We start from the raw sequence: 57,671 nt of genomic DNA, 5'->3' as shown, positions 1-57,671 counted from the left end.
GCAATTGCGCCAGCATTTTCGACAATATCGAGTTCCATTTCACGTCCCGGCATGTGGCGAGCCTTTCCGCCCATCTTACCGGTTGCGAGAGATTTTTGAATACCTCCCAGGTTGACTGCTACAGTCCTCTTTGTGTCTCCGATGATACGCTGAATTGCTGCGTTCCTTGTAGGAGCGAGCTCTTCAATTGCAACGCCGCTTTCTAAGAGTTTTCCTCTGTCGTCGTAGATGTCTATTTTGTCAGACACGTATTTTCCTCCTTTAAGTTTTTTAATGGAAAGAAAATCCCCATTTGGAAAGCAACCACGCTTGAGCGAGGATATGCTCTAAGCACTTTCGGGTTGAGAATGCCTTCCAGTCGGTTTTCTTCAATTTATTCATGTCAGCAATGGAGTTTTTGCCTTTAAAACTTTTGCATTCGTTTTTTGGCTAGACAGAATACACAATAATTATTCATGATATATATTCAATTGGGTTTGAGTATTTACTTAATTAACCACAAAGATTTAGTAATATCTTTTTCTACCACTTGGTCACATGGAGATAGTTGCTGATATCGGAGGCAGTCCGGGAACTGATTGCCGCGGGTTTTGCTCATATTGTTACTTTAAGAAGGTACAGGAAGTACCACCTTTTGGTTGCAAGCACTGTTTTCCTTTTGCAAAGGGATGTGATTACTGTACACGTAGTATAAGGGAATCCTATCCCGGCTTTAAACCTCTGCAGATTGTAATGAGGGATGTATCCCAGAATTTACGTTTTTCATCTTCTGAACCGGATAAATTTACCATCAGTGGGGGTGGGGATATCAGCTGCTACCCCGCGCTCAAGGAACTTGTCAGTTCACTTTCTCGTTTTGGAAAGCCCATTCATCTGGGATACACAAGCGGAAAAGGCTTTGATGATCCCGATGACGCTTCCTTTTACATTGAAAACAGTGTCAGTGAGGTTTCTTTTACGGTTTTTGCCACCGACCCTCAACTCAGGGCCAAGTACATGAATGACCCTGAGCCAGAAGTTTCAATTGAAATTCTTCGCCGCTTCTGTGGAGAATGTGATGTATATGCCGCTATCGTCCTGATTCCCGGTGTAAATGATGGTAATATCCTGGAAGAAACCCTTTCAGATCTTCAGGAAATGGGTGCAAGGGGAGCAATACTGATGCGTTTTGCCAACAGTTGTGAAGAAGGTTTGATTCTGCGCAATTCCCCTGTCCTGGAGGGCATCACTACACATTCAATAGAGGAATTTGAGACGATAGTAAGAAATGCGGCAGACAAATTTGATCTGCGTATCACCGGTACACCTCTTGAAGATCCTCTTATTGGCTGTCCTTTTGCTATAAGAATGGACAAAGCAGCACTGTCCAAACTCCCGGAAGTTACAAAGACCGCGACTATTGTTACCAGTAAAGCTGCCCAGCCGAGATTACAGGAAGTTTTCGAGGCTCTGAATGCACCTGTCAATGTTGTGGCAACAGGCAAAGATATTGGATGCCTTATCACAATTGAGGATTTCCAGGCACTTGACCTGTCGCAGATAAAAGAAACTGTAATGATTCCAGGGCGCACGCTTGCTCATGATCCTGAGATAAAATCGATCCTTTCAAATGACGGTGTGGAGAGATTTATCAGACGAGGTCCGGACCAGCTCACCTATGACGGCGAAATGTCCATTGGTCTGGATAGGGAAGAAGTTCTTTCTTTTGAAATCGAGAATCTCACCGAGCTTATCCAGCACATAAACGTAGTTGGACTTCCTGTGCAATAATTACATATAATCAGCAAGTCCCATCTGTTTTGATTTATCGTTCTTAAACAAAGATTCGATATCGTATCCGATAAGTTCGATGCGCTGCTGAGTATAACTTGAAACATTATACTTTTTTGCAACCTTCAGTGACACTTCAAGATATTTCTTGACCGCTCCTTCATGAACAGTCAGTATGACTCTCCCGCCACAATGCGGGCATGTACCAGTAAGCGGTGCCCTTCGGAATTTTCCGCCACATTTGACACACCGCATCCCCTGCCTGGAAAATGCCCTGAGGTTGCCAAAAAGATCGGGGAGGAAGTGCGATACAAGAACCCTTTCAGCCACATCTGCCACATCAACTGCACGTATTTTTTCTGCCAGGGATAGTTGGGCATCCATTTTTTCCACCATCGAACCCAGCGTCTTGTATGCACTTTTGACCGGCCCTGCGGCAATATCCGAAGTATCGTGTGTAAACATGAATCCGTCAAACTGTGCCGGGGTTCCTAACCTGCTGCTGACCAGGTCCATGGTTTCTTCCAGTTCCTTGGGATTTGTATAATTCAAGGTAGTCTCATAAAATTCCAGGGGATAAGAGGAACAAACATCAATATTGTGTGCTTCCTTATCGACTTCACTGGGATCTATCCTGGTTGTAAGCACAAGGGGGGCATCCATCTTTCCTCCTCTTTTATCAGGCAGGTATTCATGTGAAAAGTTAATCAGGCCGTCCATAAGCAACATCACACAATCCTCATCACCATCGCAATTACGCCGTTTTGCTGCATGGAAGAAAGGATGTGCATATCCTACAGATGATTTTGTGAATCCTACCAATCTGCCCAGGACTCCAGCGGATGTGTGTGGAGCCAAACCGATTAGCATCACCCCTATAATGTCCTCTATAGTTTCTGCTTTGTAATAGGGTTCAAGTCCGTAATACTTCACCAGCAGGTCATCAATGTATTTTGTAGTTTGAAGTATGTACTCTGCCGCACCCCGGGACACTACCAAATCCTGTACTTTAAGGGTTACAACCTGGTCGTCTCTTTCCAGTTTATTGCCGTGAATATCTGTTTCATATCCCATTTCAAGAAGTTTTTCAGCTGTGGTTCCCAGTTCATCGGCCCGGATATGTGTCAGGGGAAGGTCGGACATGTCGTATCTGACAGTTCCGTCCTTGAATGTGAAAAGGTCATGTTTTGCCCGAAGGATTCCTTTTTCAAGAGGCTCAGGGGTCATGTGCTTTGACATCATCCTTTTTACCCCTTTGAAGGATTCCAGTTTATTTCGTTCTCCTAGCCTCTCAAATGCCCTATCGTATACCGTTTTGAAATTTATGTTGTGTGCGGTTACACAGGATGTGGCGGCCTTACATTTTGGACAGATGTCCTTATTGACAGCCCTGCCACAACGGGGGCAGAAAAGTTTTGGGATTGTATGGGTGCCACACTCACATCTGAATTCATGGGTTTCCATTCCACAGGATGGACAAATACGGTTTCCTATCTCTATTTTTATTTCGCCCACTTTGCTGTTGTTGTTGGCTTTATAGGATGCGGCACTTGAGAGCATGCGGGTGTTTCCACCGCTTTCCCCTATCGGAAACAATACATGCGGGGCAGGGGACATCTTACGCCGATTAGCTTTTTCGGGTCTTCCCATCCTTGCCCCAATGCGCATTGGTGCTTTCTCTCTGACAGTCCACCCTGAGAGTCTAATAACACATCCAAGGATATCTTCACAAGGCAATTCTTCCCACTGTTTTTTCAGATCCTCTCCAAGTCCGAGACAATTTATAAAAGGCAAAGGATTGTCGATTGCAATTTTGCTATCATAAATCCGGTGTAATACGAGAAGTTTTTCCAGGATCGTTTTTATTCCCTGCTCCTTTGCTTTTCCTTCAGGTAGTAACAGTCGATTTCCCTGGTCTTCTTTTATGCCATTTTTAGCAATGAAGTCCGCAAGTTTTACAAATTCCTCTCTTTCAATGTCATGCCAGGTATAGGTATAATCCGGATGTAGGGGAAGATTGTAATTATTGCAAATATCCATTACTTCATGCTGGTTTGGATTTTCAGGAGCAATCCGGCCAGTTTTTTTTAAGTATTCCTGTGCCCACCATTCCACACAGTAAGATGCAGGTATTAGTGGATGATTATTTTCCAGGAAATCCCCGTAATTGATAAGTATTTCACCAATGTCTATGATGGTTTCCACCTGTGAATGTAACTCGATTGCAGTTTTTTCATCATCTATCCGAAGCACATCTCCGTTGTAGAGACGCACGGTCGGCCCTTCGATGGAATCCACAGGTGCCATTCCGGCAGCTTTTCCGGGTCTTTCTATTTTCAGCTGGGTACCGGCAACAATGAAATTATCCATTATGACCATGCCTGCGGGATTTATGCCGGATGCCGCAAATGATGTGTTGCGTGACCTGCCATAGCGCAACCTGAATCCACCAGGCCTGGATGGGTGGGAAAATACAGGTCTGCCTGCAATGAGGTCCCGCATATATTTATCCTTGGGCTTGACCTTGGTTTTCTCATCTTTATCTTCCTCATCTGAACTCCCTCCGGAAATGAACGTATCCAGCCATTCCCATCCGTCTATTTTGAGTTTGTTCACATGTTTTTGTACTTTTGGAGCTTTTAGGGCCAACCCCTCGGCAAGTACGAGTGCCATCCCACCGCGAACCCTGTTCGTTTCGATCCTGTCAAGGTTTCTGTAACCTTCAACTTCTTCCTGTTCAGTGGGCTCTCCATCTATGCAAATCGGACAATTATCAACGATAAGACGTATCTCATCTTCCGAGGGCATGTACTGGAGGGTGGCAATTTGTCTGTATAGCAATATTTCTTCGACATATCTCTCCACTTCCTCCTTGCGTGGCTTGTACCTGTCAACACCGATTCCTCTTCTTACATAATCTCCCACAAGTACAGAAAGGGCCTGTGCCGTACCACCGGCACTGCGTATAGGTCCTGCGTAGTATATCTTGATGTATTCTGTACCATCATCATTTTTGCCCAGGTCGACCCTGTCGATCCCCTCAATTGGTGCGGCAACTACGCCTTCGGTAAGCATTGCAATCGCCACTCGGATGGCGCTCTCTATTGCCTCACGTTTTGTATCAAAATTTCCCACATTGCCGGCAGCGATATCTTTTCCAAGTGCCAGGGCTGCTTCTTCCCGTGAAAGATCGGTTTCCAGTTCCCGGATACGCCCGGCTACACCTTCAACCCCTATGAGATTTTCTACCCGGTCTGCAAGATCTTTTGCCAGGGGGATTTCTGTTTCGGGTTTTGGATCCTTTCCCTGTGAACGTGCCCTGTTTGCTATTTCAATTTCATTGTGCAGCACTCCTTCCATCAGGTCGAAGTATTTCTGCATGGTTTCGCTTACTACAATGTCTCCCATTATGATCTGCCTTTCACAATCAATATGTGGTATAGTAAAAAAAGTCTGCCATAGGAAAATTCAGGCATACATACCTGCCGCCTCAGGGGACATGACAAGTGTATTGATCTCTTTTTTGTATTTTTCAATGCTTTTGAGGACATCATCGGTGGTCAGGGTTTCGGTTTCTATATTTATTAAGTCCGAGCGGGTTATGACATCAGGCATCTGTTTGCGCAATTTGACGATTTTGTTAAACACGCAGGCATTTACTATCCCTTTAACGTCAGCACCGGTTAGTCCTTTGCTGGCCTTTGCCAGCTTCTCATAATCCATTCCTTCCTCCAGGTTGCGTCCACTTAGGTGTATATGATAGATATCCTGTAGGGCCTTTTCATCAGGGAGGGGCACCTCCATTTTCAAATCAAATCTTCCTGGGCGCAGGAATGCCGGATCGATATGGTTGGGACGGTTTGTAGCACCCATTATGATCACTCCCTTTGTACTTTCGATCCCATCCATTTCCTGCAAAAGAAGGGATACTATCCTTACTGTAACCTCATGTGAAGTGTCTCTCTGGGGCATTAATGCATCAATTTCATCAATAAAAATTACCGAAGGGCTGCTAGATTTTGCTTTTTCGAAAAGGGTATTCAAGTTTTTCTCTGATTCTCCGTACCATTTGGAAAGTATGTCTGAACCATTTATGGAATAGAAGTTTGCATCGAGTTCTTTTGCAGCAGCCTTTGAGAGCATGGTCTTCCCGGTGCCAGGCGGGCCATATAACAGAATCCCACGAGGTAGTTCTGCCCTGTAAACCTCATATATTTTAGGAAAACGTATTCCCAGGTCGATTAGCATTAGTTGCTCTTTTGCTTCCTTGCATCCCCCTACATCTTCAAAATCTATATCCAAAAATTCGCGAGGTATGACTTCGAATTTCCCTTCTTCTCCTGTTTTTTCTCCTTCCTTTTCTTCAAACGAATGGGGTTTATATTCAGGTTCTCTTTGAGGCATTGGCACAAGGGATAGATCACTTTCTCCCTCGCCGGCTTCATATCCACAGTTTACAAGTGTCTCGAGTATTTTCAGGAATACGGGAATGTTTTCTTTTAATTCGGCAGGGTCAAGAATTGAGGTTGAGGATATTTTGAATGTCTTTTTGGTATAACTGAGTATGTAGAGATTTTTGTTTTCCTTGCTGAATATGCGTAAACTTTTTTTTGTGCCTTCGATTGAGTATTTAGCTACTGGAAGTTCTCTTTTTAATAATTCGATGGTTTTTTCAGCACTTGCTTGCTCCCCGAGCACAACTCTTCCGTATATATCATAAAGTTCATCGTTGAAAGAATTTGGAGACACAAGGACAGCTGAAATTTCATAAATCTCATCCCTTGTATGCAGGGGAGAAAGTAATGAAACAACACTTTCTTCGTTGATTGAGAAAAATAGGTTATTATAATCCTTCATGTTCAGGACATCACTGTTTATCTTAAAAGGCATATTTCAAAGTTTGATTTCCGTATTTTAAAAAGGTTGCGCCATTTAGATGGTGGTTTTTCTGATGGTGTTTTATGAATTGAGAGGCCTTTTCCTCATTTAGCAGTAAATATAACTAATATTAAACTCAAATTTATATTGATGTTTATTGAGAGGTGACTACTATGAAGAAATTTATAACTATTCTAATGGCCCTATTTATCTTTTCCATGTCTGCAGGTGCCACGATTGTTGATGACATGAAAAGTGAGGTGGATGAATACAATGCCAATTCGGATAACGTCCCCTCTTCCCTGAAAGACATGCTGGGGAATGAGCGTATTCATGTCATAGTAGATATGAACAATGGTTCCATCCTGAATCTCAAAGTAGTAACAAGCGATGCCAGTATAGTTGAGTTTGGGGAACTGGAAGATGGTGAAGAATTTGGACCGACTCTTATTGTTAACACTAATGAAAACACTGCAAGGTCTATAATGGATTCTCCTTCCCCTGCACAGTTTTTTCTGGATGCTTATGACAGAGGGGATATTGAGATAACTTCTCCAAGCTTTACAAAAAATGTATCTCTTTCAGTGGGCAAATTTGTGTTGAAGGTGTCCCAGTGGCTGGGATTCTACTGATATAATTCCCTGTCTATATTTCTTTTTTATTTTTACTGTCTGGCTTTTCCACCAGAAACTACATAAAAGTTCATGCATAATTAGTTACAATTCTACTTATTGCATGTATGCTATTACTGGCATATTTTTGACCCGTATGGCCAATCAGACTTATCAATAAGAGGACATGAAGAGGTATTCTATGAAAGTTAAAATAACGGAAACAATTCTGAGGGATGCGCACCAGTCGCTTCTTGCGACAAGGATGCGCACGAGGAGTATGTTGCCTATTATTGAAGAACTGGATGAAATTGGATATTATTCTCTCGAGATGTGGGGAGGAGCAACTTTTGATTCCTGCATCAGGTACCTCAATGAAGACCCCTGGGAAAGGCTGCGTGAACTTAAAAACCATATGAATAACACATATGCCCAGATGCTTCTGAGAGGACAGAATCTTGTCGGATACAGGCATTATTCCGATGATGTGGTTGAAAAGTTCGTGACCAAGGCCTATGAAAACGGAATTGATATCTTCCGTATATTCGATGCTGTTAATGATATACGTAACATGGAAAAGTCAATTACCGTTGCAAAAGGACTGGGAGCCCACGTACAGGGTACTATCAGTTACACCACAAGCCCGGTTCACACCGTTGAAAAGTATGTGGATTTTGCTAATGAGCTGGCTGCTATGGATTGTGATTCGATTTGTATCAAAGATATGGCAGGCCTTTTGACACCGCATGAAGCCAAAGAACTGGTTAGTTCTCTAAAAAAGGAAGTTGGACTGCCTGTAGATCTGCACTGCCACTGTACATCAGGCATGGCTCCTATGACTTACATGGCGGCATGTGATGCAGGTGTAGATATACTGGATACTGCCCTGTCTCCCTTTGCCTGGGGTACTTCCCAGCCTCCCACAGAATCCGTGGTGGCTGCACTGCAAGGAACACCTTATGATACAGGTCTGGATCTTGGACAACTTGCCGGAGTAAGCCGTTATTTCAAGGATATCAAGTCCAAATACAGCGGGGAAATCAATCCAATATCCGAGCAGATTGATACCAATGTACTATTGTATCAGATTCCGGGAGGTATGCTTTCCAACCTTGTATCCCAGTTGAAGGAGCAGAACGCTCTTGACAGGTATGATGATGTACTGGAAGAGATGCCCAAAGTCAGGGCTGAACTTGGATATCCACCTCTTGTAACACCTACAAGTCAGATCGTGGGATCACAGGCTGTCCTTAACGTTCTCATGGGGGAGCGGTACAAAGTTATTCCCAAGGAAGTCAAGGATTACGTGCGAGGTCTCTATGGCCGTTCACCATCACCTATCAGTGATGATATCATTGCAATGATAATTGGTGAAGAAGATCCAATCGATGTAAGGCCGGCCGACCTGCTTGAACCTGAATACGATAAAAGGAAAAAAGAAGCCGAAGAAATGGGTCTTGTCAAAAAGGAAGAAGACATATTGACATATATCCTGTATCCTTCCATCGCTCCGAAATTCCTGCGTGGTGAGTCCAGAGAAGAAAAACTTGCACCTGCCAAACAAACTGCATCACCACCCCTGTCTCAGGTTTCCATACCTACCAGATTCAAGGTGGAAGTGGATAATGAAGTATTTGAGGTACAGGTAGAACCAATAGATGGTAGTGTTGTTGCAGTCGAGGAAAGCAGCCCAAAGACTCCTTCTGCTTCAGCATCTTCTGCTGGTGCTGTAACCTGTCATATGCAGGGTATGGTACTCTCAGTTGACGTCAACGTTGGAGATAATGTTGAAGAGGGAGAGAAAATTGGTGTCATTGAAGCAATGAAAATGGAAAATGCCATCAATTCACCGCATGGTGGTGTGGTGAAGGAAATCCTTGTTGCTGAAGGTGATTCCGTGGCAACAGATGATGTGATTATGATCATTGAGTGATTTAGCCGGAGGTATTCGATGTTTAAGAAAATACTGATTGCAAACCGAGGTGAGATCGCGATCAGGGTAATGAGGGCCTGCAAGGAACTTGATGTGTCCACGGTTGCGGTGTATTCCGAAGCCGATAGCAATGCCCTTTTTACCAAATATGCGGACGAGGCGTACTGCATAGGTCCACCCCCTTCTTCCAGGAGTTATCTGAATATAGATGCAATTATCGATGTGGCCAAAAAAGCAGGGGCAGAAGCAATTCATCCGGGGTATGGTTTCCTTTCGGAGAATTCGAAATTTGCCAGTGCCTGTGAAGAAGCAGGCATCAGGTTTATCGGTCCATCGAGTGAAGTTATAGAAAAGATGGGTAGTAAGATCACTGCCCGTTCGGCAATGATCGAGGCCGGTGTACCGGTGGTTCCCGGTGATGGAAGAGCTGTTGAGGATGATGCCACGGCAATTGAAATAGGTGAATCCATCGGATACCCTTTGATGGTGAAAGCTTCGGCCGGTGGTGGTGGTATAGGCATGAAAGTTGTTTATACTCCAGAAGAGCTGACCCGGGCACTTTCATCCATACGTAATGTTGCAGCTTCTACATTTGGTGATTCAACCGTCTTCATTGAAAAATATCTTGAAGAACCACGCCACATAGAGATACAAATATTGGCTGATTCTCATGGCAATTGTCTATATCTCGGTGACCGTGAATGTTCCATTCAGAGGAGACACCAGAAACTGATTGAAGAGGCTCCTTCTCCTATAATGACGCCTGAACTTCGCAAGGATATGGGTGAGGCTGCTGTAAAAGCTGCCAAAACAATAGGATATGTAAATGCCGGTACTGTTGAATTCCTGTATTCTAAGGGTGATTATTATTTCCTTGAAGTAAACACAAGGTTGCAGGTAGAACATGGAGTTACGGAGCTTGTTACAGGCATCGATATAGTAAAGCAGCAGTTGCGTGTTGCCTGTGATGAAAAATTACCCTTTACCCAGGATGATATTGAGATCCGGGGTTCGGCTATTGAATGTCGTATCAATGCCGAAGATCCGTTGAATGATTTCGCCCCTTCACCCGGTAAAATACGCAGGTATCGTTCGGCAGGTGGCCCGGGAGTTAGGGTGGACAGTGGTGTCCATATGGGTTATGTTATTCCTCCCTTTTATGATTCAATGATCTCCAAACTCTGTGTATGGGGAACTGATCGTGAGGAAGCCATTGCACGTATGAAAAGAGCCCTCTATGAATATGTGGTTGTAGGTGTCCAAACCAACATTCCTTTCCACAGAACGGTTTTGTCCATTGATGCATTCGTAGAAGGGGATCTAACAACACACTTTATTGATGACCACAATGTGCTTTCAGCTTTAGAGAAGATTGCAGTATCTGATAATCAAAGATGTGCAACCCTTTCTTCTGCTCTTGAGGATCGCAACAAGAAGATTGCTGCGATCAGCACTGCAGTTGGTTCGTACATTAATGCTGCAAAAAGGCATGATATGAAAGGCTCAGATGAGTGATGACAGATAACTTTTTTTATCTGTCATTCTTTCTTTATTACGGGGAGTTTTGTGGAGAATAAAAAGATTGAATTGATACGTCTTCTTTCTCAGACCGAGAGCAAGCCTATTTCCGGGGAACAGATTGGCAGAAAACTGGAAATTTCCAGGACAATGGTCTGGAAATACATTCAGTCGCTTCAAAGCCAGGGGTATTCAATCATCTCATCGCCTGGTAAAGGCTATATTTTAAACTCGGTTCCTGATTCTCTTTTGCCAGAACTTGTGCAAGCAGGTCTTGAAACAGATATTTTAGGTAAGGACATCCAGCATTTTATGGAACTTGAGTCCACCAACGATTATGCAAAGACAATTGCAGGAGATGCAAAAGAAGGTACCGTTGTAGTTGCAGAAGTCCAGAAAAAAGGACGTGGGAGAAGAGGGTTTGATTGGGTATCTCCTCAAGGGGGGATATGGATGTCTATAGTTCTTAAGCCATCGATAGCTCCTGCGGATGCTTCAAGATTGACTCTTGTGGGTGGGCTTGCTGTGATTGATTCCCTGAAAGCAATCGGTCTTAACCCGTCTCTGAAATGGCCAAACGATGTGCTTGTCAACGGCAAAAAGATTTGTGGAATACTTACAGAAATGGAAGCTGAAATAGATCGGGTTGAATATATTGTCCTGGGTCTGGGAATTAATTTAAACTTTAATACCGATATGTTGCCGAAGGAAATCCGGGATGGTTCCACAACCATAAGTGATGAGCTTGGTACCTATGTGGGTAGGCTTGAATTTGTCCACTCTTTACTTTATAATCTGGAACAGTATTATATCCATTTCAAGACACAACCCTTTGAGGAATTAATGGAAAGATGGATAGATTCTTCGGATACTATTGGTAGAAACGTACGTATTGTCACTCCTTCTAAAATGATGAAGGGCAGAGCAATTGGGATAACCCCCTCCGGAGGTTTGCTTTTGCAGAAAAATGATGGTTCAACCGAAGAAATTATGTCTGGCCGCTGCATCTACATCTGACGGGGATTGTGATGAAGGACATTCCGTATTTTAAAATTTTTTATTTTTTTATACTATGTAGTATTCTTTTATGTGGTGTGGTAACTGCCGGGGATTCGGAAGTAATTCTCAATGGGACTTCCGTGTATGTCAAAGCTGGAGAGAGTTTCGATTTTGAGCAGGATTATTCTCTGCATGTCAAGTATGTCAATCCCGAAAGTGAAAGGGTATGGGTGTCCCTTTCATTGAATGATGAAAGTGTAGCGGATTCCATTCTGGGTAGGGATGAGGTATTTATCTACTCCAGTAATTCATCAACGGTATTCAATATTACAATGGATAGGATATATTATGGTTCCAGTGGTGAGCTGGTAACTTTTGAACCGGTTTATCAATATGTAGATCACAGATATCCTTATAATCCGGATGATGAAAAGATGCAGAATAAGGTGCCAAATACATCTGAAAATGAATCTAAAAAGCAGGGAGTGCCTTTTTTAAACCCGACACTCCTGATTCTGTTTGCACTTCTGTTACCCTATGTTTATGAACACAGGTAATTTTAGAGTTTGATATCTCCTTTATCCATAAGGACTCTCAGTTCTTCAAGACTGAGTTTGCCGGTCTTTTCAAACTTTTCTTTTGCGGCAACGTGCTGATCACTCTTTTTTTGTTCGTCCTTATGAGTCTGTATATCGTTCAATTTATCAAGATAGATGCTCAGTTCATCCCTCAAATTAGATATTTTTGTTTTGAGAGGATCTATCTTTTCACGGGTAGGAGCAATTACCTGGTAGGTTTCTTTAATCTGTGAATGGAATTTATCCGCTTCTTTTCGAATTTCATCGACCTGGTTATATAGCTCTATCATATTCAAATGATGTTGCTGGGATTTTTCTGCAAGTTGCTTTATTTCCTTTGAAACATTTCTTTCCTCGTCACCAATGTCTCTGGTATTTTCATAAATATTGATGACCTGCCTGTGGAAATGATTGGCAGCTTTTGCTGCTTCAAGACGCTTTTCCAGTTCGTTGAGTTTTTCAAAAAGATTTTGCTCGTGCTTCAGGGGGATGTCAGCGTTGAGAAATTTATCAAGGTCTTCTGCATAGGCTTTAGAAAGGGTTTCCAAACTCCCTTTTGATTGTTCATTATATTGATCACGCTTTTTCTTGAGACTATTTATGTCTTTTACGACCTTGTTTCTTTCACCAGCAACTTCATTCCTTCTGGATTTCAAATCAGCTATCTTCTTGTTGATATCATCACGTTGCGTTTTTTCTTCCCGTGCCTCTTTTGCAAGTTCCCTGACCTTTGCATTGAGCTCATTCCTTTTCTCTTTGAGTTCATCAATATTAGTTTTATGAAGTTTGAGCTCTTCGAAAACCCCTTTTAAGCTCTTTTCATGCTGGGATATCTCTTTCCTGTAATTATTTACAGTATCTTTAAGTTCGCGTTCTGTCATTGAAGATACATCTTTCATGCAACATTCCCCGCAATCACTTCTTTTTGGTTTTTCCAGTACTCAAGTGCTTCTTTATGGCTTTTGATCCTTCTTTCCAGCCAGTTATACCTGGGTTTTTTTTCACCAAGTTCTTTATGAATCTGATCCAGGTTTTCTTCTTTTTCCATAGATTTTATCAGGGATGATATTTCGGAGGAAGCTTTTGAAGCTTCTTGTATGCGGGCTCTTATCTGGCTGGTGTATTCGCGTGTATTCTCGTTTTCAAGTTCAGCTATTTTTCCCAGAACATCCTGAATCGTTTTTTCTTCATTTTCCAGCTGCCTTGTCCTTTTCAACTCCTCTATATCGTCATTTGTGGAGTGCATAATTCGATTATCAAGTTCTTCGGGATAGGCTGTGAACATTTCTCCCAGCAGATTATTCGCCTGGTGATACAATTGCTGCTTTTTTTCCTTGAGTACTTCTAAGCGGTTTTTCTCTTCTTCTCTTTTCTTTTTAGAGTTGCTTATTGTATCCTCGAGTTTTTTAACTTCATACTCAAGTTTACTGTATTCCGCATTGTACTCATTCAGAAACTTCTGGTGTTTTTCAATCACACCTTTCACCAATCCTTCTTTGCCGGGGAAGGGTGAATTTTCTTCAACTGCACTCTCATTCATCTTAAAAACCTTTCGTAGTCTTATATCCTGTATAGTTGCGCATGTGGCACGCCATTAATAGTAATTATTGATTCGGGATTGATCATCCCGCATTCCAGGGCACATTCAATTGTTTTCTTGCCAAACAGATTCGCACTGGTTGCCCTTCCAAGAGCAGATTGCACCTGTTTTTCAGATACTATGTCCCCTTTATAGAAACTTTCCGTTATTTCGACAACAACATTCCCATGTTCCAATTTCTGCCCTATTAACTCCTGGTCACAAGCAGCAACAATCAGTCTGTCTCCGGCTCGGTGTTCTTTGAGGTACATATATTTCCTCATACCAGTCTTATATGTTTTTTATCAGGTGCCAGCAAATCACCCGTTCGTTTCATTTTCTGAATAAACTCCTCTGCGTGTTCTCTATCTATATTTTCAGCTGAGGCTTCTTCATAGACTTCATCTAATGGTGCTTTACCGCCGGCATGTTTCTGACTTACATGCTTTATAATGTCCTGAAGTATGTGTATCTTGTCACGCTGACTTTTACTCGTACCTGATGCTATGACATCCACATCAAGAGCTCCGGTGTCAGGATCAACACCAACTTGTTTCATACATGCGAGGGAAATTTTAGTGGTACGTTTTGCATCCTCAAGGGTAACAGTGTTGCTAAGCCTTATTCGGGCGCTGGATTCAGCAAGCCTGACCAGTGCTTCCAGCTGTCTTGCAGTGACAGGTACCGGAGAATCCTTATTTTCTCCCATCTTACGTAGATCTAGATAGAAATCGACCAGATGTTGCCTGGCTTCTTCTTCCATAATGGGATAGACCATCCGGCGTGCATAGGCGACGTATTTGCGTAATAATTCCGTCTCGATTTCCGGTAGGATTACTTTTTGTTGAGAGGCAACTTTTTCCTGTGTTATTGTGGAGGTGGGTAATTTGTCCCATTGTTCATAGAGTTCACCGGCATAATGGGATTTTAGAATATGGTTTGCGATATCAGCATCCATTTTTGAATCCGGTACATCAAGAAGGATGAAAATCAGGTCAAACCTGGATATGAGGGCAGGAGGCATATTGATCTGTTCTGCAAGTCCTTCGTATCTGTCAAACCTTCCGTATTTAGGGTTTGCCGCTCCCAGCAGGGCACAACGGGATTTCAGTGTTGCCAGGATTCCAGCTTTTGCCACAGAGATTGTCTGTTGTTCCATTGCTTCATGGAGTGCACTTTTGTCTTCTCTGCTCATCTTATCCATTTCGTCCACTGCCGCAATTCCCATATCTGCCATAACCAGGGCACCGGCTTCCAGTGTCCAGCGACCGTCTCCCAAATCATCCTTTACCGCTGCTGCGGTCAGCCCACTTGATGAGGCACTTTTGCCTGAAGCAAACACGCCTCGTGGGGATAATTTCACCATGTATCTGAGTAACTGACTTTTCGCAATACCGGGGTCTCCTACAAGCAACAGGTGGATGTCTCCTCTAATACGTCCTCCGTCAGGAAGGGATTTTGGGACTCCTGAGAATAACTGTAAAGTTAGTGCTTCTTTGATATTCTCATAACCATAAATTGAAGGCGCTATGGATTTTATAATTTTATTATATATCTGTGGGTCATTGCTAAGTTCTATTATTTCGTCTTCTTCTTCCGGAGATATATCCAGCTCATCAAATTCCTGATCCAGGTATTCTATGGAATTGCAGTGTAAGACAAGATCGTAAAATGTGGATTTCCCTTCGCGTGTGGTTCGCTGGTGGGACCTGAGGATGCCGTTTACTACTACACGGTCACCTGGTTTCACAATGCCGGCCAGTTCATCTTCGGCATCGACATCAATACTCTGGGGCTGACTTCCTCCCTTGAGACTTTCGGGGGATTCCTGTACCTGAAGCTTCTGGGCATCGATGAAATTGGATTTATCAATGAGAAGTTTGAATGGCCCTCTTTTGCCGCAACTCTCTTCTTCACATTCGCCGGGTTCCACGAATTTTGGTCCGCTCTGGGGTATATAATTTACTGTTTCACACCTCATACAGTAAAATGCCGCATTGGTAATCTTTGGACGTACTTCGGTTGCCTTGCGGACCATTCCTTCAACTGCAATGAACTTGAGAAGATGATTGCTCCTGAGGTCACGTATCGTGACCTTGTTTGGAATGCTGGTAAACTGGATGTGTGCATCATCCAGTTGTTTCTCAACAGGGAGCTCAATTTGTTTAAGAGCTTCTTCAGCCGAGGGGATAACCTCATCCGGCGTTTGTAATAATTCTTCGGAAAGTTCCCTGTCGAATTGTTCCAGATCTGTAAAATTTACTTCTATACTTCGTAATTCCGGGTATTCGTTGGCAAGTTTAAGTATATCATGCCAGCAATATCGTTTAAGAAAATCCCGGAATTTATTTTCCCATTTTTCTTCCGTCATTAATATCAGTGCATACCAGATTTGACTTCGGATTATAAAAACTTACAAGCTTTATCTATCTTTCGTGTGTATCATTTCTTTTGTCGTTGTATATCCCTGAGTACACCTCTTAATGTCTGTACTTCCCGTGGTGTCAGTTCTGCACGTCCGAATATTCTTTTTAGCATAATTGAAGTTTTTTCCATCTTATGTTCGGGGTGTTTTATATCTGCAAGCACCTGTCCAAAATGGTCATATAACAATTGAAGATCAAAACCATTAGCAATCGGTCTCTCTCCGATTTCCAGATTGCTCATTTCATACATTGCAACTGTTGCTGCATGGGAGATGTTCATGATGGGGTATTTTTCTGATGTCGGAATCGTCATGATCATATCGCATCTTTTGAGTTCTTCCCGGGTAAATCCATTATCCTCTCTTCCGAAAAGGAAGGCAATCTTTCCATTAGTTTCCCTGAATTTATCCCGTATCTCGGATGGAGTGTATGCAGGCATACGTATGTGCTGGTCGGTTTTTATACCTGCAATCCCCGATGTACCAATTACTATATCTGTATCTTCAATAGCCTCTTCCAATGTGTCTACTTTTGGAGCACTTTCCAGTAAATCACTTGCATGGCATGACATTGCTCTTGCCTGTCCTTCCAGTTTACAGGGATTTACAAGAACCAGGTCATCAAATCCGAAATTTTCCATTGAGCGTGTGACCGAACCTACATTTCCCTGGTATAGAGGTTCTACAAGTACGATTCTAATTTGCGGTGACATGTCTTGCTTTTTGAATACGCTCTTTGCTATAATATCTTGCGAATGGTTGTCTGTTTGTAGTTGGGTTGATGCAATATTTCATGCCAAAAAATGTTATATAATATACGAACAATCTACTTTCTACTGCTCTAACAGCATTATTGTGGAGTGATTTTATGAGTATTGAGAAAATATTGAAAGATACTTTCAAAGGGGAAACGACAGAAGTTGGATGGTACTTTGCCATGTCAAAACTGGCAGAGAGGGAAGGCTACCCTGAAGTCGCAGTTTATTTACGCCAGATTGCAATGGATGAAGCCTGGCATGCCGCAGAGACTGCAGAAATTCTTGGTCTGATCAAAGATACCACAATTGAGAACATCAAGATGATGCTTGAAGGTGAAACCATGGCAGAAGGCGAAAAAGGTGATGCTGCTAAAATTGCCAGGGATGAAGGTAATGCACAGGCAGCTCTTTTCTTCGAGAAAGCTTCCTTTGATGAGGCAAGGCATAAAGAAGGCCTTAAAGGTCTGCTGAAAAGATTGGAAAAAGAGTGCTAATGAGGGATTATTAATGTCAAAAGATATTCTTGAAAAGGGTGCCATTCTCCAGAGGGACCGTGAAACATTCGCGATTGCCCCCCAAACACCTGGAGGCATTGTATCAGCTGATGTGTTGCGTAAGATTGCTGACACTGCGGACAAATATGAGGCAGCTGCCATTAAACTGACATCTGCTCAACGTGTCTGTATTGTAGGTCTCAAGGAGGACGATATAGACAATGTCTGGGATGACCTGGATATGAAACCAGCTGCTGCAATCGGTCCATGTGTGAGAAGTATCAAAATTTGTCCGGGTACTACTTTCTGTAAACGAGGTCAGCAGGATGCTGTAACTCTCGGTCTTGAACTGGATGAGAAATACCATGGAATGCAACTCCCTTCCAAATTCAAAATAGCGGTTTCAGGCTGCATGAACTCATGTTCCGAACCTGCTGTCAGGGATATAGGTATCATGGGTACTCCAAAAGGTTATACCGTGATGGTCGGGGGTAATGCAGGTATTCGTCCAAGACTTGGTGATGTGATAGCTGATGAACAGAATGATGATGAGGTTAAAGAACTGGTTGATAAGATTGTCAGCTTTTACAAGACCCACGCAAAAAAGCACAGGATCGGACGCATGATCGATGATATGGGTCTTGAAAATTTCAAAAGGGAAATAGGCCTGTAATTAAGGGATTCTATTCTTTCCTTTCCTCTCTTTTTTTCTAATTCTCCTCTCCTGTTTTGTTTTTGCATAATGAAAATCTTTAAATACAATTGTTACCACCAATACTCCATCTTATATTACTACTGCTAATAATTTTTGTAAAATGTCTTTTAAAATGGTATCAGGAGATAGAATTTATGGCTATGGAATATTATGCTGGCATATCCGATGCTATGAGGATCACATTCGTGCAGGTCATGATACTGGCCATTATAGCGATTGTGATATTCCTCTATGGAATGTATATAAATCTGAAAAAATGGGGATTAGGTGCTGAAGGTTACGGACAAAAACCTTCCAAAGGCAGCATCTTTACTCTCCCTAAAACACTGGCCTATCAGATGAGTGAGGATGGGCATGGTCATAAACAGAATATCATTGTGACTCTTGTGCTTGATATTCTATTGCAGCGTCGTATAATGCGCCGCAGTCCCCTTCGATGGTTTATGCATATTACCATTTTTGTAGGCTGGATGACTCTGTTCCTATTGTCCCTTCTTATGTTCCTTGTGGAATTACTACACATGGCACACCTGGGAATCGGCCCCGATCCTGCAGTCTTCAGGGAATTCCTCGGTCCAATTAATGACCTGTTCAGCTACATTCTGCTTACAGGTATAATAATTGCAATCGCAAGAAGACTCTTTATTCCAAGAATGCGTGAAGCTACCATTGCATATGACTCCATACTACTTGGTGGACTGACCCTCATTACTGTTACAGGATTTATTGCTGATGGTATCAGGAACGGCACTTTCTGGGGCTTTGGTATCGAGTATCCCTATGCTCCACCAGCTGCACTGTTCCACGTGATAATTTCCCTGCTCTTCTGTATTGCTTACATTCCGTACAGCAAATACATCCACATGATTGCAACACCTCTTACTATTTTGGCCAACAAGGGAGGCGAATAAAATGGTACGTGATAATCCGTCTATTACAACGGAAAACCTTACAGCTGTCCAGCTTATGGAAATCGATTCCTGTACACGTTGTGGTGAATGTGTACAGTGGTGCCCTACCTATGACGCATCAGGCAAAAAACCCGGGCTTGCACCCAGGGACAAGATTCTGCGCTGGCAGGAATATATGAAGAAATCCTATGGTCTGCGTGCCCGGCTCTTTGGGCCCAAACAGATTCCAGAGGAAGAAATTGAGCAATTCAAGGAAGATGTTTACGGATGTACCACCTGTGCAATGTGTGCTACAGTTTGTGAATCCGGCATCAATACCGTTGAACTTTGGGAAGCAATGCGTGCCAATCTCGTAAAACGTGGCAATGGTCCTGTTGGTAAACAGTCCATGTTTGTCAAGCTCATAGGAGAATATGGTAATCCCTATATGTCAGATCCCAAGGAACGTCTCAGCTGGGTCCCCGATGATGTTAAAATAGAAGATAAAGCAGATATTCTCTATTTCGGTGGCTGTACCGCTGAACTGAGGCAGAAAAAACTTGCTTTTGCAACTGCACGTGTACTGAACCGTCTGGATATTCCATTCACCATGCTCGGTGAGGATGAACAATGCTGTAATTCGGCTCTTGTAAGAACCGGCCAGTACGAAATCGAAGACATTGCCAGAAAGTCTGCACGTAAAAATGTAGACGGTATCAAGGCAAAGGGTGCTACCAAGGTACTCTTCGCTTGTGCAGGTTGCTACAGGACCGCACTTGTGGATTGGCCAAGGTTGCTTGGTGAAGAACTTCCATTCGAGGTTATCCACATAACTGAGTACCTTGACAAATTAATCGATGAAGGCAAGATCGACTGGAAACAGCCCTTTGATAACAAAACTGTTACTTACCACGACCCATGTCACCTGGGACGTCACGTAGGAGTCTTCGAGCCACCGCGTAAGGTATTGCGCAGTATCCCCGGTCTGAACTTTGTTGAAATGGACCGTATAAAGGATAATCAACGCTGCTGTGGAGCAGGCGGTGGTGTCAAAGCAGGTATTCCTGATCTTGCACTTGGTGTTGCCGAGACAAGGGTTGAAGATGCTCTTGCCAAGAATCCGGATATTCTTTCCAGTGCCTGTCCATTCTGTAAGAGAAATCTTTGTGATGGTAGGGATTCTGTCAAGGCAGACAATCTGGAAGTTGAAGATATTATAGTGCTAACTGCTGAGGCTCTTGGTATCGATCTTTCTGATTGTGAAGATCAGGCAAGATAATCAACTCAAGGGGTTATACCCCTTTTATTTTCTTTTTTTAGAAACCTACATAAATTATCAGTTACCTCTTGTTGCTGCTATGCAAATTCCCTATGAGTTTTTAGGCAGGATATTCATATACCTGATAATTCTGGCTTTGGCAGGGATATTGTTGGCACTTATAGTAGGTGCTTACAGTTTCAGGAAAAGGCACATAATTTTTCCAAATTTTGTCCTTTTCATTCTCTATATGTTCTATTCTCCGGCCAAATGGATATGCAGAGTGTTCCACATCAGGGATACTCTGGTTGATGAGATTCTGATCGAAGTGCGCAATGCTGTAATGCTGGATGACTTTAGGAACAGTTCCGGCTTACGTGTTGTATTTCTGCCGCAATGTCTCAGACATGCCCGATGTCCTGCACGTTGTGACCCGGTCCATGGTTATGAATGTCGGCGATGTGGTCTCTGCTCCATTGGTTATATCAGTGCAGAAGCTGAAAAACGTGGCTTCCGCGTTTTTGTAATTCCCGGAGGAAGTTTCATTAAGAAAATCATAAAAAACTATAATCCGACTTCATGCATCGGAGTGGCCTGTTATAATGAACTTGCAGAAGCTATGGAAGAAGTTTCATTTATGCCTGTACAGGGAATCTGCCTCTTAAAAGATGGTTGTTTTGAAACAGAAGTGGATGTAGAGGCTGTAATTGAGAAAATGGAGGCATGTAATGTACGATCTGATAGGTAAAGTACTGATAGGAGTCGTGGCAATATCTGTCTTATTGAGTAGCCTTGCTCTTTTTGTCAGCCGCATCAGCCTTAATCGGCATGTACGTCTTGCAGGTATTTTTGCATGGATACTTGATTTCTTCTACCTGCCTATCAAATATTTCTTTTGCAAGTTGTCCGATTCCCGTATTCTGGATAGCTGGATGGTTTCCCTGAAAAACATTGCTCATTATCATGCTTTCGGAAGGACTCGTAACAGAATAATGCTCCTGCCCCACTGTATGCGCCATCTTGATTGCCCTGCCCATGCTTCAAGATATGGTATACAATGCAAGGAATGTGGTAGGTGTGTAGTTGGGCAGCTAAAAAGGGATGCACAAAGGTATGGTTATCGTTTCTACGTTATAACCGGCTCCTCATTTGTGAAGTATATATTGAAAGAAAAGCCTGCGGATGGAATTCTGGTTGTTGGTTGTAATTATGAGATTAACAAGGGTATGCGTTTTCTACGAGGTAAAGGTGTTATTGCTTATGGTCTCCCTCTTGAAAATGATGGTTGTTATAATACCTCTATAAGTTACGAAAAAATTGCAGGTATTCTTGAAGAATTCGGCCAGGTTGATGATAGGTTGTGAGTGAGGGGAGTAAGCTCCCTTCTGTTGATGCAAAGATGCATTGGCAGTATTCGGCTAAGCGTCACACCAAAACCGGGGTTGTCCGAACAACAACTTTGATCCCTTTTTGACTTGCACCCGCGAGGATTCGCCGTTCCATCCGTACCCTGCGCGACCTCAATTTTCATATCATTGCTTTAACGCAGGCCGGTATCGTTTCTGTGCCATCATGCGGTTAAACCGCAAGAGCCGGTATCCCGGCTGCCCGAGCTCTCGCCCGATACCCTTTACAGGTATTCGCGTGTCCGGAAGGTGGGGAGACTTTCCTCAGACCAGAAGGCCCGGAAACTGCCCTCCCTCTCTCACAAAGCCCCTAATTCATCGGATATATAGAAATACTTATCGCAATGGCTTTTTTATTTTCTTATTCAGGGTTAATATTCAGGGAAATCGAGTCTATGCAAAAATGCTCTCCGGTAGGGGCCGGTCCATCATCAAAAACATGGCCCAAGTGCCCTCCACAACGGCTGCATATCACTTCGATGCGTTTCATTCCCAGGGAATAGTCAGGTATTCTTTCAATGTTGTCTTCTGATATTGCTTCCCAGAAGCTTGGCCAGCCGGTGCCTGCATCGTACTTTGTGGAGGAAGAGAATAGATCCTGACCACATCCGGCACAGGAGTAGATACCTTTTTCGTAAAAATCATTGTATTTACCACTAAAAGGTGCTTCTGTTCCTTTTTTTCTGAGGACACGAAACTGTTCTGTAGATAAACGGCTTCTCCATTCCTCTTCTGAAATTTGGATCAAGTTTTCGGACATATTAACCCCTCATAAAAATATTGCAAACGGCTGGATGGAGAATGTTTGGTAGGATTGAATCAACCGTTCGCAATCATACTAACATTGTGTTTGGGCTATATAATCGTTTGCCTGATGCCTTAGGGTACGACCAATACCTGTGTTTTGGAATGTCTTACCACATTTTCTGCCACACTGCCAAGCAAAAGATGACTGATACCTGTCCTACCAAGTGTTCCCATTACTATGAGGTCTATCCCGTTTTCCGTGGCAAATTTGACGATGCTATCTGCAGGATTGCCCTCTATTATTATGGGTTCTACATCGACATCTGCCTTCTTCCCGGTATCAACAACGTATTCAGTTGCACTTTTTCCTTCATCCTTAAGATGATTGCGCAATGAATCGGCCCACCTTTCTCCGCGGGTTGTGATGGATACACTTACAGGTGGCAAAACATAGACTGCCTTGACCTTTGCACCGGTTGCTTTTGCAAGTTCAATACCCCAGTTAACTGCATTCTTTACATTCTCAGACCCGTCGGTGGCGATCATTATCTTTTCAATTTTCGTACTCATCAATATACCCCCATAATATCTTCTGATTATTATGCTATATTCCTTTTGGTTGTATTTGCCAATATATCACAATCTTAATTTATGGCTACTATCATTTAATCCATGATGGGCGAAACGATTCTTGTTGCAGAGGGTATTTTCCGGGATTACGGTTGCCTACATGCTCTAAATGGAATTAACCTGCGTGTGGAAGAAGGTGAGTTTATTGCAATTATCGGCCCCAATGGGGCAGGTAAATCTAGCCTTTTGAAAATTTTTGCCTCTCTGCTCTCTCCTACCAAAGGTACATTGCAAATCTTTGGAACAAAAGGTAATGACAGGGAGGATGTACAGGATAGAATAGGAATGCTTTCCCATGATACTTTCCTGTATGACAACCTGAAAGCTCGTGAAAACCTTTTGTTTTTTGGGAAACTGTATGGTATGGAACATGCTGCTCTTGCTGAGAGGTGTGATTATCTTATCAGGAAAGTCGGTCTGTGGAAAAGGGCCGAAGACCCTGTTAAAAATTTCTCAAGAGGAATGAAACAACGTTTGTCCTTTGCAAGGGCCATTATCCATGACCCTTCCTTGCTATTACTTGATGAACCTTATACTGGCCTTGATATGAATGCATCTTCACTTATGGAAAACCTCCTTATGGAAAACCCGGCTGTGACTAAGATAATGGTAACTCATGATCTGGATAAGGCATTTCGTCTGTGCAGTCGCCTGTTAATTATGGAGGCCGGGAATATTGTTCATGATGTGGCGGCTAACGACCCAAATGCCCGTAATTTTGCCGAAGCCATCTGTTCTTCTTCTGGAGGGCAATTTAAATGCTAAAGGGCCTGAATATAGCCTTTAAGGATCTGAAAATTGAAAGCAGGGCCAGAGAAATATTTATTTCGATGGTTGTTTTTTCTTTATTGGTCCTTATTATCTTTAGTATTGCTTTTTCTGATCTGTTGTCTTCTGCCAGCAAAACTGCAACGGTGGCTTCGGGTGTGCTCTGGATATGTTTCATATTTGCAGGGACGCTGGGTCTAAACCGTACCTTTGCTACAGAGGTCCAGAACGGTTGTATGGATGCCCTGAAAATGTGTCCCATACCCCGCAATTCAATTTACCTCTCCAAGGTCATCTTTGTATTCTTGCTGATGCTACTGGTAGAAATAATTACTATCCCAATGTTTTCTGTCCTCTTTAATTACCAGTTTACTGCAATTATCTGGGTTGGTATTGTCATATTACTGGGATCCTTTGGCTTTGTTGTGGTGGGATGCCTGATATCGGCTCTTGTCATACGTGCCCGTGCCGGGGAAATGCTGCTTCCTGTCCTGCTTTTACCTCTGTCCCTGCCGGTTATCATCCCGGCGGTGTCTGCCACTTCGGGTCTTTTGAGGGGTGAGGATATATTTTCTTTAATGTCATATATCCGACTGCTGGTAGTCTATGACTTTGTCTTCTTTGCAGTTTCAATGCTGGTTTTTGAGTATGTCGTAGAGGATTAATATACAGTGAGTTCCATAGTCATGCAGACATCTGAAATAACCCTTACAAACCGGTGATGCTAGTTGCAGTGGGAAAAATATTCCAAACCATTTTACCTGTTCACAGCCCTGATGCTTGTTGTAGCATTTGAGGCCATTTTTTTCTATCTGCCGGTCATGAAAGATTCGGTGGGTAATGTACTGGATTCCAGCTTTAATATATTCTATTTCCACATGCCGATTGCAATTGTTGCCTATCTGGCCTTTTTTGTTGTCTTTGTTTCGAGTATCCTTCATCTGCGTGAGAATGATTCGAAATGGGATATTGTATCTCTTTCTGCTGCAGAAGTAGGTGTCATATTTGCATTCCTTGTGCTTGCAACCGGCTCCATCTGGGCAAAAGCTATATGGGGCTGGTACTGGGTGTGGGAGCCCCGGTTAACGACCTCTCTTGTGCTTTTTCTTGTGTATGTAGGCTATCTCATGCTCAGGACAGCCCTGGATGACCCTCTTAAAAGGGCCCGGTTATCTGCGGTTTTCGGGATTGTGGCCTTTGTATCGGTGCCTTTGAGTTTTCTTTCCATTCGCATCTGGAGAAGTGCCCATCCCCTGATGTTTGGAGGCTCTCTTTATGGTCAGGAGGGAGGCGGGCTTGAAGGCTCTTCCTTACTCCTTGTGCTCCTTCTCAACATGCTGGCATTTGTGATGTCATTCATAAGCCTTACTTCTTTTAAGTTTCAAAATGAAAAGCTTGGAAGAGAACTGGAAATGGCTAAAGGTCGTTGAGTAAAGCATATATGCATCTGCGGGCATGAATATTGAATATGCTATTCGATCCGATCAATATTGAAGGTTTATCCATCCCGAACAGATTTGTACGCTCAGCAACCCATGAATGGCTGGCAGAGGAAGACGGCACACCCACAGCAGCTATAGGGGATATCTATGAAGAGCTGGCCAAAAATGAGGTTGGGCTTATTGTAACGGGATATTCTTACGTAAATCCTGCTGGTAAAAGCGATGGTTTGCAGCAGGGTATCTATGATGACCGTTTTATAGGCCCTTACAGGAAGATTGTTGAAAGAGTTCATTCCTATGAGAGTAAAATCGTTCTCCAGATTGTACATGGGGGACGACAATCAATGACACAGCACGGTTATCCTCTGCTTGCTCCTTCAGCGGTTGAAGACAGTTCCACAGGTAAACTTCCAAGGGCAATGACAGAAGAAGAGATCCTGGAAACCATTGATGATTTTGTTAATGCTAGCCGCAGGGCAATGGAGGCAGGTTTTGACGGGGTACAACTGCACTGTGCCCATGGCTTTTTGCTGAGTAGTTTTATCTCGCCCTATACCAACAGGCGTGAAGATAAATGGGGTGGTTCTGTGGAAAACCGTACACGTATAATCACCGAGATAGTGCGCCGTATCCGGGAGGATGTCTCTCCTGATTTTCCTGTAATGGTCAAACTGAATGCAACTGATGGTTTCGATATATATTCTGGTCATATTAGCCTGGATGCACCTGAATGCGTGGAAATTGCTACCCTTCTTGAAAAAGCGGGAGTATGTGCCATAGAGGTAAGTGGTGGAATTGTCGAGGCTGGTTCTGTGATGTCCCAGCCCGGGGTTGATTCAGAGGAAAAGGAAGCCTACTTCAGACGTTATGCCAAGATGATAAAAGATACTGTAAGTATACCCGTAATACTGGTGGGCGGTATCCGTACAAGAGCCGTTATGGATGAAGTCCTCAGGGTTTATGCGGATATGGTCTCCATGAGTCGTCCGTTCATCAGTGAACCAGACCTTGTGAAAAAACTGGAGAACGGAACAGAAGGAGCACGGTGTGTTTCATGCAACCGCTGTTTTGATAAAAGTGGCATTAGGTGCAATTATGATTTTGGCCTCTAAGGTCAGGACCATTCTTTTAAAGCAAAAGAAATATTTCCGGGCATAAACATGCTTAGTTCCCGTGCAGGTCAACTTACCCTATATATAGGGCGTTGTACATCTTGTATCTCATGCGACTTGATGTATATCTTATAGAAACCGGCTTTTTCAGTTCCCGGGGAAGGGCCAAGAAGGCAATTAGTGAAGGGCATGTGAAAGTTGATGGCAACGTCACAACGAAATCTTCCCGTGAAGTGTCCGAGTTCAATGAAATAGAAGTCAATGAAGGGCTGGATAAACCCCGGGGATATTTTAAACTTCGTAACATACAGGAAAAATTCGATTTAATCAAAGAAGGCGACAGCGTACTGGACCTGGGTTCCAGTGCGGGAGGTTTCCTGATGTTTGCTTGTGAACGCGGTGCGAACGTAGTAGGAATTGAATACAGCCGCCATTTTCGCTCAGAACTTGGGAGACTGGCCTATGAAAACCCAAATATTACCATAATCTTTGATGATGTATTTACGATGCCGACATCTAAAATACCTGGAAGTCCCTTTGACGTATTGCTTACTGATATGACTCTTGAGCCCGAGGCTTCGATAGAGGCCCTCGGCAAGGTACTCCCCCTTCTCAAGAAAGGTGGAATGATTTTTCAGGTAATTAAACTGGGCAGGGGAAGAAATAAAAAACACCTGGTTGAAAATATTAAATCGCTGGGAATCGAAGTCCTGGAAGTCCTGGATTCTGCCCAGAGGGAATTTTACGTAGTGGCAAAAAAGACATGAGGAACTTATGTTGCTCAAGGTTTATGGTAAAGGCAGGCCTTACAGGTTTTTTGCTGCAGGGATGCATGGTGGTGAGTGGAAAGACACTTCCAACCTTCTGCTGGAGTTGAACCCTCCATTGTCGGGTTCTCTTTTTCTGTTGCCCCTTGTTGACCGGGGTCGCTATCTCTCTACTCTTCAGGATGGCTACTACAAAGGTCCCGGTTCTAATATTCCTGTTTTTGTGAACAATTATGCGCCTGAGATATATATTGAGATTCATTCCTATTCAAAGCAGAATTTTCATAAACTTGCCGGAGGGGATCGTATTTCCAGAATAGGTGTCCCTCCTTACAGTGTGCTGGAAGAAGGCCTGCTGCTTGGTTCGGTGTCTCCTCACATCAGGCTACATTTCCCCAAAGAGGCCCTCTGCTTATCTCTGGAGGTACAAAGGGAAAATCCTGCATCATATGAACTTGCACTGCATATGCTTGATAGGATGAAAGAGTGTAGGGGTCGGGATGATTTTATAGCCTTTTTGAATAAAGAATATCCATCTGCGGTTCTTAAGGCAATTGAAAATTACAAAAAGTTTTATGGCCTGTGAATATATCACAGGCCAGACGGCCATTTAGAAAGGCCTGTTGTAGTTATGGACATTATGTTCGGGTTTGACATCCATCATATCTTTTTTCTGTGCCCTCATCATGTCGTCGATCCTCAGGATCATGGTTGCAACTTCTGAAGCAGACCTTATAGTTTGGGTTTTTACACGAAGGGGATCCACTATTCCTTTTTCAACCATGTCAAGATAATCGCCGCTGTAGATGTCCAATCCGATATTGGGATTTTTGACATGTGCATTACGCAGTTTCAGGATTACGGATGTCGCGTCCATTCCACCGTTTTCAGCAATAGCCATGGGTATGGATTCTACAGCATCGGCAAATGCAGTGATTGCAAGTTGTTCCCTGCCACCTATGGATGAAGCATAATTGCGCAGTCTCTGGGCAATTTCCACTTCTGCTGCACCGCCACCTGCCACAATCTTGCCATCCTCAAAGACTGAGTTGATAACATGGAGTGCGTCATCAAAGGCTCTTTCCAGATTGTCCGTGACATGCTCGGTACTTCCACGAAGCAGAATGGTAATTACCTTTGTATTTTCACATTTCTTTATGAATATCTTGGCAACGGTGGACTCTCCTTCTTCTCCGACTTCGCCTGCATGTCCCAGGTCCTCTTCACTGAGATCAAAGACCTTTTTCACGATTTTTGCACCTGTTGCATAGGACAGGTTCCTGATATCATCATCACTGACTCTGCGGATACCCATAACACCGCTCTTTTGCAAGTAATGTGCTACCTTGTCGCCGATATTCTTGGAGCATATTACGACGTTTGCCCCGGTTTTGATGACATGGTCAGCCATCTGTTTGAAATCATCCTCTTCACGGGCAAGGAATTGTTGCATTTCATCAGCATTGCTAATTTGTAATTTGGATGTGTTTGATGTTTTCTGGGTTTCAAGAGGTGTGTCTATAATAGCGATCTTTGCATCCTTTACAGTTTTTGGCATACCAGGGTGTACCCTGTACTTGTTGAGCATTATGCCATCGAGGATCTCTGTTTCACTGACACTTTTTCCGGGTTCCTGTCTGAGGATTATGTCGTTGTCTACATTGACACTTCCCTTTTTGCTAATCTGCAGGATTGCATCCACACAAAGTGCTGCAAGTATCTCCTTGTTTGTTTCGGAAGCTTTTCCTGACATAGAAGTGCTGGCGATTTTTTCAAGAGCTTCCCTGTTTCCTTCGGATACATCTATGGCAAATTCATTGAGAATTTCCAGAGCTTTTTCAGATGCATTTTCGAATCCTCTTACAAGAACACGTGCGTGTACACCTTCTTCTATAAGATCGGATGCTTTGTCAAGTAATGTACCTGCAGTCACAACTGCACTGGTTGTACCGTCACCTGCAATCTCTTCCTGGGTACGGGCAACCTCTACGATCATTTTGGCAGTTGGATGCTCGATATCCATTCCCTTGAGGATCATGGCCCCGTCGTTGGTGAGGACTATGTCTCCAATGGAGTTTACCATCATTTTGTCCATGCCCTTGGGTCCAAGGGTAGTCTTAACAATGTTTGCTACTGCCTTTGCCGCGGCGATGTTTACGGATAAAGCATCCTTTCCCTGCTTGTGTTCGGTGCGGGGATTCACGATGTAGGCGGGTTGTCCGCCGTAATGTCCTGGCATTGATGTTGAACCTCCTGATGAATAATCTGTATATAAAGAAATCTAACTGTCTATGGTTCTATAAATACGTTTCGCAGTAACTCTCTGGTATTGCTAGCCTTTTCAAAACCTTTAATATATAGAGCGGGGTCTTATAAAGCCTATGCTTTATTTTGTCGGACTTGGGTTATTTGATGAAAAGGATGTTTCTGTAAAGGGGCTTGAAGTTATAAAAAATGCCGGTAAGGTGTATGTGGAATTTTATACTTCCCGATTGATGGGTGCGGATAAAGAAAAGATGGAAAACCTGTATGGCAGGGAAATACACGTTCTTGACAGGCAGGAAGTAGAGCAAGATCCCTGGTGGCTTGAAGAAGCAAAAGAGATCAATATAGCTTTTCTGACAGGCGGGGACACGATGGTATCCACTACTCATGTAGATATCCGGCTCAGAGCAATGGAGATGGGCATTGAAACCTGTTTGATCCACGGCGCTTCCATAGTCTCTGCTATCTGTGGTCTGACTGGCCTCCAGAATTACAGGTTTGGCAAAGCAGCAACCATTCCTTATCCATACACGAGCACCCGGGGAAATACAATTATTTCTGAAACTCCCTATGATACTATTCTACACAACAGGCAGATGGGTCTGCATACGGCTGTATTTCTTGATATTGATATGGATAAGGGTTATATGACGGTTAATCAGGGAATTGAGCTCTTGCTTCAGGTAGATGAAAAAAGAGGTGAAAATCTCATAAAAGGTTCAATAGCTGTAGGTATTGCAAATGCAGGTTCTGAGAAACCTATTGTAAGGGCAGATTTTGCTGAAAATCTCGAAAGTTGTGATTTTGGTTCTCCCCTGCATATTGTAGTTATTCCGGCAGATCTGCATTTTGTCGAGGCAGAATCCCTTATTAAACTAGCGGATGCACCTGAATCTATCCTTGAAGAAGGAGACATAAATTAATTTGAAGTATTTTGAGTGAAAATTGTTTATTGGTGAGAGTATAATATGGTACGTGGTTCAGTAGGAGTCATATTTGGTGAAACAGGAACTCTTAATTTCAAGTTCCTGATATCGGACAGTACGGCAGTTCTGAGAGGGCATTATGTCAAAATATGGCATGAGACCGATGGCTGGATACTTGCACAGGTAATGTCAATTGTGCGCTCCAGTGAAAAATATTCTCTGGAAGAAGCCAAAAAAGGGCAGAGGAAAGATCGAAATGATGACCGTATAGTGGCCTCTGCCACAATAATAGGAAGCAGGGATGATCGTGGTCTTTTAAGGGCACCTATGAGTCCTTTCAGTCCCGGGGATCAGGTCTATCTGGCAGATGATACACTTATTAGAGATACACTGGGTCTTGTGGGAGATGACATGTATATCGGATTGCTTGAAGGTACCGGTATTCCTGTACATCTTAATGTGAACAGTCTTGTACAGAAACATTGTAGCATCCTTGCAAAAACCGGTAGTGGTAAGTCTTACACTGCCGGAGTAATTCTTGAAGAATTACTTGATCATAATGTGCCCATGTTGATAATTGATCCTCATAGTGAGTATTCTTCCCTTAAAGAATCAGCCAGTGGAAATGAAGGTGACCTAAAAAAATACGGTATAAAATCCAAAGGATACGGCTCCAGGATACAGGTTTATACTCCTGCCGATAAATCAATTAATCCAAATGCTGATCATCTTTTCAGGTTAAACGGGGTTAATCTTACTCCCAGTGAACTGATGACTTTATTTCCTGATAATTTTAACAGTACCCATTCCGGTATTCTCTATGAAGCTGTACACAGGTTACGTGCTGATGTGGAAACCTATTTCCTTGATGATATAATCAGGGAGGTCAGTAATAATGAAAGCAAGGCCCGCTGGAATGTAATTAATTTACTTGAAGACATTAACCAGCTGGATATACTTTCCCCTCAACCTACTCCGGTTGAAGAATTAATGCAGGATGGAAAGGCTTCGATCATTGACCTGAAAGGGGTCCCTCCTCATATACAGACAATGATTGTGGCCCAGCTCTGTGATACTCTTTTTGAAGCTCGCAAACTTGGCACGATTCCTCCGGGAATGCTGGTTGTGGAAGAAGCCCATAATTTTGCTCCTGAAAGAGGGTATAGCAAGAGTTCCAGTTCCGAAATTCTCCGCACAATAGCCTCAGAAGGGCGAAAGTTTGGTTTGGGGATGCTGGTTATCTCCCAGAGGCCTGCAAGGGTTGATAAAAATGTACTTTCACAGTGTGGAAGCCAGATTATATTGAAAATTACCAATCCAAATGACCTTAAATCCATCAGTAAAGGTCTGGAGGGTGTGAATTCCTATGTAGAAGAAGAATTGTTACGCCTGCCACCCGGGATTGCGATGCTGGTGAGCAATGATATTGAACGCCCGATTCTTGTGGATATACGTGCCAGGAAATCCAGGCATGGTGGGGAATCTGTGAAAATTCTCAATAAATCCTCCCGTAAAATATCTCCCGGTACCAAAAAAGAGTCCAAAACAGAACCTGTAAACGAAAAGAAATCCCAATCCCCGCCACCTAAAAGGAAACCAAGCCGCAATCCCAAGAAAGATAGCGGAGGTCTTTTCAATAAGCTGTTTGGCTCTGAAAGTAAATAAGGTGTTATAAATGGCAGCGGATTTGAATGAGAAAGTTGGACGATATGAAAAATTGCTTAAAAAATCTCTGGAACTTGCACAACCTGCTCCCAGGGCCAATTCCCATTTGATGAAAGTAGCAGATGATTACGTGGATATGGCTCAATCCTATTATAATGACGGTCTTCATTTTATTAAGATTGGGGATCCGGTAAATGCCCTTGTATGTTTCAGTTATGGACATGCCTGGCTGGATGCCGGTGCAAAGCTCGGGATTTTTGATGTGGATGATGATGTGTTATTTACAATATGATCTGCCATACCTTATTCAAATTCGGTTTAAGCAGAGAATTAATATAAGTGAAACGAATATGACTGAGTTTATTGCTTAATATACTATTTGTGCTTATTAGTTTTGATGGCGATGTTTTAATTTGAGAGAATGTAGAAGTTTTAAACCTGGAGACGAAAAGTATGCCGAGTTATCATGTAACCCTTGAAGCCGCCTGGTTGGTAAGGGATGTGAAAAGCGCAGATGATGCCATTGGTGTAGCAATTGCTGAAGCCGGAAAGAGGCTCAATCCCAAACTTGATTTTGTTGAAGTTGATGTGGGTTCTACTTTCTGTCCTGCCTGTAATGAACCTTTTAGTAGTGTTTTCATAGCAGCAAATACCGGTATAGTCGGCCTTATCCTGGAAATGAAAGTTTTTGATGCTGAAAGTGACGAACATGCTTCCCGTATTGCCAAATCGGTCATCGGAAGGACCTTGAGGGATGTACCTCTTACTGTAATAGATGTCGAAGAATTTGTCAGATGAAGTGGGAGGTCTAATGTCGGGACCCATGGATGTTGTAGGACATGCGGCATTGGATTATCTATTTGAAGTAGAACATATCGCTTCACCCAATGAATCCTATCCGATAACAAGCTACGAAGTGCTTTTCGGAGGGGGTGGTTCCAATATTGCCGCAGCAATGGCGCAGTTGGGCGGTAATTCCCGTCTGGTTGCTGCTGTAGGGGATGATTTTTCCACAAGCGGCTATGAGCAACATCTGGATAATCTGGGTGTTGATCTTTCTCTCCTTTATCATATAGAAGGTGAGGAAAGTACCAAAGCTTTTGTCTATACTGACCCAAATCATAACCAATCATCCTACTTTTACTGGGGTTCATCTTCAAAGTTGTCGGATATGGAAACTCCAGCGCTGGATTTTGTCCATCTGGCACCTTCTGAGGCAAGTTTCAGTGCCCGGGTGGCCCAGAAATCAGAGTTTGTTTCATTTGATCCTGGCCAGGATCTGGTTACTTACTCAAAAGAGCATCTGATTACGATACTGGATAATACGGATATTCTCTTTGCCAATATCCATGAGCTCAAGCGTGTAAAAGAGATGACGGGAAGGTCTTTTGATGATCTGAAGCAATCCATTTCAACTATTGTAGTTACCTGTGATTCCAGTGGAAGTAAAATTTATCATAAAAATAAAAAGATCGATATTCCTGTCGTGGCCGTAAAAGCTGTGGATCCCACCGGGGCGGGAGATGGTTACAGAGCGGGATTCCTTTTGGCTTTCAGGAAAGGCCTACCCTTTGAGGTATGTGGCAAAATAGGTTCAACAGTTGCTTCATTTGAAGTGGAATGTGTTGGATGCCAGACCAATCTGCCAACATGGGGTGCTATGAAAAAAAGATATGAAGAGAACTTTGGAGCATTGCCCCTCTGATCTCTTCTTTTTTGTTTTACTTATTTTTGTTTTCGATCACGGCCTGGGCTGCTGCCAGTCTTGCAATGGGAACGCGGAATGGTGAGCAACTTACATAATTGAGTCCTACGTTATGGCCATATTTTACAGAAGCCGGTTCTCCGCCGTGTTCCCCACAAATACCTATTTTGAGTTTACTATTTGTGTTTCTTCCTTTCTCAATACCGATCTTGACAAGCTCTCCGACCCCTTCCTGATCAAGTACTGCGAATGGGTCCTGCTCCAGTATATTGTTCTCTATATAGGATGGGAGGAACTTACCTGCATCATCTCTGCTGAAACCGAAGGTTGTCTGGGTAAGATCATTAGTACCAAAGGAGAAGAATTCGGCCTCTTCAGCGATACGGTCTGCAGTAAGGGCTGCTCTTGGTAATTCTATCATGGTTCCAACCAGATAATCAATGGTTGAACCGTTACAATCCATTACTTCCTGTGCAGCCGATTTCACTGTTTCCTTGATTACCTTGAGTTCATTGACATGGCTGACCAGTGGGATCATTATTTCAGGTACAATTTCAAGTCCTTCCTTTTTCAGGTCACATGCTGCTTCAATAATAGCTTTGACCTGCATCTCGTACACTTCCGGATAAGTAATGCCAAGACGGCATCCACGGTGGCCAAGCATCGGATTGACTTCTTTGAGTGATTCTACTCCACCTATCAGTCTGTTTACTTCAGCTATCTCTGATTGTTTGGCGCCTTTATTTTTCAGTTCGCGTAGTTTTTCCGTGAGTTCCTCATGGTTGGGCAGAAACTCGTGAAGTGGAGGGTCAAGCAATCTGATTGTAACAGGATAGCCTTCCATTGCACGGAATATGCCGGTAAAGTCTTCCTTTTGCATGGGAAGCAATTTTTCAAGTGCCTTTTTCCTTTCCTGACTGCTTTCTGCCATTATCATTTCACGAACAACAGGGATTCTTTCCTCGCCAAAAAACATATGCTCTGTACGGCAAAGGCCAATCCCTTCAGCTCCGAATTCCCTTGCGACTGTTGCATCATGAGGAGTATCGGCATTGGATCTGATATTTATGGATCTGATCTTGTCAGCCCATCTCAGAATGGTATCAAGTTCACCACTCAGTTCAGGGGAAATGAGTTTGACTTCTCCCAGTATGACTTCTCCTGTACTGCCGTCGATGGTTACATAGTCTCCTTTTTTTACAGTAACCTTCCCGTTGGTGAATTCTTTTTTGTCCATATCGATTGTAATTTCGCCACAACCAGCAACACATGGTTTACCCATTCCTCTGGCAACAACTGCTGCGTGGGATGTCATTCCTCCACGAACAGTAAGTACACCTTCAGAAGCTGCCATTCCTCCGATATCCTCCGGTGAGGTTTCGGTACGTACAAGAATAGTCTGTTTTCCTTCCTTGGATTTTTCTTCGGCTTCCTCTGCTGTGAATACAACCTTTCCGACTGCTGCACCTGGGGATGCCGGTAATCCTGTAGCAATTACATCGAGGTTTGCATCAGGATCTATCATTGGATGGAGGACTTTATCAATCTGTGAAGCTTCTATACGTGATACTGCGATTTCTTTATCAATGAGGCCTTCTTTTTCCATATCCACGGCTATTTTGATAGCTGCTTTTGCAGTCCGTTTACCGGTTCTTGTCTGGAGCATGTAAAGGTTACCTTCCTGGATGGTAAACTCAATGTCCTGCATGTCCCGGAAATGATTCTCCAGTTTCCTGTAGATCTCCACCAGTTTATCATAGACCTCAGGCATGCTGTCCTGGAGTGCTTCGATGGGTTGTGGGGTGCGTATTCCTGCAACTACGTCTTCTCCCTGGGCATTTGTGAGGAATTCGCCAAAGAAGCATTTTTCACCGGTAGCAGGGTCACGTGTGAATGCCACACCTGTTCCGGATTTTTCACCCATGTTTCCATAAACCATGCTCTGTACGTTTACAGCAGTACCCCAATTGTCAGGTATATTATTCAGGCGGCGGTATTTTATTGCTCTCTGGTTGTTCCAGGAATTGAATACAGCATCGATAGCCATCTGGAGTTGTTTTCTGGGATCCTGTGGAAACTCTTTCCCTGTATTGTCCTTTATTATTGCTTTGAATTTTTCGACCAGGTATTTGAGAGAATCCGTGTCCAGTTCGGTATCCAGTTCTACATCCAGCTCTTTTTTCCGGGATTCTATTACCTTTTCAAAATTTTCAGTAGGTATTCCAAGTACAACATCTGCGAACATTGTCAGGAATCTTCTGTAACTGTCATAAGCAAAACGCTCGTTAGATGTCTTTTTTGCAAGTCCTGTGACAGTTCTGTCGTTTAGGCCGAGATTGAGAACAGTATCCATCATTCCAGGCATTGAAACCCGTGCTCCGGAGCGAACAGAAAGGAGAAGGGGATTGTCCGGATCACCAAATTGTTTGTTATTTGCTTTTTCGAGATTTTGTAAAGCCCGATCCACCTCATCAAGCATTCCGGATGGATATTGATTGTATTTCGTATAGAACACACACACTTCGGTGGTAATTGTAAAGCCTGGAGGTACCGGAATACCCAGGTTTGCCATTTCGGCAAGGTTTGCGCCTTTACCACCCAGCAAATCTTTCATGCTGTTTTTTCCTTCGGTTTTATTATTTCCAAAAAAATAAACAAATTTTTCATCTGCCACTAACTTTCCTCCCATGGAAATATAGATTCTTGATTATATGTAGGGTCCTGTTTGTTAGTAGATGACACAATAGTTCATTTTATATTAAGGTTTAACGATGCATCATATTTTGAAGCAAAAATGAAATAATTCCAGGTGTATTAATTTTGTTTAAATCCTTATTTTGTGCCCGGGAATGGCATAGATTCCTATTAAAGGTATTGCGATACATTTATATATAATCAATTTAATCTAATTTATACATCCAAATTATCTTATATTATGGAAAAATGCATATGAAAAGGCTTGGAGTAGTGTCCCACCTGATAGGTGGCAGGAAGCTTATAGTAAAAGGCTCCGAAAGCATGTCTTTCTGTAATATAAAGGATTTGCCCAGGAAAGGGTCGGCAGTTCTGGACAAGAAGGTCGCAAAAATTGGCAAAGTTTCCGATATAATAGGTCCGACCGCCCATCCTTATGTTGTAGTCAAAATTTTTAGTGACGTGCCGGATTCGAAGATAAAAAGCTGGATTCGGGAAAAAGTGTATGTCAAATAATAAATGTTTACATTTTTATTCCGTGATTTTAATCAGAGGTCCAATACATGGTAGAAGTTGAAAGGGTAAGGTATTCAGACACTTCCGAACGAGAAAAAATGCGTGCTATGATAAAAGCACGTCGGGAGAAGGAAAAGAATACTGATGTAGAGAATAAGGCACTGGAGTGCCCTGAGTGTGGTAGCCGCAATCTTGAACAGGATTACGAACGTGCAGAGCTTGTATGTGCGGATTGTGGTTTAGTAGTCGATGCTGATTTTGTAGATGAGGGACCTGAGTGGCGGGCTTTTGACCATGACCAGAGGATGAAGCGCTCCCGTGTGGGTGCGCCGATGACCTACACGATACATGATAAGGGTCTCTCCACAATGATCGATTGGAGGAACCGTGATTCTTATGGAAAGTCCATATCATCCAAGAATCGTGCCCAACTGTATCGTTTGAGAAAATGGCAGAGGCGTATCCGTGTAAGCAATGCAACTGAACGAAACCTGGCATTTGCTCTTTCAGAACTTGACAGGATGGCCTCAGCCCTTGGTCTCCCCAGGACGGTTCGTGAAACAGCAGCTGTTGTTTACAGAAAAGCGGTTGACAAGAACCTGATTCGTGGTCGCAGTATTGAAGGTGTTGCCGCAGCTGCTCTGTATGCGGCATGCAGGCAGTGCAGTGTTCCAAGGACACTGGATGAGATAGGAGAAGTATCCAGGGTCAGCAGGAAAGAAATTGGTAGGACATACCGTTTCATTTCAAGGGAATTGTCCCTCAAACTAATGCCTACTTCCCCGATAGATTATGTGCCCAGGTTCTGTTCGGGCCTAAGCCTGAAAGGCGAGGTACAATCCCGCGGTGTAGAAATCCTGAGGCAGGCATCGGAGAAAGAATTAACAAGCGGACGTGGGCCTACAGGTGTTGCTGCTGCGGCTATTTATATTGCCTCTATCCTGTGTGGGGAACGCCGCACACAGCGTGAGGTTGCAGACGTGGCAGGTGTGACAGAGGTTACTATCCGTAACCGCTACAAGGAACTTGCAGAGGAACTCGATATCGAGATTATCCTCTGATTTTGAAGGATACCTTTTAATATCCTTCAACTTCTTTTCTTCCCTATCCATGCTTGCAATACTGGACATGCTGCTTGTGGGATTCGCAGTAGGTCTTACAGGAGCGCTTGTGCCAGGCCCGATGCTTTTTGCCACCATTGAAGGGTCTTTGAAAAAAGGATGGAGGGCAGGGCCTGAAGTTGTCCTTGGCCATGCTTTGATTGAACTTTTAATTTGTATTCTTATTGTGCTGGGCCTTACATCGCTTATAGGGGATGCGGAAATGTCCGTTATATCCTTTGTAGGGGGTATGGTTCTTGTTGTATTTGGTTTACTTACGATAATACAGTCCCGGAATACATCTATTGATTCAGGGTTATCTGGTGGAGTTCTGGCAAACCCTGTTTCTGCAGGTCTACTAACTTCAGCTTCCAATCCTTATTTCTGGGTATGGTGGCTGGCTGCAGGAAGTGCACTTGTGCTCAAGGGGTTGGAGATAGGTATATTTGCTGCTGTGATGTTTGTAGTCGGACACTGGATGGCTGACCTTGGATGGTTTACCTTTGTTTCCACATCTCTTAGCAAGACGAGAAGTTTCTTTTCGGGAACTGTATATAGGAGTGTCCTTGCATGTTGCGGCCTTTTCTTGATGGGATTTGGTACCTGGTTTGCCCTGGGGTGATTTGATGGAACGTTTGTGTGTAAAAGTGAAAAAACGGTTTGGTGAGCCTGTCAGGCAGGCACTGGCGGAGATGGATTTACTGGATAATTCATACAGGCTGTCTGCGGATGATGACTGTCTGTATGTGCCTGTTATGGACGAGTGTCCGGAAGATGTCTGTTCAAATCTTCCCCACGTGGCAGAACTGGTCAAACATGACCTGCAACCCAATAAGAAACAGATCACTCCCGAAAATTTACTTGGTTTTTCTCCCTCTTTTGAAATAGTGGGGGATATTGCAATTCTTGACGGCGATGAAGAGGAACCTGAAAAGGTTGCCCAGGCCCTTCTGGAATTTCGAAAGAGTCTGCGTGTGGTTTTACAGGAAAAAGCAGGGATCACAGGAGAATTTCGGGTACGCAGTTTCAGACTGGTTGCAGGAGAAGACAGGACCGAGACGGTTCACCGGGATCATGGATACAGGTATCTGGTGGATGTCGCGAAGGTTTATTTCACTCCCAGGCTTTCCACAGAAAGACAACGGGTGGTTTTGCAGTTGAAATCGGATGATGTAGTTGTGGATATGTTTGCAGGGGTGGGTCCATACAGTATCCCGGCGGCCAAAAAATGTGGTTATGTGTATGCAATTGATAAAAATCCGCACGCAGTTGAGTACCTGCAAAAAAACATCGAACTCAACCGCCTGGATAATGTTGAAGCCTTTGTGGCAGACGCCCGTGACCTTCCGCAGAGGCTGGGTCAGGTAGCAGATCATGTGATCATGAACCTGCCCCATAATGCCTGTGATTTTGTCAATGAGGCCGTGGCCCTGACCAAACCCGGAGGTATAATCCATTATTATGCAATGGCGCATGAGGATGCCCTTTTTGGTCCCTCTCTTTGCCTGATCGAGGAGGCTGCAAAAAAAGCAGACAGGGAATTTGAAGTACTGGAAACCCGCTCGGTCCGTTCGTATGCCCCGCATCAGTACAATATATGTATCGATGTGCGGATTGATTGATATGCAGGCAAAATAGCGAAATGGTTAAATCCTAATATCCGTATCTGGATACGCCTCGGTGTGCCGTCGTGGCTTAGTGGTATAGCGGCTGATTCGTAATCAGCAGGCCGGGGGTTCGAATCCCCCCGACGGCTTATTATCCCGAGGTAAAAATCCCTTAGTTTTAGAATTGATTTTTATTCTATAGATTCAGAACAATAGTTTTGTAAACCTGTCAGAAACAGAATATGGCACTCCTGCAATTGTTGAAGGGACTCAAATTGTGGTGGAAAACAGGTTAATGGAGAAAAAGAGGGTCAAAATTTACAGATATTTTGGAAAATTAACGTTCACCGAAATACTCGTTAATTAGAACTGTCGTCTGTAGTAATTTTCGACAGAGGTTTAGCTGTATTTCCCATACATATCAGCTGCATCTATCATTGCCATTAATTTTTTGGGAGGAGCATCTACTGGGAACTCACAACCTGGTGCCAGCATATAACCAGACGGTGAGTTCATTCCTTCAGCTATGTTTTCCCTGCAAATTTCCAGCAGGTCTTCATAAGACTCTGTGAGGAACAAGGAAGGTTGAATATTACCACAAATTACATCATAATCCCCAAAGGCTTTTACCTGATCCTTTACCGGTGTTTCAGGACCAAATAACCAGACATATTTCCCGGACCAACCAAGTTCTTCCCGCATTTTGACATAATAAGGAATGTTTTTATTTTGATCAGAACACGGATGCATAAGCACAGATTTTACTCCAATATCTTTCATATGCGTATGAATCCGTTTCATATACGGATAGGCAAATTCTCCAAACATATCTGGTGATATCATTGTATTGGATTCAGATGGCCCACCGTCAAAGGGAAGCAAATTTTCCGCGCCATACTTGTCCGCAAAAAAATCTAACGCATTGATGAACATCTCTGTTACTTTTCCGAGTAATTCGTGTGTAGCCTCGGGTTCCATCACTGTCCAAATTATAAATTCAGATGTGTCTGCAACTACTGATGCAGTGGTAAACACACTTCCGAGCTGTATTGAAACCGGCATACCGAGTTCGGCACTTCTGGCAGCTACCTTATCTGCTTCCTTATATGCACCGGGAAGTTCATCCTTAAAATCGGGTACAGTTAATTTTTCAATATCCTCTATATCTTTTACGGGATGTTCGACTACAAAGGGTGCTCCCTGTCCCTTGCCATAAGGAAAACCAATTTTTCCCCCAAATTCCCAGGCACCGCACGAAGCATAACCATACATAGGAGTTGCCTCATAGCCATGCAGCCTCATCGAAGTAAATTGCGCATCGAAACATTTGTCTCCGTCAGCATAAAAATCCCCAAGGGATACCCCCGTAATTTTTGAAGTATATCCCAAAGCGAAGGGATTTACAGGAACACGATCGGGTTTCTCCCCGGCCATTACAGATGCCATACGCTCTGCTGATGTCATTTTCTTTTCCATATCTATTCCCCCTATAATTCTATTAAATGTATATTTGCAAACCTATAAGAGTATTTCTATTGAAGGCTCTGTAGAAATCCCCCTTTGAATAATTACTGAAGTAGAGATGGACCTATTTATATTATGAATTAATAACTTGAACTTGACCTCTTTGACCTGATTTCTGTATAATGTTGACCCGGGTACTTCACCATATTTCATTTTCTGTAATCTGATATATTCTGACAAGAATCTTCAGTTTGATTTTTTGAGCATATACATTTTCTTCTTTTTAACGTATGCGTCCGAACAAATCACTGAAAATCTTCATTCTGCTTCCCCTTCATCTCATAATCTTGCCTAAATCTTCCCCATAACCTGGCAAATTTGAAATTAACACAATTCCAACCAAATATACCTCACAAAATCGGTTCTAAAAAGCGTATAATATCAATCCGCCATTGTTCCTGAACAGTACATACGAGGAAGTTCTGGAACTCTGCAAGGAAAATATTGAAGAAGGTATTGATACGTCGGGTGGCTATATATTGGCTCCGGGTTGTGAATTCCCGTTGGATGCTCCACCTATAAAGGTTATGGCAATGATGGATGCCGCCGAAATGTATGGAAGTTACATATAATTTTTCCTTCTTTTTCTTATTTGATTTTGTAGCATTCTTAATAAGACCTTTATACTTGTCGGCGTTATTGTTTAGGATACACTATTAACTGTGGAGCAAACAAATGATTCCTGCTGAATTCCTAGTCGTGTTTTTTGGGCTTATTTCTGCCGCTTCCTGGGGAGCCGGTGACTTTAGCGGAGGATTTGCTTCAAAGAAGGCAAATGTCTATGCTGTGGTCCTGATTACCCAGGCAGTTGGCGTGTTTCTCCTTGCAGGTTCTGCATACTTACTCGGAGAGACGTTTCCGCCGTTTGATGGTATCATATGGGGAGTACTTGCAGGCATTTTCATCAGTATTGCTCTGCTGTCCCTTTACAAAGGCCTCTCCCTTGGTAAAATGGGCTTTGTTGCCCCTGTGTCAGCGGTTGTGGCTGCGGGTGTGCCGGTAATATATGCTACTATTTTTGAGGGTTTGCCGCAAGTCCATAAACTGCTGGGTTTTGTGGTTGCCCTGATTGCTGTATGGCTGATAGCCGCAGACAGTGACGGAATCAAAGTGCAGAAAAAAGACCTGTATCTGCCTCTTACAGCAGGTTTGGGTTTTGGTCTTTTTTTTATTATAATAGATCTTGTAAGTGAAACGGCGGTTTTGTGGCCCCTTACTGCTGCCAGAATTGCGGCTGTGGGGGTCTTGCTTGTGTTCATCGCCCTGTCCGGCCCGGTAGAGATGCCCGGGCGCAGTGTTTTGCCTGTAATCCTTGTGGCAGGAATTTTTGATACCGGGGGAAATGCCTTCTATGCTCTTGCTTCCCAGACCGGCAGGCTGGATATTGCATCAATCACCTCTTCCCTCTATCCTGCAGGCACAGTACTTTTGGCCTGGTTCATACTGAAGGAAAAACTTGCTCAGAAACAATGGATAGGAGTAGCAACTGCCCTGGTGGCTATTGTGCTGATTTCGATCTGACGGCAGGGTCCTGTGAACTTATTAGATAAGTTTATATCTGTATTAGTATATTTGCTATTACTGTTTATTAATAAAGAATGGAGTAGTGATCATATGGGATTTTCGGGTATTTTTGGTAATGCAGGTGTTGTTGAACCTGAGAAATTGGAATCGGATTATGGACAACTTATGTGTGACGGGGAAACAATAGAGATTGGTTTTGTTGTTATCCGGGATACGTTTATTTTCACAAATAAACGGTTAATTATTGTGGATGTTCAGGGCATGACGGGCAAGAAAAGAAGTTATCTGTCCATTCCCTATAGCAAAATCACAAAATACAGTATTGAGACATCAGGTCATTTCGATCTGGATGCAGAACTTAAGATATGGGTTGGCAGTGATCCCCAGCCAATTGAAAAGACCTTCAACAAGAAGGTGGACATATACGAGTTGCAGAAAGTACTGTCCACGCATGTGCTTGGCTGATTTTATCGGATTATGCTTTTTTATTTAGCAAGGCGGGCGATATGTTTGCCCGCTGGATTTTTCTTATTTTTTTTGGGGGATTTCCCTGTGTCTATTTATCGATGAAACAGGAGTTTAACTGTTTGTTGTTTTTGCAATAACTAATGCAATAAAATTATATGCATTGTATTATTTCCTCTATGTATTATCACAATTAATGAGAGATCACAATGGTCAGGGAATCAACGGGTGAGAATATCAATTTTGAGGAAAAGTTGTGGCAGACTGCAGATAAACTCCGGAATAATATGGATGCTGCGGAGTATAAGCATGTCGTGCTGGGTTTGATTTTCCTGAAGTATATTTCCGATGCTTTTGAGGAGAAGTACACTGAACTCAAAGAGGACGAATGGGCCGATCCCGAGGATCAGGATGAGTACCTGGCCGAGAATATTTTCTGGGTGCCGCCGGAAGCCCGCTGGGAGTACCTGCAGAACAATGCCAAGAGACCGATTATCGGCAGGCTTGTTGATGACGCGATGGCTGCGATTGAGAGGGATAATTCCACCCTGAAAGGTGTGCTGCCGAAGAATTATGCCCGGGAGGCCCTGGATAAGCAGCGACTCGGGGAGTTGATCGACCTGATCGGTACGATAGGATTGGGAGATCGGGAAAACCGCAGCAGGGATGTGCTGGGCAGGGTTTACGAGTATTTCCTGGGCAGGTTTGCGGATGCAGAGGGCAAGCGTGGCGGCCAGTTCTATACCCCGCGCAGTATTGTGAGGGTGCTGACCGAGATGATCGAGCCTTACCACGGCAGGGTGTACGATCCGTGCTGTGGTTCGGGCGGGATGTTTGTGCAGAGCGAGAAGTTCATTGAGGCCCACGGTGGCAGGGTTGATGATATAGCGGTGTACGGGCAGGAATCCAACCAGACGACCTGGCGGTTGTGCAAGATGAACCTGGCCATCAGGGGCATAGATGGTAATATCCAGTGGGGTGATTCCTTCCATGATGACCGCCACAGGGACCTGAAGGCGGATTTTATCCTGTCCAATCCGCCGTTTAATGATTCAGACTGGAAGGGCGACCAGCTGGCCGATGACAGCAGGTGGCAGTTTGGCAGGCCGCCGAAGGGGAATGCGAATTTTGCCTGGGTGCAGCACTACATCCACCACCTCTCCCCCACAGGCATTGCGGGTTTTGTGCTGGCCAACGGTTCTATGTCCTCAAATACCGCAGGCGAGGGAAAGATTCGCAAAAGTATCGTGGAGGCGGACCTGGTGGATTGCATGATAGCCCTGCCGGGCCAGTTGTTCTACAATACGGGCATCCCGGCCTGCCTGTGGTTTGTGACCCGCGACAAGCAGAATAACAAGTTCAGGGACCGCCGGGGCGAGGTGCTGTTCATCGATGCCCGGGAGATGGGTTACTTGCGGGACCGCACCCACCGGGAACTCACGGACGGTGAGATTAAGCAAATCGCCGACACCTACCATGCCTGGCGCGGTGAGGATGTCGGATTTACGTATAAGGATGTCCCGGGCTTCTGCAAGTCCGCAAATCTCGAGGAGATCGCAAAGCACGACCACATCCTGACCCCGGGCCGTTATGTGGGCTTTGCCGAGGAGGAAGAGGACGATGAGCCCTTCGAGGAGAAGATGGAGCGGCTGACGACTCAATTGGCGGAGCAGTTCAGGGAGTCCCGGGAGCTGGAAGAGCGGATTAAGGAGAATTTGAAGGGGATTGGGTATGACATCTGAATGGAAGGAATTTTGTTGGGGAGATATTGCAACATTGGAATATGGAAAATCCCTGCGAAATTATAAAAAATCAACCGGACAATATCCCGTTTTTGGTACAAATGGACAAATAGGAACTTGTGATAAACCCTTAGTAGATGATGAAGGCGTAATTATAGGGAGAAAAGGAGCATATAGAGAGGTTCATTTTTCAAAAGACCCTTTTTTTGTAATTGATACTGCTTTTTACTTAAAATTGAACGATCCAACCTGTGTAGATATTAGCTTTGCATATTATCAATTATTAAATTTAGATATAAACTCATTAGATAGCGGATCTGCGATCCCCTCTACATCAAGAGAAGATTTCTATTCTTTGCCAGTGAAACTTCCTCCAATTGAAGAACAACATAGGATAGTAGAAATACTGAAATCCCTCGACGACAAAATCGAACTCAACCGCCGGATGAATGTCACCCTCGAGCAGATCGCACAGGCCATCTTCAAGCAGTGGTTCATCGATTTCGAATTTCCGGATGAGAACGGGCAGCCCTACAAATCCAGCGGCGGTGAGATGGTGGAGTCGGGGCTGGGGGAGATTCCGCGAGGATGGGAAGTAAAGGCTATTGGGGATATTCTTGAATTAGCTTATGGAAAATCATTGCCAAAAAAGAAACGAATTTCGGGCCCTTATCCAGTTTACGGTTCAGGTGGAATAAGTGGTTATCACAACAAGCCTTTATTAAATGGACCTGGAATTATAGTAGGTAGAAAGGGAACTATTGGTTCGGTTTTTTGGGTTGAAAAAGATTTTTATCCTATTGATACTGTTTTTTTTGTGAAACTGAAATCACAAATTCCTTTATACTGGGTTTTTATGAATCTCCAGAGAATGAATTTTGCTAAATTGAGCTCTGATTCCGGCGTTCCGGGTGTCAATAGGAACGTGATACATTTTCAAAAGTGGGTTATTCCTCAAAAAACAGTATTGGATCAATTTAATTCAATTATCTTATCAATACTTATTATTATACATAAAAACAAGAAAGAAGAAGCAAATCTTTCTCATATCCGTGATACTCTTCTCCCCAAACTAATGTCAGGAAAAATAAGAATATCTGAAAAATTAAAGCTAGAAAAGGGATTGATATGAACAGTAAGAATCTCAGCAATTCATTTTCAACAGGTGGAGGAGGTGCTCATTTTGAGGCCCATGTTCAGTCTTCGTTTGTTGTACTGATGCTTTCCGGCGGATATGCTCCATGTTTGCCTTGCTGGCCCATTGTAGAGATAAAGCTACAGGGAAAAGTTGACGGATTTGATACCGATGATCTTGTTGTTTTTGTTGAGGAGAAAGGTACAGAAAATAGACGAAAATTGCTATGCCAGGTAAAACATTCAATTGCAATCACTAAAGGTAAGAGTAACTCTCAATTATCAGAAGTTATCCAAGCAGCATGGGATGATTTTAATAATCCAGATATTTTTACCAGAGGTAAAGACAATATCGCACTTATTACTGGTCCGTTGAATAGAACGGATTTTCACAATGCTCAATGGTTGTTGGATCAGGCGAGACATACCAAGAACGCAGATGAATTCTACAGAAATGTTAAACAAGCCAAATTCAGCCCTTCCAAAAGTGAGGAAAAATTGGAAGTATTCCAGTACCACCTAAAAGCTGCTAACAATGGTTCTGACGTTTCAAGTGACGAACTTTATGCATTTCTCAATCATTTTCATCTGCTAGGATATGATTTGGGGAAAGAAGTTGGCGTCGTTCTTTCACTTCTGCACTCTCATATTTCACAGTTCAACCAGCAATATCCGCACTGGATCTGGTCACGGGTTGTTGATGTTGTTCAAACATGGAATCAGGATGCAGGGACAATTTCTCCTGAAAACTTACCTGAAGAGTTAATAGAAGCTTTCAAACAACCCACCTTTATTCATATTCCAACAGAATTAACGAAAAGCGAGTCCGAAACAGACTGGAACCAGAATCAGCACGCTGCATATCTTGCATTGGCAAATTTGGTCGGTGCATGGAATGAGAAAAACGAATCAGATGTTTCAGTCATAAACAAAGTAACCACTGAAGATGATTCAAATTGGATTCCAAAAGCCAGGGATATACTTCAGTTGCCTGACAGTCCTCTATCTCTTCGAAATGGAATTTGGAAAATGACAAAACGTGCAAATTTGTGGGATGCACTGGGTTCACGTATATTCGATCAGAATCTGGATGACTTCAAAGAATCCGCCGTCTTCGTACTGACTGAACGCCACCCATATTTTGAACTACCCCTTGAAGAGCGCTACATGGCAAGTATTCATAGAAAAAAGCTGACCCATTCGACAGCCCTGAGAAAAGGTATGGCTAATGGATTAGCCATACTCGGTAACCGCTCTGATGCATTAATCAACTGTTCTCAGGGAAAAGCAGAGACAACCGCTGTTCTAACCATTCGTGAAATCTTAGAAGATGCAGACTGGGTTTTGTGGGGTAGCTTAAACGACTTACTTCCGGTTTTAGCGGAGGCTGCTCCAAACGAGTTTCTGAAGACCGTGGAAAAAGCATTACATTTATCGCCATGTCCGTTTGACGAGCTTTTTTATCAGGAAGGAAGCGGTATCGGTGGGAGTAATTATCTAACCGGCCTGCTTTGGGCACTGGAAGGCCTCGCATGGGATGAGGAATACTTGGTACGGGTTTGTGTTATACTTGGTGAACTTGCCAGCCATGACCCGGGTGGCACATGGGCAAACCGACCGATTAATTCCCTGTCAACAATCTTATTACCCTGGCTCCCTCAAACATTAGCCTCAATTGAAAAACGCAAAGCTGCTGTTCGAACACTTTTCAAGGAATGGCCGGAAATCGCTTGGAAACTGATCCTCAGCCTATTACCCAATCAGCATCAAGTGTCATCGGGTTCCTACAAACCGTCGTGGCGAAATACCATACCTGAAGATTGTGAAAAGAGTGTTACTCGTCAGGAATATTATGAGCAGGTATTGTTTTATGCTGAACTTGCTGTTTCAATGGCAAATCATGAGACAGTCAAACTCAGTGAACTTGTTGATCATTTCGGTAACTTGCCCAAGCCATCATTTGATAAATTGATTGAAGTCTTGTCGTCGGATGATATTTCAGGGCTGCCTGAAGATGAGAGACTACCGATTTGGGATAAGCTTACTGAATTTACCTCCATCCACCGGAAATTTGCTGATGCAAAATGGGCTCTGGACGCCGAGTCACTATCTTCCATCGAGGAAGTTTCTGACAAACTGGCTCCATCAAACCCTTTGAACCTCTATCAACACTTATTTTCCCGCCGTGCCTTTGATCTCTACGAAGAGAATGGTAATTGGGAGGAACAACAAAAGAAACTTGATGAATATCGTCAAGAAGCTGTAGAGGATATCTTTAATGGAGGAGGCACCGATTCGGTCATTCAATTTGCCGGCGCTGTCGAATCACCTGATCAGGTTGGATGTTCTCTTGGAATTATCTCAGGTACAGAGATTGATTCGGTTTTGTTACCGGAATGTTTTGATTCGGAAGATCAGCAGCATTTGTCTTTCATTGCCGGGTATGTTGGGTGCCGTCACTATGTCAATGGTTGGACGTGGGCTGATGATTTAGACAAGTCAGACTGGACTACCGTACAGCTTGGGCAGTTTCTCAGCTACCTTCCGTTTACTAGAGAAACATGGGATCGTGCAGCTGAGTGGTTGGGAGATGTAGAGGGTGATTTTTGGTTAATAACCAGTGCAAATCCCTATCAACAGAAAGATAATGAGCTTGGTATTGCCATTGACAAACTGATTGAACATGGAAGACCCTATGCCGCTATCAGATGCCTTTATAGAATGCACCACGAAAAACATCCAATCGATGTATCCCAATGTGTAAGTGCATTGCTTGCGGCTGTATCTTCCTCAGAAACACCAAATATGATGGATCAATATCAAATAGTAGAACTTATCAAGTATCTTCAGCAGAATCCCGAGGTTTTGAAGGACGGCCTTTTCCAAGTTGAATGGGCCTATTTGCAGGTATTACAATATCATCGTGATGCTTCACCAATACTGCTGGAACGACGTCTTGCCAGTGATCCTGAATTTTTCTGTGAAATTATTCAATTGATTTATCGACCAGACAATAGTGAAGGTACTACAAGTGAGTTATCTGAGGAGAAGAAAGCACTTGCAACTAACGCGTTGTACCTTCTTCATGACTGGCGCACACTACCTGGAATGCAGAGAGATAGTAGTTTCGATGGTGAAAAGTTCTCAAACTGGCTCCAGAGGGTGAAGGAGATGTGCATGGAATCAGGGCATTTGGATATTGCCCTGATCTACGTTGGAGGGGTGCTGATCCATTCTCCCCCTGACGCAAATGGGCTCTGGATTAACCATACAATAGCAGAAGCATTGAATGAATCTGATGCAGAATCTATGAGAAATGGATTTAGTGTCGAACTATATAATTCACGAGGCGCGCATGTTGTTGACCCAACAGGAAAACCAGAGCGAGAGCTCGCAGAAAAATATCGTAAACAGGCCGAAGCTGTAGAGAATGCGGGCTACCAGAGGTTGGCAGTTACTTTGAGAGAACTAGCTGATAGTTACGACAAAGAGGCCACACGCAATAAGGAATGGCGTGAGACAGAAGAGAATTGATTTTCTTTTACTTTTCACTTCAAAAACTACCAATTCCTACCACATTGGTAGTAATCTATTTATTCCAATAAATACCAGAAACTACCAGAAACTAACGGATTGGTAGTTATGAAGGTTCCGCAGAAGGCCCCGGATATGTGGGCGGTGATTGAGAAGTATCCTGATGCGTATTCGCTGTTTGTTGATCCCGGGATACAGGAACTTGTTACAAAATATAACCGGGATTACCTGCACTGGGAGGAGCTGCGCCGCAGGAAACTGCCCGTGGAGGCGGAAAAACTGTGGGCTGTAATCAAAAGCAGCAGGTCGATGCAGGCACGACATATCGAATTCGGGGAATGGGCCTTCCAGTACGTGCAATCCAATGAAACCCTGCGCAGGCTGCACCTGCTGGACACCCCGGGAGCCGGTAATCTGGAAGGCAGGCCGGGCGGGGACAGTGCTGCGGATCGCAGGCGCTACATTGTCAACTCCCTCATGGAAGAGGCCATCGCCTCCAGCCAGCTGGAGGGGGCAGCCACCACCCGGGAAGCCGCCAAGCAGATGCTGCGGCAAAAGCGCCGGCCTCGGGATTACTCCGAGAAGATGATCGTCAACGGCTATCGCACTATCCGCAGGATCGCCGACATGAAAAGCAGGACCATTGACGTGGACACCCTGCTTGAAATTCACAGGGAGATTACCCGGGATACCATGGAAAACCCGGCGGATGAGGGGAAATTCCGGGACAACAACGACATAGTGGTAGCCAATCCGCAGGACAGTAGTAAAATCTACCACACCCCGCCGGACTACCGGGAAATCCCGGCACACATGCAGGAATTCTGTGAATTTGCCAGCAGCGATGAAGACGAATTCATCCATCCCCTAATCAAAGGGATCATGCTGCACTTCCTCATCGGCTACATCCATCCCTTCATCGACGGCAACGGAAGGTGTGCGCGTTCCATCTTCTACTGGTACATGCTCAGCCGGGGCTACTGGCTCTTTGAATACATGCCCATCTCCCGGATATTGCTTCACTCCAAAACGAAATACGCCCGCGCCTACCTTTACACCGAAACCGATGACAATGACCTGACCTATTTCATAAACTACAACCTCTCGGCAATCGAAAGAGCCCTGGAAGACCTCGAGGAGTATATCGTTCGCAAAAAGGAGGAGCAGGCCACAGCCATGCAGCTGATTGAAACCGCTGAAAACTTAAATCTCCGGCAGGCCGACATCCTCAAAACCCTGCTTGAAGAATCCGACAGGCTGTTCTCCATCGCCGAAATAATGGGTAAATACAATGTTGCCTACGACACCGCAAGACGTGATATGCAATATCTCTCGGAACTGGGGTATATTGAGCAAATAAAGGTACGCAACAAATTGATGTACAGATATTCAGGTGTAACAGGGTGAACTAAATCTCGATGCCTTACCTCCAGTCAAATCAATACAATCAAATTTAATATACCAGAAACACGGATGATTAACTATGGAATATACAGTTGTTCTTGAGGTCGCAGAAGAGGATGGGTACACGGCACGCTGTCTGGAAATCCCATCGGCTATAAGTGAAGGTGACACAAAGGCAGAAGCCCTGGAGAATATCCGGGAAGCCATCGAACTGGTGCTTGAAGTGTCTCCTCAGGCAGTCCAATGTTGCAATGGATAAATTTTGTAATTTTTAAGCAATACATCAATTCCTGAAATTACCAAAAACCACCAATTTCTACCGGATTGGTAGTTTTTATCATCTTCTCCGGGCATCTCTTGCTATAAATTAATAAAATATATCTAATAGTAAAACAACATATTCTGCAATATCCTAATAAGTTATGGGAAGTAATTCATGCCGGCCATAATCTCCGAATCCGAAATAGAGGAAGCAGCCCTGGATATTCTTGTAAATGATCTGGGTTATGGATACCGGTACGGTCCTGATATTGCTCCAGGGATGCCTGATCAGGAGCGGGCAGGTTTTTCTGATGTGGTTCTTGAGAAGCGTTTGCAGGATGCCATCGCAACCCTCAATCCCGATATCCCTGTGCAGGCCCGGGTGGAAGCGCTGAAAAAGGTTATCCGGGAAGAAAGTCAGGACTTGGTGCACAGCAACCGCAGTTTCCATAACATGCTTGTCAACGGTGTGGATGTGGAATACAAAAAGGATAGCGGGCAAACCACCTATGATAAAGTCTGGCTTTTTGATTTTGAAAATTTCGATAACAACGATTTTCTGGCTGTAAACCAGTTCACAGTGGTAGAGGACAGGCATGAACGCCGTCCGGATGTAATTCTCTTTGTAAATGGGCTGCCTCTTGTTGTAATCGAATTAAAGAAACCCGACAACATGGAGAATTTTGAAGACAACGACCTTCTGGATAATGCCTACAACCAGTTACAGACCTACAAAAAAGAAATCCCTTCCCTGTTCCGCTACAATGCCATACTTGCAATCAGCGATGGGCAGGATGCCCGTGCGGGAACCCTTACATCAAGCAGGGAATGGTTCCTCTCCTGGAAGACCCTGGACGGAGAGAAAATTGCCGAATTCCTGGTGCCACCCATGGAAGTCCTCCTGAAAGGCATGTGTGAGCCGAAAATTCTTCTTGATCTTACATGCAACTTCATTGTATTTGAGGAAAATCACGGTCCTATCAGCAAAAAACTGGCCCGTTATCATCAGTACCATGCGGTCAATAAAGCCGTGGAAAAAACCAAGATTGCCGTCTCTGCTGAAGGAGACCGCCGATGTGGGGTTGTATGGCATACTCAGGGTTCCGGGAAAAGCCTGTCAATGGTTTTCTATTCGGGCAAAATTGTACAGTATCTTAACAATCCTACCGTCGTGGTAATAACAGACCGCAATGATCTGGACGGCCAGCTCTTTGAGAATTTTGCACGATGTCATGAGCTTTTACGCCAGACGCCGGTACAGGCAGAAAACCGCAATCATTTAAGGCAACTATTGTCAGTGGCCTCAGGCGGCATAATATTCACCACCATACAAAAATTCCTTCCCGGGGAGGATGAAGATCGCTTTCCGGTGCTTTCGGAAAGGAGCAATATTGTTGTAATTGCAGACGAGGCTCACAGGAGTCAATATGGTTTTGATGCAAAGATTACCCGGAAATACGATGGTGCACAGATACATTACGGTTTTGCAAAACACATGAGGGATGCTCTCCCTGAAGCCTCCTTCATCGGTTTTACAGGGACTCCTGTAGAACTGGAAGACCGCAACACTCCTGCAGTTTTCGGGGATTACATTGATATCTATGATATCGAGCAGGCTGTAAGGGACAATGTAACCGTCCCGATTTATTATGAAAGCCGCCTTTCCAAACTGGAGATCTCAAACGAAGTAAAGGAAACCCTGGATTCGGACTTTTATGGGATAACCGAAGGCCGGGAAGATTATGAAACTGAAGAATTGAAAAGTCGCTGGTCACGGCTTGAGGCGGTTGTCGGAAGTAAAGACAATCTCAGCAAACTTGCCGGCGACATAATAGATCATTTTGAAAATCGTCTTGAAGTACTTGAGGGCAAAGGTATGATTGTCTGTATGAGCAGGCGCATGTGTGCAGACCTCTACGCCGAAATCACAAAGCTTCGCCCTGACTGGCACGACGATAACGATCTTAAAGGTAATATCAAGGTGATAATCACAGGCAGTGCCACAGACGAGTCCCGGCTTCAGCCCCATATTCGCAGCAAGACCCAGAGGCTTAAGGTCAGAGACAGGATGCAGGACCCTGAAGATCCTCTTAAGATTGTCATTGTATGCGACATGTGGCTCACAGGTTTTGATGCTCCTGCCCTTCATACCATGTATTTTATAAAATGGCTTACCGGTCACAACCTCATGCAGGCAATAGCCCGTGTCAACCGGGTTTTCGGTGATAAGCCCGGCGGCCTGATTGTCGATTATGTAGGTATACTCTATGATCTCAAAAAAGCCATGAATAACTATACGGAAAACGGCGGTCGGGGTGATCCTGCCAGTTTTAAGGAAGAAGCTATTGCATTAATGCGTGAAAAATATGAAATTGTAAAGGATATGTTTCATGGTTTTGATTATCAACGTATATTCTCCGCCTCGCCCCGGGAGAAACTTTTAATTGTACGGCAGGGTGCGGATTTCATTCTATCCAAAGGCAATACTGATAAGGCAATGGATGATGAAAAGAAACGCTACATTAAACATGTGGCCGAACTTTCCAAAGCTTTAGCTCTCTCCAAACCTCATGAAGAAGTGGATAAAATCAATGAAGAGGTAGGTTATTTTCAGGCCGTACGATCTATTCTGGTCAAGATTGACCGAAGTTCTGCAAAATCAAATCGGGAAGTAAATTCGGCAATCAAGAATCTTGTTTCCCGGTCGATTGTAACTGATGAAATAATAGATATCTTTGATGCAGCCGGGCTCAAAAAACCGGATATATCCCTCCTGTCTGAAGATTTCCTCGATGAAGTGCGTTCACTTCCCCAGAAAAACCTTGCCTATGAGGTCCTGAAAAAATTACTCAATGATGAAATCAAAACCCGGACAAGGAAAAACCGTATCCAGAGTAAATCTTTTGCAGAGATGCTTGAAAAATCGGTTAACAAATATAAGAATCGCAGTATAGATAATGTGCGTATCATTGAGGAGCTCATTGAACTGGCCCGTAAAATGCGGGAGGCAGATCTGCGCGGGGAAGATCTCGGTCTCACAGATGAAGAACTTGCTTTTTATGATGCCCTTGCAGCAAATGAGAGTGCTGTTGATGTGCTTGGCGATGATACCTTAAGGCTTATGGCTGAAGAACTCGTGCGCCTGATCCGCCAAAATGCCACAATTGACTGGACCCTGCGCAAAAACGTGCAGGCTAAAATGCGGGTAAGCATAAAGCGACTGCTCAAAAGATATGGTTATCCTCCGGACAAACAAAAAATAGCAACCCGAAATATCCTGGAGCAGGCAGAGATAGTATGCAGGGATGCGGCAGTTTCTGCCGACTGAATTGTAAATAAAGCATAAAAAAAAGAGTTCAGGCCGATTGCTGAACTCTATCGAACTTTTCCTGCATCTCCTGGGCAGGTTCACGGTCCATTCTTGTTCTCAAGAGGATCACAATGCTGGAAGGGATAAATCTCTGAACGATCTCATAAAGGTCAAAAATCCCTCCGGACAACTGTTTCCACAGGATCACCATGACACCGCCTTTCCTCCGAGGACTGCATTTCTTGTCACCTTCCTGGAGAACAGGGAAAAAATGATAGCCGGCCCAAAAGCAGCCAACCACTCATATCCAATGCCTGGGAAGTTAGAGCTGTTACCCATTTGTTCAATCTCCTGCCGCCAAGAACATAGTCAGACAGCTTTTCGGTTCTTTTATAGCGATAAAACCGATTGTCAACATAAAAAGGAGATATAAGGAAATTATGGCTGCAATGCTCTGACTTGCGGCTGTCATTTCTATGAATAGTATCTCCTGTGGAAACTATTATCAATAAACATTCTAAATATTAGTTATTAATGTTCTGTTATATACAAATCTCTCCTACAAGAATATTTTAGTTTTCACAGGATCCACAATATCAATGCTATGTATAGCAAGAACAGGGCAAGAGGGATAATGCGTGCAAGTATGTTGATGCTGTAGGCCAACCCCATGTAATCATCCTTGAGCAATTTCATAGGTTCGGCCCTTTTACTGGTAAAACCAGCACTAGCTTTTGATACAATTTGTCCGGCCCTTTCGATAACCTCTTTCAGGCTTTCCGGGTCTACATGCCTATCAGCTATCATGTTATGGATGCTGCTATGGGTGTCGGTGGTAAACATGATGATTTCATCAAACTCGTTCTCATGTTGGCGGGCAATATTCATCATCTCATGGGAGATGCCGTTTCCCTCAGTCCCGAAAATCAGGACTTTCTGATCGGCAACCTCTTCGATAAGGGCAAATTTGGGTGTGTCTGGGACCTCGGTGGCAAAACCTGCCCTATAATCGTAGAGTTCACACTTGTCCAGTTCGTCGAGAAAATCTTTTAAGCAATTTCTGAAATGCTCGGCTTCCACCGTGCCATACATGAGCTGGTCTTTTGGTTCCTTGTTGCGTTCATGGTTGTGGAGATCTATTATCACCACTTTGTTGAGGTCCAGGATTTCTGTAAATACAGGTATCTCGTAATCTCCATATTCTTCAGCTTCCATGTAGACTATTTTCTGGTCCCCCCATTTCCTTCCGTAAAATATCAATTTCCCGTAATCCTTCTTCAGCAGTTTAGAGGCCTGGCCAACTGTTTCAGGCCTTTCGAATGCTTCTATTATCTTGTCAATGTCATGGGGATTTGCAGGATCGGATTTATGGGTGGATGGAACATGCAGGAAAAACCCTTCACTGTTATTATTCAGGTGATTTATTATGTCTGTGGATGCCCTGCCTCCGCCGAATCCTTCGAGTGGGCCGGGATGTATCCAGGGGATTGCAATAATGGATTCTCCATTTTCATTTTTCAACAGTAGGGTCTGTACATCTGGTTTTACAAAATATCCCAGATCCAGAATTTCCTGTTTTTTATGCATCATTCCGGAGAACAATTTAATAGCTGAAACATTCACGTTGGTACTTATCAGATATTCTGCAAGTAAAAAAACCAGCAGGATTGCTATACCTGTCAGGAAGAAAACGCCTAATTTTTCCACGTAAGTCACATAAGTTATATCTTGTTCCCGGCCCAGAAAAATGTGATAGGTGGCAATTATCATAAGTGGATGTGCCAGGCTTAATATAGTGATTCTTTTAATATTTTTGTACCCCAGCGTTGATATCAATACGATCATGCTGATCAGGAATACCGTAATAACCGCAAGCCAGAATATGTTCCAGCTGCTTGCAATTCCTGTTGGCTCGGCGGCACTCAGGATCATGCCATATATAAACAGGATAAATTCGCTAAATAGAGCTATGAAGTAACTCCATTTGCGGGGGTACTCCTCAAATGACAAATGGTAAATCTCACCCGCAATAAGTGTCGGGATTACGAAAACCATCAATATTGTCTCTATAATATAATGAACACTCAATTCCAGCGGGGATACTGATGATAGGAAAAAATTAACAAGTACTCCATAAAGGCAACCTGATACTATTACAGTGGCAATCACCGTTTTCATCGGTGGGATGCTGAATATCACTTTCTTGAATACATCGATATTGTCAGCCATTGATTTCAGTTAGTTAATATTGCATGCCCTTTATATATATTTTGATTTCCTTCTATTTAGTTATGGCATAAGTTTATTTTGTTTCTGCAATGGAATGTTCTTGTATCTCATATTTCCTGAATAATTTTAATTTAATATTTTGTTTATATTATAAGTCTTGTTATATTTTTCCTTTTACTTTGAACTATCATTATATATATGGGTACAATATATATTATATAATAAAAACATTTATATTTGTAGGATTTTTATAATTATTTGATGTCAGACAGGTATTTGGGAGGTGAGGTGGCAGGTCCCTGCATTGCTAAATTTGCCTGATACATTTTCCAGAGGTACAGTCGCAGAATACTGATTCTTAGAATATGATACAAACCACTCGGAGTGCGAAACACACGATAATAAGTTGCTTCCTACAGATTTCCGGAATTGCCTGTCGGCCCGTTTTCCCTGTCCATACCCCCTCTTTCCTGCCTCTTCATGAAACTCCTTATTCACCTCCCGTCCCCCCGGACTGGTTTTAGCGTGGTTTGAATTATTAAGCCTTTATACCCTTGCAGGGTAAAATCAATTTTTCTTTTTTGATCAGATTCATGGTATCTGCCATCAAGTACAATTGTTATTCTGCTTTGAGTAATCTTTAAGTTCCCCTCCGACTACATTCTTCAGAGTTGTCCCTATATCGCTACCAATATGTCTCGATTGTACCGTATTTCCCATCACGATACCAAGAATTTTTTGTTGTTTTCCATCAACGGTTTCAGTAGTAGTGGTTATCAAGATAGGCT

Annotated in this window: 52 protein-coding genes, 1 tRNA gene, 1 other RNA gene and 1 pseudogene (1 of these 55 running past the window's edge); 37 read left to right on the top strand and 18 right to left on the bottom strand. The window is 43.5% G+C overall.

Annotated features, from left to right (window positions below; translation table 11 throughout):
- Positions 1 to 248, bottom strand: partial view of a coenzyme-B sulfoethylthiotransferase subunit beta gene (gene mcrB, locus A9957_RS05610; protein WP_096712231.1) — the beginning only. The gene continues 1,057 nt to the left of window position 1, outside the view; the window shows 248 of its 1,305 coding nt (coding positions 1-248); its start codon is at positions 246 to 248; the stop codon falls past the left edge of the window.
- Between the two features lie 289 nt (positions 249 to 537).
- Here mcrB and mmp10 point away from each other — a divergent pair, with 289 nt between their 5' ends.
- Complete coding sequence (gene mmp10, locus A9957_RS05605) at positions 538 to 1,770, top strand: methyl coenzyme M reductase-arginine methyltransferase Mmp10 (RefSeq protein WP_292343472.1); 1,233 nt, start codon at positions 538 to 540, stop codon at positions 1,768 to 1,770.
- On the opposite strand, the gene A9957_RS05600 is transcribed toward mmp10, so the two are convergent.
- Positions 1,771 to 5,178 carry a DNA polymerase II large subunit gene (locus A9957_RS05600; RefSeq protein ID WP_096712233.1) on the bottom strand — a complete coding sequence of 1,136 codons (3,408 nt, stop codon included), beginning with the start codon at positions 5,176 to 5,178 and terminating at the stop codon, positions 1,771 to 1,773. It abuts the gene before it with no gap.
- Between the two features lie 60 nt (positions 5,179 to 5,238).
- A complete protein-coding gene (locus A9957_RS05595; protein ID WP_292343470.1) occupies positions 5,239 to 6,660 on the bottom strand; it encodes a 26S protease regulatory subunit in 1,422 nt (473 codons plus the stop codon).
- Between the two features lie 161 nt (positions 6,661 to 6,821).
- Between A9957_RS05595 and A9957_RS05590 the strand changes: the two genes are divergently transcribed.
- The 5 genes from A9957_RS05590 (at position 6,822) to A9957_RS05570 (ending at position 12,266) form a co-directional block, all read left to right on the top strand.
- Positions 6,822 to 7,280 (top strand): hypothetical protein, encoded by a 459-nt coding sequence (locus A9957_RS05590; RefSeq protein WP_096712235.1) that lies wholly within the window; start codon positions 6,822 to 6,824, stop codon positions 7,278 to 7,280.
- A gap of 181 nt (positions 7,281 to 7,461) precedes the next feature.
- On the top strand, positions 7,462 to 9,192 hold the full coding sequence (gene oadA / locus A9957_RS05585; RefSeq protein ID WP_096712236.1) for a sodium-extruding oxaloacetate decarboxylase subunit alpha: 1,731 nt from the start codon (positions 7,462 to 7,464) through the stop codon (positions 9,190 to 9,192).
- A gap of 18 nt (positions 9,193 to 9,210) precedes the next feature.
- Positions 9,211 to 10,707 carry an acetyl-CoA carboxylase biotin carboxylase subunit gene (locus A9957_RS05580; protein ID WP_292343468.1) on the top strand — a complete coding sequence of 499 codons (1,497 nt, stop codon included), beginning with the start codon at positions 9,211 to 9,213 and terminating at the stop codon, positions 10,705 to 10,707.
- Positions 10,708 to 10,758: 51 nt separating this feature from the next.
- Positions 10,759 to 11,727 (top strand): biotin--[acetyl-CoA-carboxylase] ligase, encoded by a 969-nt coding sequence (locus A9957_RS05575; protein WP_105460648.1) that lies wholly within the window; start codon positions 10,759 to 10,761, stop codon positions 11,725 to 11,727.
- Positions 11,728 to 11,804: 77 nt separating this feature from the next.
- Entirely contained in the window at positions 11,805 to 12,266 is a 462-nt protein-coding gene (locus tag A9957_RS05570) for an S-layer protein domain-containing protein (RefSeq protein ID WP_164909041.1), read from the top strand.
- A gap of 2 nt (positions 12,267 to 12,268) precedes the next feature.
- On the opposite strand, the gene A9957_RS05565 is transcribed toward A9957_RS05570, so the two are convergent.
- From A9957_RS05565 to A9957_RS05545, 5 genes are all read right to left on the bottom strand, one after another.
- Positions 12,269 to 13,186, bottom strand: a complete 918-nt coding sequence (locus A9957_RS05565; protein ID WP_105460646.1) for a coiled-coil protein — start codon at positions 13,184 to 13,186, stop codon at positions 12,269 to 12,271.
- Entirely contained in the window at positions 13,183 to 13,827 is a 645-nt protein-coding gene (locus tag A9957_RS05560; protein WP_096712241.1) for a hypothetical protein, read from the bottom strand. The genes A9957_RS05565 and A9957_RS05560 overlap by 4 nt, the downstream gene beginning before the upstream one ends.
- A 20-nt stretch (positions 13,828 to 13,847) precedes the next feature.
- Positions 13,848 to 14,138 (bottom strand): DUF424 domain-containing protein, encoded by a 291-nt coding sequence (locus A9957_RS05555; RefSeq protein WP_072359460.1) that lies wholly within the window; start codon positions 14,136 to 14,138, stop codon positions 13,848 to 13,850.
- 8 nt (positions 14,139 to 14,146) lie between these two features.
- Positions 14,147 to 16,237 carry a minichromosome maintenance protein MCM gene (locus A9957_RS05550; RefSeq protein WP_172425453.1) on the bottom strand — a complete coding sequence of 697 codons (2,091 nt, stop codon included), beginning with the start codon at positions 16,235 to 16,237 and terminating at the stop codon, positions 14,147 to 14,149.
- Positions 16,238 to 16,308: 71 nt separating this feature from the next.
- The gene (locus A9957_RS05545) at positions 16,309 to 17,004 is read right to left on the bottom strand and encodes an RNA methyltransferase (RefSeq protein ID WP_096712243.1); all 696 of its coding nucleotides are present in this window, start codon (positions 17,002 to 17,004) and stop codon (positions 16,309 to 16,311) included.
- A 155-nt stretch (positions 17,005 to 17,159) separates the two neighbouring features.
- Between A9957_RS05545 and A9957_RS05540 the strand changes: the two genes are divergently transcribed.
- The 6 genes from A9957_RS05540 (at position 17,160) to A9957_RS05515 (ending at position 21,770) form a co-directional block, all read left to right on the top strand.
- A complete protein-coding gene (locus tag A9957_RS05540) occupies positions 17,160 to 17,543 on the top strand; it encodes a ferritin family protein (protein ID WP_096712244.1) in 384 nt (127 codons plus the stop codon).
- Between the two features lie 13 nt (positions 17,544 to 17,556).
- A complete protein-coding gene (locus A9957_RS05535) occupies positions 17,557 to 18,216 on the top strand; it encodes an NAD(P)/FAD-dependent oxidoreductase (protein WP_096712245.1) in 660 nt (219 codons plus the stop codon).
- 176 nt (positions 18,217 to 18,392) lie between these two features.
- Positions 18,393 to 19,169 (top strand): disulfide reductase, encoded by a 777-nt coding sequence (locus A9957_RS05530; RefSeq protein ID WP_096712246.1) that lies wholly within the window; start codon positions 18,393 to 18,395, stop codon positions 19,167 to 19,169.
- 1 nt (position 19,170) lies between these two features.
- Positions 19,171 to 20,427: a (Fe-S)-binding protein gene (locus tag A9957_RS05525; protein ID WP_105460643.1), complete on the top strand. Its 1,257-nt coding sequence runs from the start codon at positions 19,171 to 19,173 to the stop codon at positions 20,425 to 20,427.
- Positions 20,428 to 20,506: 79 nt separating this feature from the next.
- Positions 20,507 to 21,154 (top strand): DUF116 domain-containing protein, encoded by a 648-nt coding sequence (locus A9957_RS05520; RefSeq protein WP_105460642.1) that lies wholly within the window; start codon positions 20,507 to 20,509, stop codon positions 21,152 to 21,154.
- Complete coding sequence (locus A9957_RS05515; RefSeq protein ID WP_105460641.1) at positions 21,135 to 21,770, top strand: DUF116 domain-containing protein; 636 nt, start codon at positions 21,135 to 21,137, stop codon at positions 21,768 to 21,770. Before A9957_RS05520 ends, A9957_RS05515 begins: the two co-directional genes overlap by 20 nt.
- On the opposite strand, the gene rnpB is transcribed toward A9957_RS05515, so the two are convergent.
- From rnpB to A9957_RS05500, 3 genes are all read right to left on the bottom strand, one after another.
- Positions 21,769 to 22,113, bottom strand: an RNA gene (rnpB, locus tag A9957_RS05510) — RNase P RNA component. The two genes, A9957_RS05515 and rnpB, sit on opposite strands and share 2 nt — an antisense overlap.
- A gap of 60 nt (positions 22,114 to 22,173) precedes the next feature.
- Positions 22,174 to 22,572: a peptide-methionine (R)-S-oxide reductase MsrB gene (gene msrB, locus A9957_RS05505; protein ID WP_096712250.1), complete on the bottom strand. Its 399-nt coding sequence runs from the start codon at positions 22,570 to 22,572 to the stop codon at positions 22,174 to 22,176.
- Positions 22,573 to 22,691: 119 nt separating this feature from the next.
- Positions 22,692 to 23,129: a universal stress protein gene (locus A9957_RS05500; RefSeq protein ID WP_096712251.1), complete on the bottom strand. Its 438-nt coding sequence runs from the start codon at positions 23,127 to 23,129 to the stop codon at positions 22,692 to 22,694.
- Positions 23,130 to 23,231: 102 nt separating this feature from the next.
- Between A9957_RS05500 and A9957_RS05495 the strand changes: the two genes are divergently transcribed.
- From A9957_RS05495 to A9957_RS05470, 6 genes are all read left to right on the top strand, one after another.
- Positions 23,232 to 23,954 (top strand): ABC transporter ATP-binding protein, encoded by a 723-nt coding sequence (locus A9957_RS05495; protein WP_292343466.1) that lies wholly within the window; start codon positions 23,232 to 23,234, stop codon positions 23,952 to 23,954.
- On the top strand, positions 23,948 to 24,622 hold the full coding sequence (locus A9957_RS05490; protein WP_292343464.1) for a heme exporter protein CcmB: 675 nt from the start codon (positions 23,948 to 23,950) through the stop codon (positions 24,620 to 24,622). The genes A9957_RS05495 and A9957_RS05490 overlap by 7 nt, the downstream gene beginning before the upstream one ends.
- A gap of 111 nt (positions 24,623 to 24,733) precedes the next feature.
- On the top strand, positions 24,734 to 25,387 hold the full coding sequence (locus A9957_RS05485) for a cytochrome c biogenesis protein (RefSeq protein ID WP_292343500.1): 654 nt from the start codon (positions 24,734 to 24,736) through the stop codon (positions 25,385 to 25,387).
- Between the two features lie 38 nt (positions 25,388 to 25,425).
- Entirely contained in the window at positions 25,426 to 26,511 is a 1,086-nt protein-coding gene (locus A9957_RS05480; RefSeq protein ID WP_292343462.1) for an NADH:flavin oxidoreductase, read from the top strand.
- 110 nt (positions 26,512 to 26,621) lie between these two features.
- Complete coding sequence (locus A9957_RS05475; protein ID WP_292343460.1) at positions 26,622 to 27,278, top strand: SAM-dependent methyltransferase; 657 nt, start codon at positions 26,622 to 26,624, stop codon at positions 27,276 to 27,278.
- A gap of 7 nt (positions 27,279 to 27,285) precedes the next feature.
- Complete coding sequence (locus tag A9957_RS05470) at positions 27,286 to 27,864, top strand: DUF2119 domain-containing protein (RefSeq protein ID WP_096712254.1); 579 nt, start codon at positions 27,286 to 27,288, stop codon at positions 27,862 to 27,864.
- 24 nt (positions 27,865 to 27,888) lie between these two features.
- On the opposite strand, the gene thsA is transcribed toward A9957_RS05470, so the two are convergent.
- Complete coding sequence (thsA, locus tag A9957_RS05465) at positions 27,889 to 29,517, bottom strand: thermosome subunit alpha (protein ID WP_096712255.1); 1,629 nt, start codon at positions 29,515 to 29,517, stop codon at positions 27,889 to 27,891.
- Positions 29,518 to 29,659: 142 nt separating this feature from the next.
- Here thsA and dph5 point away from each other — a divergent pair, with 142 nt between their 5' ends.
- The 5 genes from dph5 to A9957_RS05440 all read left to right on the top strand — a co-directional run bounded on the left by dph5 (position 29,660) and on the right by A9957_RS05440 (position 33,839).
- A complete protein-coding gene (dph5, locus tag A9957_RS05460) occupies positions 29,660 to 30,466 on the top strand; it encodes a diphthine synthase (RefSeq protein ID WP_096712256.1) in 807 nt (268 codons plus the stop codon).
- 45 nt (positions 30,467 to 30,511) lie between these two features.
- Positions 30,512 to 32,134, top strand: coding sequence for an ATP-binding protein (locus A9957_RS05455; RefSeq protein WP_096712257.1), 1,623 nt, complete (start codon positions 30,512 to 30,514; stop codon positions 32,132 to 32,134).
- Between the two features lie 10 nt (positions 32,135 to 32,144).
- Positions 32,145 to 32,426: a DUF357 domain-containing protein gene (locus A9957_RS05450; protein ID WP_292343458.1), complete on the top strand. Its 282-nt coding sequence runs from the start codon at positions 32,145 to 32,147 to the stop codon at positions 32,424 to 32,426.
- 161 nt (positions 32,427 to 32,587) lie between these two features.
- The gene (locus A9957_RS05445; protein WP_096712259.1) at positions 32,588 to 32,932 is read left to right on the top strand and encodes a DUF555 domain-containing protein; all 345 of its coding nucleotides are present in this window, start codon (positions 32,588 to 32,590) and stop codon (positions 32,930 to 32,932) included.
- Positions 32,933 to 32,945: 13 nt separating this feature from the next.
- Positions 32,946 to 33,839 carry a carbohydrate kinase family protein gene (locus A9957_RS05440; protein WP_292343457.1) on the top strand — a complete coding sequence of 298 codons (894 nt, stop codon included), beginning with the start codon at positions 32,946 to 32,948 and terminating at the stop codon, positions 33,837 to 33,839.
- A 16-nt stretch (positions 33,840 to 33,855) separates the two neighbouring features.
- Here the strand turns inward: A9957_RS05440 and ppdK are convergent, their stop codons facing one another.
- Positions 33,856 to 36,528 carry a pyruvate, phosphate dikinase gene (gene ppdK, locus A9957_RS05435; RefSeq protein ID WP_096712261.1) on the bottom strand — a complete coding sequence of 891 codons (2,673 nt, stop codon included), beginning with the start codon at positions 36,526 to 36,528 and terminating at the stop codon, positions 33,856 to 33,858.
- 260 nt (positions 36,529 to 36,788) lie between these two features.
- Between ppdK and A9957_RS05430 the strand changes: the two genes are divergently transcribed.
- The 5 genes from A9957_RS05430 (at position 36,789) to A9957_RS05410 (ending at position 39,905) form a co-directional block, all read left to right on the top strand.
- Complete coding sequence (locus tag A9957_RS05430) at positions 36,789 to 37,049, top strand: H/ACA ribonucleoprotein complex subunit GAR1 (RefSeq protein ID WP_164909040.1); 261 nt, start codon at positions 36,789 to 36,791, stop codon at positions 37,047 to 37,049.
- A gap of 47 nt (positions 37,050 to 37,096) precedes the next feature.
- Positions 37,097 to 38,110 (top strand): transcription initiation factor IIB, encoded by a 1,014-nt coding sequence (locus tag A9957_RS05425; protein ID WP_072359502.1) that lies wholly within the window; start codon positions 37,097 to 37,099, stop codon positions 38,108 to 38,110.
- Positions 38,111 to 38,159: 49 nt separating this feature from the next.
- A complete protein-coding gene (locus tag A9957_RS05420; protein WP_096712286.1) occupies positions 38,160 to 38,771 on the top strand; it encodes a LysE family transporter in 612 nt (203 codons plus the stop codon).
- Positions 38,772 to 38,775: 4 nt separating this feature from the next.
- On the top strand, positions 38,776 to 39,771 hold the full coding sequence (locus tag A9957_RS05415; RefSeq protein ID WP_096712263.1) for a class I SAM-dependent methyltransferase family protein: 996 nt from the start codon (positions 38,776 to 38,778) through the stop codon (positions 39,769 to 39,771).
- 62 nt (positions 39,772 to 39,833) lie between these two features.
- Positions 39,834 to 39,905: transfer RNA gene (locus tag A9957_RS05410), tRNA-Thr, on the top strand.
- 250 nt (positions 39,906 to 40,155) lie between these two features.
- Here the strand turns inward: A9957_RS05410 and A9957_RS05405 are convergent.
- Together A9957_RS05405 and A9957_RS05400 are read right to left on the bottom strand one after the other, a co-directional pair.
- The gene (locus A9957_RS05405; RefSeq protein ID WP_096712264.1) at positions 40,156 to 41,232 is read right to left on the bottom strand and encodes a uroporphyrinogen decarboxylase family protein; all 1,077 of its coding nucleotides are present in this window, start codon (positions 41,230 to 41,232) and stop codon (positions 40,156 to 40,158) included.
- A gap of 42 nt (positions 41,233 to 41,274) precedes the next feature.
- Positions 41,275 to 41,436: pseudogene (locus tag A9957_RS05400) on the bottom strand (IS4/IS5 family transposase); the annotation flags it as partial.
- A 224-nt stretch (positions 41,437 to 41,660) separates the two neighbouring features.
- Between A9957_RS05400 and A9957_RS05395 the strand changes: the two are divergent.
- From A9957_RS05395 to A9957_RS05355, 9 genes are all read left to right on the top strand, one after another.
- Positions 41,661 to 41,852 carry a uroporphyrinogen decarboxylase family protein gene (locus tag A9957_RS05395; protein ID WP_279387841.1) on the top strand — a complete coding sequence of 64 codons (192 nt, stop codon included), beginning with the start codon at positions 41,661 to 41,663 and terminating at the stop codon, positions 41,850 to 41,852.
- 103 nt (positions 41,853 to 41,955) lie between these two features.
- The gene (locus tag A9957_RS05390; protein WP_096712265.1) at positions 41,956 to 42,801 is read left to right on the top strand and encodes a DMT family transporter; all 846 of its coding nucleotides are present in this window, start codon (positions 41,956 to 41,958) and stop codon (positions 42,799 to 42,801) included.
- Between the two features lie 93 nt (positions 42,802 to 42,894).
- Complete coding sequence (locus A9957_RS05385; RefSeq protein WP_096712266.1) at positions 42,895 to 43,269, top strand: PH domain-containing protein; 375 nt, start codon at positions 42,895 to 42,897, stop codon at positions 43,267 to 43,269.
- Positions 43,270 to 43,478: 209 nt separating this feature from the next.
- Complete coding sequence (locus A9957_RS05380; RefSeq protein ID WP_292343456.1) at positions 43,479 to 45,011, top strand: class I SAM-dependent DNA methyltransferase; 1,533 nt, start codon at positions 43,479 to 43,481, stop codon at positions 45,009 to 45,011.
- The gene (locus A9957_RS05375; protein WP_105460632.1) at positions 45,001 to 46,143 is read left to right on the top strand and encodes a restriction endonuclease subunit S; all 1,143 of its coding nucleotides are present in this window, start codon (positions 45,001 to 45,003) and stop codon (positions 46,141 to 46,143) included. Before A9957_RS05380 ends, A9957_RS05375 begins: the two co-directional genes overlap by 11 nt.
- Positions 46,140 to 49,679: a hypothetical protein gene (locus A9957_RS05370; RefSeq protein WP_105460631.1), complete on the top strand. Its 3,540-nt coding sequence runs from the start codon at positions 46,140 to 46,142 to the stop codon at positions 49,677 to 49,679. Before A9957_RS05375 ends, A9957_RS05370 begins: the two co-directional genes overlap by 4 nt.
- A gap of 108 nt (positions 49,680 to 49,787) precedes the next feature.
- A complete protein-coding gene (locus tag A9957_RS05365; protein WP_292343454.1) occupies positions 49,788 to 51,086 on the top strand; it encodes a Fic family protein in 1,299 nt (432 codons plus the stop codon).
- A gap of 76 nt (positions 51,087 to 51,162) precedes the next feature.
- Positions 51,163 to 51,342 carry a type II toxin-antitoxin system HicB family antitoxin gene (locus A9957_RS05360; RefSeq protein WP_096712271.1) on the top strand — a complete coding sequence of 60 codons (180 nt, stop codon included), beginning with the start codon at positions 51,163 to 51,165 and terminating at the stop codon, positions 51,340 to 51,342.
- A 177-nt stretch (positions 51,343 to 51,519) separates the two neighbouring features.
- Complete coding sequence (locus tag A9957_RS05355; protein WP_292343453.1) at positions 51,520 to 54,672, top strand: type I restriction endonuclease subunit R; 3,153 nt, start codon at positions 51,520 to 51,522, stop codon at positions 54,670 to 54,672.
- Between the two features lie 28 nt (positions 54,673 to 54,700).
- Here the strand turns inward: A9957_RS05355 and A9957_RS05350 are convergent, their stop codons facing one another.
- The 3 genes from A9957_RS05350 to A9957_RS05340 form a co-directional block, all read right to left on the bottom strand.
- Positions 54,701 to 54,955 (bottom strand): hypothetical protein, encoded by a 255-nt coding sequence (locus tag A9957_RS05350; protein WP_128754409.1) that lies wholly within the window; start codon positions 54,953 to 54,955, stop codon positions 54,701 to 54,703.
- Positions 54,956 to 55,233: 278 nt separating this feature from the next.
- Positions 55,234 to 56,883: a DUF2070 family protein gene (locus A9957_RS05345; protein ID WP_096712273.1), complete on the bottom strand. Its 1,650-nt coding sequence runs from the start codon at positions 56,881 to 56,883 to the stop codon at positions 55,234 to 55,236.
- Positions 56,884 to 57,489: 606 nt separating this feature from the next.
- Positions 57,490 to 57,671, bottom strand: a 182-nt coding sequence (locus tag A9957_RS05340) for a heavy metal-binding domain-containing protein (RefSeq protein WP_292343450.1), incomplete at its 5' end; no start/stop codon positions are given.

The sequence above is a fragment of the Methanohalophilus sp. DAL1 genome (genome assembly GCF_001683555.1).
GTDB classification, from domain to species: domain Archaea; phylum Halobacteriota; class Methanosarcinia; order Methanosarcinales; family Methanosarcinaceae; genus Methanohalophilus; species Methanohalophilus euhalobius.
This window is presented reverse-complemented; position numbering and strand designations above follow the sequence as displayed.

Excerpts from the sequence above, each read along its gene's own strand:
- mmp10 (WP_292343472.1), top strand. The coding sequence starts at position 538 with ATGGAGATAGTTGCTGATATCGGAGGCAGTCCGGGAACTGATTGCCGC.
- A9957_RS05600 (WP_096712233.1), bottom strand. The coding sequence starts at position 5,178 with ATGGGAGACATTGTAGTAAGCGAAACCATGCAGAAATACTTCGACCTG.
- A9957_RS05595 (WP_292343470.1), bottom strand. The coding sequence starts at position 6,660 with ATGCCTTTTAAGATAAACAGTGATGTCCTGAACATGAAGGATTATAAT.
- A9957_RS05590 (WP_096712235.1), top strand. The coding sequence starts at position 6,822 with ATGAAGAAATTTATAACTATTCTAATGGCCCTATTTATCTTTTCCATG.
- oadA (WP_096712236.1), top strand. The coding sequence starts at position 7,462 with ATGAAAGTTAAAATAACGGAAACAATTCTGAGGGATGCGCACCAGTCG.
- A9957_RS05580 (WP_292343468.1), top strand. The coding sequence starts at position 9,211 with ATGTTTAAGAAAATACTGATTGCAAACCGAGGTGAGATCGCGATCAGG.
- A9957_RS05565 (WP_105460646.1), bottom strand. The coding sequence starts at position 13,186 with ATGAAAGATGTATCTTCAATGACAGAACGCGAACTTAAAGATACTGTA.
- A9957_RS05560 (WP_096712241.1), bottom strand. The coding sequence starts at position 13,827 with ATGAATGAGAGTGCAGTTGAAGAAAATTCACCCTTCCCCGGCAAAGAA.
- A9957_RS05555 (WP_072359460.1), bottom strand. The coding sequence starts at position 14,138 with ATGTACCTCAAAGAACACCGAGCCGGAGACAGACTGATTGTTGCTGCT.
- A9957_RS05550 (WP_172425453.1), bottom strand. The coding sequence starts at position 16,237 with ATGACGGAAGAAAAATGGGAAAATAAATTCCGGGATTTTCTTAAACGA.
- A9957_RS05545 (WP_096712243.1), bottom strand. The coding sequence starts at position 17,004 with ATGTCACCGCAAATTAGAATCGTACTTGTAGAACCTCTATACCAGGGA.
- A9957_RS05540 (WP_096712244.1), top strand. The coding sequence starts at position 17,160 with ATGAGTATTGAGAAAATATTGAAAGATACTTTCAAAGGGGAAACGACA.
- A9957_RS05535 (WP_096712245.1), top strand. The coding sequence starts at position 17,557 with ATGTCAAAAGATATTCTTGAAAAGGGTGCCATTCTCCAGAGGGACCGT.
- A9957_RS05530 (WP_096712246.1), top strand. The coding sequence starts at position 18,393 with ATGGCTATGGAATATTATGCTGGCATATCCGATGCTATGAGGATCACA.
- A9957_RS05525 (WP_105460643.1), top strand. The coding sequence starts at position 19,171 with ATGGTACGTGATAATCCGTCTATTACAACGGAAAACCTTACAGCTGTC.
- A9957_RS05520 (WP_105460642.1), top strand. The coding sequence starts at position 20,507 with ATGCAAATTCCCTATGAGTTTTTAGGCAGGATATTCATATACCTGATA.
- A9957_RS05515 (WP_105460641.1), top strand. The coding sequence starts at position 21,135 with ATGTACGATCTGATAGGTAAAGTACTGATAGGAGTCGTGGCAATATCT.
- msrB (WP_096712250.1), bottom strand. The coding sequence starts at position 22,572 with ATGTCCGAAAACTTGATCCAAATTTCAGAAGAGGAATGGAGAAGCCGT.
- A9957_RS05500 (WP_096712251.1), bottom strand. The coding sequence starts at position 23,129 with ATGAGTACGAAAATTGAAAAGATAATGATCGCCACCGACGGGTCTGAG.
- A9957_RS05495 (WP_292343466.1), top strand. The coding sequence starts at position 23,232 with ATGATGGGCGAAACGATTCTTGTTGCAGAGGGTATTTTCCGGGATTAC.
- A9957_RS05490 (WP_292343464.1), top strand. The coding sequence starts at position 23,948 with ATGCTAAAGGGCCTGAATATAGCCTTTAAGGATCTGAAAATTGAAAGC.
- A9957_RS05485 (WP_292343500.1), top strand. The coding sequence starts at position 24,734 with ATGCTTGTTGTAGCATTTGAGGCCATTTTTTTCTATCTGCCGGTCATG.
- A9957_RS05480 (WP_292343462.1), top strand. The coding sequence starts at position 25,426 with ATGCTATTCGATCCGATCAATATTGAAGGTTTATCCATCCCGAACAGA.
- A9957_RS05475 (WP_292343460.1), top strand. The coding sequence starts at position 26,622 with ATGCGACTTGATGTATATCTTATAGAAACCGGCTTTTTCAGTTCCCGG.
- A9957_RS05470 (WP_096712254.1), top strand. The coding sequence starts at position 27,286 with ATGTTGCTCAAGGTTTATGGTAAAGGCAGGCCTTACAGGTTTTTTGCT.
- thsA (WP_096712255.1), bottom strand. The coding sequence starts at position 29,517 with ATGCCAGGACATTACGGCGGACAACCCGCCTACATCGTGAATCCCCGC.
- dph5 (WP_096712256.1), top strand. The coding sequence starts at position 29,660 with ATGCTTTATTTTGTCGGACTTGGGTTATTTGATGAAAAGGATGTTTCT.
- A9957_RS05455 (WP_096712257.1), top strand. The coding sequence starts at position 30,512 with ATGGTACGTGGTTCAGTAGGAGTCATATTTGGTGAAACAGGAACTCTT.
- A9957_RS05450 (WP_292343458.1), top strand. The coding sequence starts at position 32,145 with ATGGCAGCGGATTTGAATGAGAAAGTTGGACGATATGAAAAATTGCTT.
- A9957_RS05445 (WP_096712259.1), top strand. The coding sequence starts at position 32,588 with ATGCCGAGTTATCATGTAACCCTTGAAGCCGCCTGGTTGGTAAGGGAT.
- A9957_RS05440 (WP_292343457.1), top strand. The coding sequence starts at position 32,946 with ATGTCGGGACCCATGGATGTTGTAGGACATGCGGCATTGGATTATCTA.
- ppdK (WP_096712261.1), bottom strand. The coding sequence starts at position 36,528 with ATGGGAGGAAAGTTAGTGGCAGATGAAAAATTTGTTTATTTTTTTGGA.
- A9957_RS05430 (WP_164909040.1), top strand. The coding sequence starts at position 36,789 with ATGAAAAGGCTTGGAGTAGTGTCCCACCTGATAGGTGGCAGGAAGCTT.
- A9957_RS05425 (WP_072359502.1), top strand. The coding sequence starts at position 37,097 with ATGGTAGAAGTTGAAAGGGTAAGGTATTCAGACACTTCCGAACGAGAA.
- A9957_RS05420 (WP_096712286.1), top strand. The coding sequence starts at position 38,160 with ATGCTTGCAATACTGGACATGCTGCTTGTGGGATTCGCAGTAGGTCTT.
- A9957_RS05415 (WP_096712263.1), top strand. The coding sequence starts at position 38,776 with ATGGAACGTTTGTGTGTAAAAGTGAAAAAACGGTTTGGTGAGCCTGTC.
- A9957_RS05405 (WP_096712264.1), bottom strand. The coding sequence starts at position 41,232 with ATGGAAAAGAAAATGACATCAGCAGAGCGTATGGCATCTGTAATGGCC.
- A9957_RS05390 (WP_096712265.1), top strand. The coding sequence starts at position 41,956 with ATGATTCCTGCTGAATTCCTAGTCGTGTTTTTTGGGCTTATTTCTGCC.
- A9957_RS05385 (WP_096712266.1), top strand. The coding sequence starts at position 42,895 with ATGGGATTTTCGGGTATTTTTGGTAATGCAGGTGTTGTTGAACCTGAG.
- A9957_RS05380 (WP_292343456.1), top strand. The coding sequence starts at position 43,479 with ATGGTCAGGGAATCAACGGGTGAGAATATCAATTTTGAGGAAAAGTTG.
- A9957_RS05375 (WP_105460632.1), top strand. The coding sequence starts at position 45,001 with ATGACATCTGAATGGAAGGAATTTTGTTGGGGAGATATTGCAACATTG.
- A9957_RS05370 (WP_105460631.1), top strand. The coding sequence starts at position 46,140 with ATGAACAGTAAGAATCTCAGCAATTCATTTTCAACAGGTGGAGGAGGT.
- A9957_RS05365 (WP_292343454.1), top strand. The coding sequence starts at position 49,788 with ATGAAGGTTCCGCAGAAGGCCCCGGATATGTGGGCGGTGATTGAGAAG.
- A9957_RS05360 (WP_096712271.1), top strand. The coding sequence starts at position 51,163 with ATGGAATATACAGTTGTTCTTGAGGTCGCAGAAGAGGATGGGTACACG.
- A9957_RS05355 (WP_292343453.1), top strand. The coding sequence starts at position 51,520 with ATGCCGGCCATAATCTCCGAATCCGAAATAGAGGAAGCAGCCCTGGAT.
- A9957_RS05345 (WP_096712273.1), bottom strand. The coding sequence starts at position 56,883 with ATGGCTGACAATATCGATGTATTCAAGAAAGTGATATTCAGCATCCCA.